Source organism: Levilactobacillus yonginensis, assembly GCF_003946265.1.
Lineage (GTDB): Bacteria > Bacillota > Bacilli > Lactobacillales > Lactobacillaceae > Levilactobacillus > Levilactobacillus yonginensis.
In genome coordinates, this window is the sequence record NZ_RHNO01000003.1 from 57,672 (window position 1) to 115,342 (window position 57,671).

Annotated in this window: 54 protein-coding genes (1 of these 54 only partly in view); 15 read left to right on the forward strand and 39 right to left on the reverse strand. The window is 48.9% G+C overall.

The genetic code is table 11. From position 1 onward, the window contains the following. The 4 genes from EKM87_RS02440 to EKM87_RS02455 all read right to left on the reverse strand — a co-directional run. Window positions 1-502 carry the 5' portion of a sulfite exporter TauE/SafE family protein gene (locus EKM87_RS02440; RefSeq protein ID WP_125681487.1) on the reverse strand. It extends 344 nt beyond the left edge of the window, so 502 of the gene's 846 nt are visible here — the first part of the coding sequence; its start codon is at window positions 500-502; the stop codon falls past the left edge of the window. Between the two features lie 324 nt (window positions 503-826). After that, window positions 827-1,684: a LysR family transcriptional regulator gene (locus EKM87_RS02445; RefSeq protein WP_125681489.1), complete on the reverse strand. Its 858-nt coding sequence runs from the start codon at window positions 1,682-1,684 to the stop codon at window positions 827-829. Between the two features lie 45 nt (window positions 1,685-1,729). Then, complete coding sequence (locus tag EKM87_RS02450; protein ID WP_125681491.1) at window positions 1,730-2,620, reverse strand: alpha/beta hydrolase; 891 nt, start codon at window positions 2,618-2,620, stop codon at window positions 1,730-1,732. Further along, a complete protein-coding gene (locus tag EKM87_RS02455; protein WP_125681493.1) occupies window positions 2,610-3,923 on the reverse strand; it encodes a PTS transporter subunit EIIC in 1,314 nt (437 codons plus the stop codon). Before EKM87_RS02455 ends, EKM87_RS02450 begins: the two co-directional genes overlap by 11 nt. A 211-nt stretch (window positions 3,924-4,134) precedes the next feature. Between EKM87_RS02455 and EKM87_RS02460 the strand changes: the two genes are divergently transcribed. Further along, window positions 4,135-4,599, forward strand: a complete 465-nt coding sequence (locus tag EKM87_RS02460) for a hypothetical protein (RefSeq protein ID WP_125681494.1) — start codon at window positions 4,135-4,137, stop codon at window positions 4,597-4,599. Window positions 4,600-4,690: 91 nt separating this feature from the next. Here EKM87_RS02460 and EKM87_RS02465 read toward each other — a convergent pair whose 3' ends face one another. From EKM87_RS02465 to EKM87_RS02495, 7 genes are all read right to left on the reverse strand, one after another. After that, entirely contained in the window at window positions 4,691-4,948 is a 258-nt protein-coding gene (locus tag EKM87_RS02465) for a Txe/YoeB family addiction module toxin (protein WP_125681496.1), read from the reverse strand. After that, complete coding sequence (locus tag EKM87_RS02470; protein WP_225426709.1) at window positions 4,941-5,219, reverse strand: type II toxin-antitoxin system Phd/YefM family antitoxin; 279 nt, start codon at window positions 5,217-5,219, stop codon at window positions 4,941-4,943. Before EKM87_RS02470 ends, EKM87_RS02465 begins: the two co-directional genes overlap by 8 nt. 341 nt (window positions 5,220-5,560) lie before the next feature. Beyond that, complete coding sequence (locus EKM87_RS02475) at window positions 5,561-6,049, reverse strand: hypothetical protein (RefSeq protein ID WP_125681498.1); 489 nt, start codon at window positions 6,047-6,049, stop codon at window positions 5,561-5,563. A gap of 16 nt (window positions 6,050-6,065) precedes the next feature. After that, window positions 6,066-6,536, reverse strand: a complete 471-nt coding sequence (locus EKM87_RS02480; protein ID WP_125681500.1) for a hypothetical protein — start codon at window positions 6,534-6,536, stop codon at window positions 6,066-6,068. A gap of 226 nt (window positions 6,537-6,762) precedes the next feature. Continuing rightward, window positions 6,763-7,857: an SdiA-regulated/phytase-like domain-containing protein gene (locus EKM87_RS02485; RefSeq protein ID WP_125681502.1), complete on the reverse strand. Its 1,095-nt coding sequence runs from the start codon at window positions 7,855-7,857 to the stop codon at window positions 6,763-6,765. A gap of 85 nt (window positions 7,858-7,942) precedes the next feature. After that, a complete protein-coding gene (locus EKM87_RS02490; protein ID WP_125681504.1) occupies window positions 7,943-9,031 on the reverse strand; it encodes a hypothetical protein in 1,089 nt (362 codons plus the stop codon). A gap of 785 nt (window positions 9,032-9,816) precedes the next feature. Continuing rightward, a complete protein-coding gene (locus EKM87_RS02495) occupies window positions 9,817-10,290 on the reverse strand; it encodes an S-ribosylhomocysteine lyase (protein ID WP_125681506.1) in 474 nt (157 codons plus the stop codon). 437 nt (window positions 10,291-10,727) lie between these two features. Here EKM87_RS02495 and EKM87_RS02500 point away from each other — a divergent pair, with 437 nt between their 5' ends. Next, entirely contained in the window at window positions 10,728-11,723 is a 996-nt protein-coding gene (locus tag EKM87_RS02500; RefSeq protein ID WP_125681508.1) for an LCP family glycopolymer transferase, read from the forward strand. 139 nt (window positions 11,724-11,862) lie between these two features. Here EKM87_RS02500 and EKM87_RS02505 read toward each other — a convergent pair whose 3' ends face one another. The 8 genes from EKM87_RS02505 to EKM87_RS02540 all read right to left on the reverse strand — a co-directional run bounded on the left by EKM87_RS02505 (window position 11,863) and on the right by EKM87_RS02540 (window position 18,434). Then, window positions 11,863-12,453: a hypothetical protein gene (locus tag EKM87_RS02505; protein ID WP_191988554.1), complete on the reverse strand. Its 591-nt coding sequence runs from the start codon at window positions 12,451-12,453 to the stop codon at window positions 11,863-11,865. A 78-nt stretch (window positions 12,454-12,531) separates the two neighbouring features. Continuing rightward, window positions 12,532-12,891: a fluoride efflux transporter FluC gene (locus EKM87_RS02510; protein ID WP_225428380.1), complete on the reverse strand. Its 360-nt coding sequence runs from the start codon at window positions 12,889-12,891 to the stop codon at window positions 12,532-12,534. Continuing rightward, a complete protein-coding gene (locus tag EKM87_RS02515; RefSeq protein WP_125681510.1) occupies window positions 12,888-13,280 on the reverse strand; it encodes a fluoride efflux transporter FluC in 393 nt (130 codons plus the stop codon). Before EKM87_RS02515 ends, EKM87_RS02510 begins: the two co-directional genes overlap by 4 nt. Before the next feature lie 74 nt (window positions 13,281-13,354). Next, a complete protein-coding gene (locus tag EKM87_RS02520; protein WP_125681513.1) occupies window positions 13,355-13,618 on the reverse strand; it encodes a metal-sensitive transcriptional regulator in 264 nt (87 codons plus the stop codon). Beyond that, complete coding sequence (gene trxA, locus EKM87_RS02525; RefSeq protein ID WP_125681515.1) at window positions 13,618-13,944, reverse strand: thioredoxin; 327 nt, start codon at window positions 13,942-13,944, stop codon at window positions 13,618-13,620. Before trxA ends, EKM87_RS02520 begins: the two co-directional genes overlap by 1 nt. A gap of 182 nt (window positions 13,945-14,126) precedes the next feature. Further along, a complete protein-coding gene (locus EKM87_RS02530) occupies window positions 14,127-15,533 on the reverse strand; it encodes an FAD-dependent oxidoreductase (RefSeq protein ID WP_125681517.1) in 1,407 nt (468 codons plus the stop codon). Window positions 15,534-16,196: 663 nt separating this feature from the next. Next, a complete protein-coding gene (locus EKM87_RS02535; RefSeq protein WP_125681519.1) occupies window positions 16,197-16,835 on the reverse strand; it encodes a VTT domain-containing protein in 639 nt (212 codons plus the stop codon). Window positions 16,836-17,579: 744 nt separating this feature from the next. Then, window positions 17,580-18,434: a DegV family protein gene (locus EKM87_RS02540; protein ID WP_125681521.1), complete on the reverse strand. Its 855-nt coding sequence runs from the start codon at window positions 18,432-18,434 to the stop codon at window positions 17,580-17,582. Between the two features lie 621 nt (window positions 18,435-19,055). Between EKM87_RS02540 and EKM87_RS02545 the strand changes: the two genes are divergently transcribed. Continuing rightward, entirely contained in the window at window positions 19,056-20,435 is a 1,380-nt protein-coding gene (locus tag EKM87_RS02545; protein WP_125681522.1) for an Nramp family divalent metal transporter, read from the forward strand. Window positions 20,436-20,698: 263 nt separating this feature from the next. Further along, window positions 20,699-21,226, forward strand: coding sequence for a GNAT family N-acetyltransferase (locus EKM87_RS02550; protein WP_125681525.1), 528 nt, complete (start codon window positions 20,699-20,701; stop codon window positions 21,224-21,226). A gap of 89 nt (window positions 21,227-21,315) precedes the next feature. Here the strand turns inward: EKM87_RS02550 and EKM87_RS02555 are convergent, their stop codons facing one another. The 5 genes from EKM87_RS02555 to EKM87_RS02575 all read right to left on the reverse strand — a co-directional run bounded on the left by EKM87_RS02555 (window position 21,316) and on the right by EKM87_RS02575 (window position 26,827). Further along, entirely contained in the window at window positions 21,316-22,065 is a 750-nt protein-coding gene (locus EKM87_RS02555) for a glucose 1-dehydrogenase (RefSeq protein ID WP_125681527.1), read from the reverse strand. A 197-nt stretch (window positions 22,066-22,262) separates the two neighbouring features. Beyond that, complete coding sequence (locus EKM87_RS02560) at window positions 22,263-23,678, reverse strand: NAD-dependent succinate-semialdehyde dehydrogenase (protein ID WP_125681529.1); 1,416 nt, start codon at window positions 23,676-23,678, stop codon at window positions 22,263-22,265. A 223-nt stretch (window positions 23,679-23,901) separates the two neighbouring features. Continuing rightward, complete coding sequence (locus tag EKM87_RS02565; protein ID WP_125681531.1) at window positions 23,902-24,468, reverse strand: TetR/AcrR family transcriptional regulator; 567 nt, start codon at window positions 24,466-24,468, stop codon at window positions 23,902-23,904. A gap of 296 nt (window positions 24,469-24,764) precedes the next feature. Then, window positions 24,765-25,289: a methylated-DNA--[protein]-cysteine S-methyltransferase gene (locus EKM87_RS02570; protein ID WP_125681533.1), complete on the reverse strand. Its 525-nt coding sequence runs from the start codon at window positions 25,287-25,289 to the stop codon at window positions 24,765-24,767. A gap of 326 nt (window positions 25,290-25,615) precedes the next feature. Further along, on the reverse strand, window positions 25,616-26,827 hold the full coding sequence (locus EKM87_RS02575; protein ID WP_125681535.1) for an NAD(P)/FAD-dependent oxidoreductase: 1,212 nt from the start codon (window positions 26,825-26,827) through the stop codon (window positions 25,616-25,618). Between the two features lie 778 nt (window positions 26,828-27,605). Here EKM87_RS02575 and EKM87_RS02580 point away from each other — a divergent pair. After that, complete coding sequence (locus EKM87_RS02580) at window positions 27,606-28,247, forward strand: SDR family oxidoreductase (RefSeq protein ID WP_125681538.1); 642 nt, start codon at window positions 27,606-27,608, stop codon at window positions 28,245-28,247. A 540-nt stretch (window positions 28,248-28,787) separates the two neighbouring features. Here EKM87_RS02580 and EKM87_RS02585 read toward each other — a convergent pair. Beyond that, entirely contained in the window at window positions 28,788-29,087 is a 300-nt protein-coding gene (locus tag EKM87_RS02585) for a hypothetical protein (RefSeq protein WP_125681540.1), read from the reverse strand. 175 nt (window positions 29,088-29,262) lie between these two features. Between EKM87_RS02585 and EKM87_RS02590 the strand changes: the two genes are divergently transcribed. The 3 genes from EKM87_RS02590 (at window position 29,263) to EKM87_RS02600 (ending at window position 31,658) form a co-directional block, all read left to right on the forward strand. Beyond that, a complete protein-coding gene (locus tag EKM87_RS02590) occupies window positions 29,263-29,964 on the forward strand; it encodes a response regulator transcription factor (protein WP_125681542.1) in 702 nt (233 codons plus the stop codon). Further along, complete coding sequence (locus EKM87_RS02595; RefSeq protein ID WP_125681544.1) at window positions 29,954-31,318, forward strand: sensor histidine kinase; 1,365 nt, start codon at window positions 29,954-29,956, stop codon at window positions 31,316-31,318. The genes EKM87_RS02590 and EKM87_RS02595 overlap by 11 nt, the downstream gene beginning before the upstream one ends. A 91-nt stretch (window positions 31,319-31,409) precedes the next feature. Continuing rightward, a complete protein-coding gene (locus tag EKM87_RS02600; protein WP_125681546.1) occupies window positions 31,410-31,658 on the forward strand; it encodes a hypothetical protein in 249 nt (82 codons plus the stop codon). A 160-nt stretch (window positions 31,659-31,818) separates the two neighbouring features. On the opposite strand, the gene EKM87_RS02605 is transcribed toward EKM87_RS02600, so the two are convergent. The 4 genes from EKM87_RS02605 to EKM87_RS02620 form a co-directional block, all read right to left on the reverse strand. After that, window positions 31,819-32,235, reverse strand: a complete 417-nt coding sequence (locus tag EKM87_RS02605) for a hypothetical protein (RefSeq protein WP_125681548.1) — start codon at window positions 32,233-32,235, stop codon at window positions 31,819-31,821. A gap of 134 nt (window positions 32,236-32,369) precedes the next feature. Then, window positions 32,370-33,773, reverse strand: coding sequence for an MFS transporter (locus tag EKM87_RS02610; RefSeq protein ID WP_125681550.1), 1,404 nt, complete (start codon window positions 33,771-33,773; stop codon window positions 32,370-32,372). 8 nt (window positions 33,774-33,781) lie between these two features. Next, entirely contained in the window at window positions 33,782-34,222 is a 441-nt protein-coding gene (locus EKM87_RS02615) for a MarR family winged helix-turn-helix transcriptional regulator (protein WP_125681552.1), read from the reverse strand. Window positions 34,223-34,381: 159 nt separating this feature from the next. Then, on the reverse strand, window positions 34,382-36,142 hold the full coding sequence (locus EKM87_RS02620) for a thiamine pyrophosphate-binding protein (RefSeq protein ID WP_125681554.1): 1,761 nt from the start codon (window positions 36,140-36,142) through the stop codon (window positions 34,382-34,384). Window positions 36,143-36,274: 132 nt separating this feature from the next. Between EKM87_RS02620 and EKM87_RS02625 the strand changes: the two genes are divergently transcribed. Further along, complete coding sequence (locus EKM87_RS02625; RefSeq protein WP_164506417.1) at window positions 36,275-36,484, forward strand: hypothetical protein; 210 nt, start codon at window positions 36,275-36,277, stop codon at window positions 36,482-36,484. Here EKM87_RS02625 and EKM87_RS02630 read toward each other — a convergent pair. The 10 genes from EKM87_RS02630 to EKM87_RS02675 all read right to left on the reverse strand — a co-directional run bounded on the left by EKM87_RS02630 (window position 36,472) and on the right by EKM87_RS02675 (window position 49,004). After that, window positions 36,472-37,389 (reverse strand): magnesium transporter CorA family protein, encoded by a 918-nt coding sequence (locus EKM87_RS02630; RefSeq protein WP_125681558.1) that lies wholly within the window; start codon window positions 37,387-37,389, stop codon window positions 36,472-36,474. The genes EKM87_RS02625 and EKM87_RS02630 overlap by 13 nt on opposite strands. Before the next feature lie 114 nt (window positions 37,390-37,503). Next, complete coding sequence (pnuC, locus tag EKM87_RS02635) at window positions 37,504-38,256, reverse strand: nicotinamide riboside transporter PnuC (protein ID WP_125681560.1); 753 nt, start codon at window positions 38,254-38,256, stop codon at window positions 37,504-37,506. 329 nt (window positions 38,257-38,585) lie between these two features. Next, on the reverse strand, window positions 38,586-39,068 hold the full coding sequence (locus EKM87_RS02640) for a MarR family winged helix-turn-helix transcriptional regulator (protein ID WP_225428381.1): 483 nt from the start codon (window positions 39,066-39,068) through the stop codon (window positions 38,586-38,588). A 194-nt stretch (window positions 39,069-39,262) separates the two neighbouring features. After that, entirely contained in the window at window positions 39,263-40,900 is a 1,638-nt protein-coding gene (locus EKM87_RS02645; RefSeq protein ID WP_125681564.1) for a glycoside hydrolase family 13 protein, read from the reverse strand. A gap of 395 nt (window positions 40,901-41,295) precedes the next feature. Beyond that, the gene (locus tag EKM87_RS02650; RefSeq protein ID WP_125681566.1) at window positions 41,296-42,690 is read right to left on the reverse strand and encodes an FAD-binding oxidoreductase; all 1,395 of its coding nucleotides are present in this window, start codon (window positions 42,688-42,690) and stop codon (window positions 41,296-41,298) included. A gap of 670 nt (window positions 42,691-43,360) precedes the next feature. Next, window positions 43,361-44,020: an ABC transporter ATP-binding protein gene (locus EKM87_RS02655; RefSeq protein ID WP_125681568.1), complete on the reverse strand. Its 660-nt coding sequence runs from the start codon at window positions 44,018-44,020 to the stop codon at window positions 43,361-43,363. A 12-nt stretch (window positions 44,021-44,032) separates the two neighbouring features. After that, window positions 44,033-45,490 carry an ABC transporter permease gene (locus EKM87_RS02660; RefSeq protein WP_125681570.1) on the reverse strand — a complete coding sequence of 486 codons (1,458 nt, stop codon included), beginning with the start codon at window positions 45,488-45,490 and terminating at the stop codon, window positions 44,033-44,035. A 180-nt stretch (window positions 45,491-45,670) separates the two neighbouring features. After that, on the reverse strand, window positions 45,671-46,840 hold the full coding sequence (locus tag EKM87_RS02665; protein ID WP_125681572.1) for an AI-2E family transporter: 1,170 nt from the start codon (window positions 46,838-46,840) through the stop codon (window positions 45,671-45,673). 147 nt (window positions 46,841-46,987) lie between these two features. Continuing rightward, a complete protein-coding gene (locus EKM87_RS02670; RefSeq protein ID WP_125681574.1) occupies window positions 46,988-47,635 on the reverse strand; it encodes a hypothetical protein in 648 nt (215 codons plus the stop codon). Window positions 47,636-47,654: 19 nt separating this feature from the next. After that, on the reverse strand, window positions 47,655-49,004 hold the full coding sequence (locus EKM87_RS02675; RefSeq protein ID WP_125681576.1) for a GH25 family lysozyme: 1,350 nt from the start codon (window positions 49,002-49,004) through the stop codon (window positions 47,655-47,657). Window positions 49,005-49,515: 511 nt separating this feature from the next. Here EKM87_RS02675 and purH point away from each other — a divergent pair. The 6 genes from purH (at window position 49,516) to EKM87_RS02705 (ending at window position 57,580) form a co-directional block, all read left to right on the forward strand. After that, a complete protein-coding gene (gene purH / locus EKM87_RS02680; RefSeq protein ID WP_125681578.1) occupies window positions 49,516-51,045 on the forward strand; it encodes a bifunctional phosphoribosylaminoimidazolecarboxamide formyltransferase/IMP cyclohydrolase in 1,530 nt (509 codons plus the stop codon). A gap of 192 nt (window positions 51,046-51,237) precedes the next feature. Next, window positions 51,238-52,257 (forward strand): glycosyltransferase family 2 protein, encoded by a 1,020-nt coding sequence (locus EKM87_RS02685; RefSeq protein WP_125681580.1) that lies wholly within the window; start codon window positions 51,238-51,240, stop codon window positions 52,255-52,257. 11 nt (window positions 52,258-52,268) lie between these two features. Next, window positions 52,269-54,335 carry a hypothetical protein gene (locus EKM87_RS02690; protein ID WP_125681582.1) on the forward strand — a complete coding sequence of 689 codons (2,067 nt, stop codon included), beginning with the start codon at window positions 52,269-52,271 and terminating at the stop codon, window positions 54,333-54,335. Window positions 54,336-54,450: 115 nt separating this feature from the next. Then, on the forward strand, window positions 54,451-55,308 hold the full coding sequence (locus EKM87_RS02695; RefSeq protein ID WP_125681584.1) for a DUF3737 family protein: 858 nt from the start codon (window positions 54,451-54,453) through the stop codon (window positions 55,306-55,308). After that, entirely contained in the window at window positions 55,308-56,468 is a 1,161-nt protein-coding gene (locus EKM87_RS02700; RefSeq protein ID WP_125681586.1) for a MalY/PatB family protein, read from the forward strand. Before EKM87_RS02695 ends, EKM87_RS02700 begins: the two co-directional genes overlap by 1 nt. A gap of 158 nt (window positions 56,469-56,626) precedes the next feature. Continuing rightward, complete coding sequence (locus tag EKM87_RS02705; RefSeq protein WP_125681588.1) at window positions 56,627-57,580, forward strand: Dyp-type peroxidase; 954 nt, start codon at window positions 56,627-56,629, stop codon at window positions 57,578-57,580. Window positions 57,581-57,671: the final 91 nt, after the last annotated feature.

The window sequence follows — 57,671 nt, forward strand, 5'->3', positions numbered from 1 at the left end:
TAACTGAGAATCCAGCTGGCACATTCTCCACCTGGTAATCAATACTCTTCTGTTCAGCCTTGTCGTAGTAACTGCCGTTTAGCTTAAGCTTAGCGGCAATTTTATCCGGTTCTACGCGTTGTAGAACCTCTTGCCCCCGCCGTAGCTTCCGGTACATGTTCCACCCAGAGAAGACCAGTAAACACCCGAATAACAGGTACAGGTACTTGGGGTCCAAGACCCCGGTCAACAAAGCACCCACGATGGCACCCGTGGTGGTCGCAATTTCCAAAAACATGGCCACCCGTAAGTTCAACACGTTGTCCCGTAGGTAAGCGATGGTTGAGCCGGAACTCGTCGCAATCACCGCGATAATGCTAGCCCCAATTGCATATTTAATATTTAACCCCATCCCAAGGGTTAAGATCGGCGTGATGATCATCCCCCCACCAATTCCCAGGATTGACCCTGCGATACCGGCAAAGATACCCACGCCTAACATGATTAACGCTGTATTAATCATAATTTTTTGACCTCCTAACCAATTCCCAATGTCGTCTTTGATTATCAACTTTTACGGGACCCGTGGCAAGTTGGTCAGTGCCCGCAACGAACAAAAAATGAACTTGATTCACAAATGGAATTCCTATAATTCCGGCACTTAGCCCCAAAACGCCAATCACTTGTTTAAGTTTACACAAAACGACTTGTTCCTGCTATGTGCCACCCTTTCAAATCGATTAGGGGCTTATTCCCACTATAACGGCATTTATGACTAAAAATAAACGGCGACCCTCCCATATAAAAAATATATGGAAGAGTCGCCCAATTTGTATTTACAATATGTCTAATAGCTATCAATAAAGCGTTGTAAAAGTGGACTCGGCGTAATTTCTGCCGGCCACACTAGCTTTAACGTAGTCCGCCACGGTTGATACCGAATCGGCCGGACACTAGTCTGTGGCCCACTGACCTGCTCGGCTACTGAGTGCGGCACGATGGCCACCCCCATTCGCGCTTCAGCCCACTGAACGGCCGTCCGAGCATCATCACAGGTACAGGCGATAAACGGTGCCATCCCCTTCTGGCTAAATGTCGTCTCAAATAGTTGTTCAAACCGGCGATAGATAATCAGTGGCACACTCTCGAGATCTTCCACCTTCAGGGTCGCTGCCGCAAAGTGATCGTACTTCTGTGGGACGACCGCTACCATCGATTCCGTGGCCAACTCCTTACTGGTGAGACCTGGTGCCGTAAATGGTGTCCGCACAATGGCCACATCAATCAGATGCTTCGCTAGCCGATCAATCAGACCATAAGTGTTGTCCTCAAACAAACGAATCTGCACCTTGGGGTAATGCCGCGTCAGGGTCCGCAATTTAGCATTGGGCGTTGCACCGATCGACGATGAAATAACACCAACGGATAGCGTGCCAGCTAAGCCCTGGCCTAGTGAACGGACCTGGGTGTCAGCGCGATCCCGCAGATCAACTAACTGCTGCGCATAATCTCGTAGCAGCTGACCAGCAGGCGTCAACGTGGTTCCCGTTGCCGAACGATTCAACAATGTGACCCCTAGTTCACTCTCCAGTTGTTTCAGCTGGTAGCTTAACGGCGGCTGTGCCATGTGCAACTGTTGAGCTGCTGCCGTGATTTGGCCCGCATTAGCAACTGCTAAAAAGTATTCAAGTTGGCGAAAATTCACAAACAAGACCTCCCACCGTTTTCATCAATTATAGCAGAAATGGTCTTACGGTTGGGTCGCTTCTCCGTTCAAAGCCCGTCGCTTGGCCTGCTGATTTTGCTGGCGTTGATCCGCCGGTAAATTCTCTTGCAGGAGGTACTGACGAATCAATAAAACAATTTGCTTATTCTGCGGCAAGTCAGAGTGACTGGTTTCATCCCCAGTTACTGTGATTTGGGTGTAATGGGCCACTTGATTTTGGAACACATACTTTCCCTGGTTCACGCTATTAGCTGGAACCGTGCCATCACTCGAATAATTTTCAGTACCCGCAACGGAATAAACCGTCAGTTTCTTCGGTAACTTTTGCCGGCCCGCAATCAACTCTTTCAACATGGTCGTCTGTTGCGTCGTGCTATCGGATTCCATATTGTACGGTGTTGCAATCGTCATCAACCGGTCGATACTGACGTGCTGAGTCTCCCCGAAGTACTTCTCTAAAAATAGGCTCAAAATCAAGCCGCCGTTAGAGTGACCCATCGCTGAGAAATGATTAAAATGATAGGTCTTCACTAGATCCTTAAAGGCAATATTCAGCCACTTTGCCTGCTTATTAATGTTCGTGACCCCATCCTGATTATTGTCAAAGGCAATCACGATAAAGGGATGATTATCTCCCTGGCGAATCGATCCCGTGTAAGTAACGTGACCATTCGTTTCCACCTGAACCTTCAAAACACTATGACGTACCTTGGTTTCTTTACGTAATTCCTTAATCAATGCATCAAACCGATTCTGACTGGCACTAGACCCTGGTACCATAATGGTCGGATTCAGTGCCGTTTTATATTGGGTACGATAGTGCGTCGTTCGTTGCCGCATCCAGGCTGTGCTAGGGACAAAGACGGCCAAAATTACCACGACGCCCAATACCCAATGCCACCATTTATGCCCCATGGTTCGCACCCCCTTGGTCATTTAACAAGCGAACAAACGGCAAATAAACTAGCACAGATATGCCTAAGCAAACCAAGCTTAAGGCCAATGCCCGCCAATCACCACCGGTCCCCACGTAAGCAATTAGCGGACCTGGTGTGGTGCTTGGCACCGGATAGACGATCGGTGGCACCAGCTTGAGCGTAATTGCTGACCAGGCCACTACAACGTTCACCGCGGGCGCCTCAATAAATGGAATCAACAAAATGGGATTATAGAGTAACGGTAATCCTAGCAGGGTTGGCTCATTCAAATTTACTAAATTGGGCAGAAAGGTCTGGTTGGCGATTCGCCGGTAACTGACTTGTCTGGAGCCAATCCAAATGGCAATCAGTAGCGCCAGCGTCATCCCCGCGCCCCCAAAGTTGGCGTAAGCGTCGCCCAAAGTATGTAGCGTTACTGGATTAGGCGCCCCCCACCCGGAACCGTGCTGGACCGCATAGGCTAAATTTTGAAGCGACGTCACCGCACTGTTGCCCGCTAACGAGACGGGGCCAATCAAGCCAAGCCACCACAACAGGTTGTTTAAAACCGTCACGCCCAGAATAACGAAGCCCCGATGACCTGGATTGGCTACCAGTTCACTCAGGCCCTGGTAAACCAAGCCATTCAACCCACCGGCAGTTAGCCAGCTCAACCCATAACCAATACCGATGGTGACGATCAACACTACGGTCAACGGCCAGGCAACCCGACCAGTCCATGACAGCTGGTAGCGCGGATGTTTTAATTGCCAACGCGTCAACCACTGCATGAGGTGCGTGGCAAACCAGCCAACGCACAGTCCAACTACGATACCTAAGAAAATCCCTTGTGGTCCCAAGTTGGGCTCCATAAATTTAGACATGCCCTCACCGGTAGTGCGATTGACCTGTTCTAACGCATCATAATTCACGTTCAACGTTAAAAACGCCAGCGCACTCATGACACCGATGGCCTGACCATCACCACGATAAGTCTTCGCCAAATACCGACCGGTAGTGAAGGCTATAATCACGGCCACTACGCCGTTGATCACGGTGCTGGCAACCTGAATTAATTGTTGCCACAACTCTAATCCAGGCAACCAGTCACCCACGTGATAGATTTGAAAAAAGAACCCATTACTGGCTAAAAAGCTCTGACCGATAACGTCGATTGCTGTCATGACTAAGACAAACGGATATGCGATGCGTAGGGCTTCTTTGATTGCCCGTGCCGCCCGCCATCGGCTCACCCGTTGATTGAATCGCCATAATCTTCCTAAAGGTCGCCACTGTTCCATGGTGCCACCTCTCCCCGACTTCACATATTTATCCCCATTATACGAGTTTCCGAGGCAAGATTAGCCCTGACGTCTTATAAATTATTCTTTAGATTGGTCAAGTAGTCCATTAAGCTATTTCCCCACTTGTCACGAAAAGTGCGTACAAATACCCGTTCTCCCGGCGTATACTAAAGGCGTGTCACAATACATAGTAATTGGAGATGGAGTCATGCAACTCAGACAGCGCCTACTAATCGCCACCCTGTTGGCCCTTGGCTTACTCATAGGCCCAGGATCATCGGTGACCGCCCACGCCAAATACAAGGGGCATTCACAAACCCCAACGGAATTACGGGGAACGTGGTACCAATATCAAGGTCATCACAAATGGACAAAGATTAAAATTACGAAGCATAAAGTGATAAATAGCGGCAAAGTGTTGTACTCTACTAAGAAAAAGGGGTCGCAACGACTCTATGTTAAAAAATACAAAAAAGGGTACGGCGGCGTCAACTATTGCTTAAATGGTAAATTTAAGTATGGCTACCAGACCATGGGAAACTTTTGGCTGTCTAAGAAAAAGGTTCACGGTAAACGAATTATGCAGTCCTATTACAACATGGGCTATTTCCAAGCTTATACCCGTACTAAGCTTGCCCACAACTACTCCTATCAATATGATGGGGCCGACTGACTATATGAATAAGATTGGCCGCTAGCCTAAAAATACCTCACCAACGCAAAGAAGTTGGTGAGGTATTTCTTAATTCTAGACATTGAATTTCCTACGCCGCGTGGTCTCGGCAGGAAAGCACGATGACCGTTTGCCCCTCGACACGGTAGATCAAGCGATGACGCGCATCGATCCGTCGTGTCCAGCATCCCCCAAAGACGCCGTGCAAGGCTTCTGGTTGTCCCGGTCCCTTAGTTGGGTTCTCCATAATAGCGGTCAATAAGTCGTTGACCCGTAGCAACAAGCCCAAGTCGGCCCGTTGTAAGGCTAAATAATCGGACCACGCATTCGTGGTGAACAAACTATTCATCCTGTTCAGCCACCTCCTGCTCAGTCAGCAAGGTATGCGTTGCCACCTTACCGGCGTTGACCTGAATCAAAGATTCTTGTAGCCAGGCCAGATTTTCTGGCTTATTCAGGACGTAACGACTTTCCAACAGATTGTTGTACTCCTCGACCGAAATCAAGACCGCGTTACTCTTATTTTTACGCGTGATAATAATGGCTTCGTAGTCATTTGTCGCTTGGTCCATGAACCGTTTCATTTCCTTACGAAAACGTGCAAAAGTTGTTGCGTTCACTTAAGCTCCTCCTCTAGTCAAACCCTTACCAGATACCCGTTCTTCGGTGCCAGGCCATGCTTTCGACCACAGCGAGTTGCGTGAGTATCAGCCAAATTGAACGTGACTCTTGGCGATACATTTTTGGTTTCTTCAAGTCCGATTCTTCCCCCCACAAAAGAGATTAGACCCAGCATAGCGTAGTTTTAGTAAATAGGCAACAATAAATATAGTGTTATCTACATTGCTAGATTTATGGCAGCAGTTTCATCGCCAACTTGACGGTATCAGAAAGGCCGTGAATACCAGTGAATTCACGGCCAATTTAATTTTTTATATTTTTCTAATTGCTACCTCCGACCTTAACGAAGATGCTGATTAACCGCAACGGGCGCAAAGTAACCGTGTTTAACCTTACTATGTGTATAAACTGTGGCCGCGATTCCCATATCCTGAGTAACTGTCGCCAACACGTTACGTTGCTTGCCCGCAATCTTCATCCGGTACGTAAAGTACTCTGCTGGTTCTGGCCCAAATACATTTTTCTGTTCAAACGCGTAAGTGGCCCACTTCTTGTGCCGATACCCCATCTGAATCACGAGCTTTTTACCTTTGATGGTCTGTGTCTTGTGCTTATTCAACTTTTCACTGTAAGAATGCCGCTTGATCACCAATTTTTGATAGAAGTGGTGCTTTTTATTGTAATGATACCAGGTTCCACGCAACTTCTTCGGAACCGTTTTAAATGTACGATTCGTGTACGAGGCAGCGTGGCCGGTAACCGTCGCCAGTCCACCGAAACTGATTAACGCCATCGCTACCACTGCTACTCGTAAAATCAACTTTTTCACCTTGCTAAATCCTCCTCTAAACGCGTAGATGTTTTTTAACAGACTGTGGCGCCCGATAATCATGCTTCAGCTTAGCATGCGTATAGACTCGTGGCTTCATCGACGCCCCCTGTGGTGATTCTACCATCACGTGTTGCTGCTTGCCGTTAATCCTCATGTGATAGGAGAAGAACAACCCCGTCTCGCCACCAGTCGTGTGACTCATGAAACCATACTGCGTGTAGTTTCCCTTAGCAGCCACCTTGATCACTTCCAGGTTCTTGACCCACTTGCCGTGACGTCCCATCCGATTGTAAAAAATTTGGTGCTTGCGAATGATCCGCTTATCGTATCCGGTTCGCTTATCCCAATGATACCAGGTTCCCCGTAACGTTTGCGGCGTAGTCCGCGACATTGCCTGCGCTGAAGTCGTTGGCAGCGTAAGCCCAACTAAACCTAATCCGACAACCAACACCGTCAGGATAACCAATTTATGTAAGTAATGCATTTTCCCCACCTTCTGCAGTGACCATGCGCTATCTTCCGCGTGGCCCCGCCCAACCTTTCCATCATTTTTTCAGTAAAATCCATGACTACTTATAGTTTAATCAATTTTTCCTCTTTGGAAAGCCTAATTTCCTTTTTCCAGAACGACCTCATCCAAACCACTAAAAAAGCATTGCCAGCAGCCCACCATCAAATGGCCACTTACTAGCAACGCTTCTTTAAAATTTCTACCAATTCAACGAACTGCCTGCTAAAATCTCCGGTTGGTGGTTACTCATCAGATAAGCCTGACCATCGCTTCCGAAGGTCAACCCCTCAAACTCCCGGTGAGATGTGAAACCAGTCCACTTAACATCCCCACTGCTGAGATGTTCGATCTTCTTAGCTGGTAAACTGGCAATTGAGTCATCTGCCACCAGGTATAGCCGCCCATTGTTGGGATTGTACGCCATACTCTGGACACGGGTCCCAGGGCCGTGTGCCAAAATCTGCTTCGTCAGCCGGAAGCTAACGTGATTTCGGTGAATGTTCCCCTGATAAATGTAAACTTCATTCGCGCGTGGTCGCGTCCAAAAGTAGGCGTGGCCCGCCTTATCAAACGCCAACACGTGACCACCAGGAACCGCAAAGTGCTTGGCCTTCAACCGAAATTGAATCCGGTGAACTGGCTGCAAGGACGTCGCATTAATTTGTTGTAGGACCCCATACTGACTCATGTTGACGCGAGGAGCAGACTCGCGGTCACACCACATATAGAACTGATGATTATGCCAGTCGTAGGCTAACGATTGACCGTGGCCCGTCGTAAAGGCTGGCCCCACTTTGATAGCAGAACGAATCATCATTTCTTGCGCCGACTGTGCCGCAGCGTTCGTGTACACCATCTGTAACTGCCGCGGTGTTGCCTTCAGATCGGCCAATGTCTGTAAATTAAACCGGACGATGCGGCCACGGTTATGCCAAGCCGTCGGACAGTACACGACGTAGAGGTAATGCCCCACGACTGCCGAGCTCTGGGGATCACCCCAAGCCTGATGCCGATAGCCTGGAATTGGTAACAAGTATTTCGTTTTAAACGTCACCGCGCTGCCCCGATCACTGGCAATGATATTTACGCCTTGTGGGTGAGTTGCGTCGGCATAACTACTTGGCACGGGTACGTAATGTACTTGGCGATCATTCAACGTTGTCATGCGCTTAGACGTGACTAAGGCTGCCGAAGTTTGTTTGACGGTTGTGGCCGCCGCGTGTGCTGGCACCGTCGCAGCTAGGTCGAGGCCCAGACTAAGGATTAGTGCCCCAGCTAAATGAATTGTTCTCATAATCCCTCATCCCCCAATCTTTTGCGCAAGTATAAGACCTGTGCGAAAGATTGGCGGACTTCAGAACTCTTTTAACGATTTAAACTTACCAACTGGTGCGGTTACTCGTCAGGACCTCGGGATTATGGTTACTCAAGAGGTAAGCTCGGCCGTTGCGCGCGAAGGTTAAACCTTCCAGTTCACGTCGCGGTGAGAACTTATTCCATTTAACGTTGTGTTTCGTCAGATGGCCGTTCCCATTCAACTTCTTAGCTGGCAGGTTAGCAATCGACCCATCAGATACCAGATAGAGTTTGCCCGTGTGGGGGTTGTACCCCATGCTCTGCACCCGCGTGCCGGGACCGTGCGATAAGACCTGATGCGTCAGCCGGAAATGAACCTTATTCCGCGAGATTCGACCCTTGTAAATGTAGGCGCGATACGTGGATGGCCGAGACCAGAAATAGGCGTTCCCATACTTATCAAACGTCAGAACATGCCCACCGGGGACCGAGAACTTGCGACTCCGCAAGCGGAAACGAATCTTGTGCAGCACCTTCATTTTACTGGTACTAATTTCACTGATATAGCCATACTGATTCATGGGTTGGCGTGGTGCCGATTCCTTGTCACACCACATGTACAAGTGATGATTCTTCCAATTGTACGCCAGTGATTGACCGTGACCGGTCGTGAAGACCGGGCCCACTTTAATGGCCTTTCGAATAGCGCGTTCTTTCTTAGCATTGGAAGAATATGCCTTTTGAACTTGGCGAGGTGTGGCCCGCAAGCCATCCAACTTCGTCATGTCATACCGGACGATTCGGCCCTTGTTCTTCCAGGCCGTTGGACAGTAAACCACGTACAAGTAGCGCCCACTAGTGGCGATACTCTGCGGATTTCCCCAGGCTTGATGCTTATAACCCGGATACGGTAAGAGGTACTTCGTCTTAAATTTAACGGATGCCCCCTTGATACTCTTAATTAGGTTACTGCTATGTAAATGCTTGGCATGGGTATACCGGCGGGGTACCCCCGTATAGTGCACGGCACTATCATTGATGCTCCGTAAACGACCAACACTCAAAGCGGACGACCGCTGATGGACGATTTTATACGCATGAGCCGGTACGCTGGGCGCCAGACTGAACCCCAATCCGACCAGTAGCACCAACCAAATATGTCTAAATTTCATGGATGCGTTCCTTTCTTTCTAATAACTTGTTCTCGAAATTATTCAACATATAAAGTGTATCGCATAAGATTCGGACCATCAATTGGAATATTATTTTTTTGATAATAATGGTAGCGGTTCCAACTAAGCTGACAGTGCTTTTGCGGTCAGGCGTTTCGACAAATGTTAAATTAATTTCATGAAAACAATTGTAAAATAATGAATCGGCGCAGTCCAAAAAACTCCGCCAGGTCGTTAGACCCAACGGAGCTTCAATTTAAGGTTAAATCTAAAGGTTGAAAGTTCGAAAACCATTATCAAGTCAAGAATAGTAAGGCCTTATAGACTTATCCAGCCACCTGCGGCTGTCAGAGATTCCGCCTGCTGTGGGGAACGCCTACGGCCTGAAAACCGGTCCTTCGACTCGGTTTGAAGCCTGGAAAAACCACCAGTCTCCAAACACGTCCCACGCTGTAAGCCGAAAATCGGCTAACACCGTCGACACAGCTGGCTCCACCGCTGACCACCTCCGGTTAAACGGGTTCCTGGGAATTAAGCTAGCTCAAATGCATGAATGACAGAACTTACTCAATATTACTGGCGCGCCACTAGGTAGCCGAGAGTGAGCCAAATTTGCACTCAGCCGTGGGATTTTTAAGTGATTTTCTTGAAAATGGCGACTTGAAGACGTGTTTTGCGGCTTCAAGCGAGGGGCAAGACCGCCCTTTGGCTTGTCCCGTCCTTCCCACCGCGTTCCAGTCCAAATTTGGCGAACGGTAAGGCGGCAATTTTTAAATTTAAATTCGTTAGATGACTTCGCGTTTGAATGGATCCTTAGAAATCCCCTTGTCGAGAATATCCTTGCACCATTCCTGAGCGGAAAACAGACTGTGGTCGCGGTAGTTTCCACAACTGTATTTGTCAGTCCCCTGAACGTCTTTCCATTCAGTGTCAAAGGCAATCCGGTGAAGGGCCACCTTCAAAGCTTTAGCAACTTCTTCAGTGGATTGTTCACCCCAAGTAATCAGGTGGAAGCCGGTCCGGCAACCGAATGGCGAACAATCAATAACGCCAGACATTTCGTCGCGGAGGTACCCCGCCAAGAGATGTTCAATCGTATGTAACCCGGCTGTTGGAATTGCGTTTTGGTTCGGTTGAACCAATCGTAAATCAAAGTTAGAGATAACGTCGCCTTTATTCCCGGTCTCGCGAGTAATCAACCGAACGTAAGGTGCTTTAACAGCTGTGTGATCCAAAGTGAAACTTTCGACTTTTGCCATTATGTGCCAACTCCCTTTTAATTTATCTGTACTTTGCTTGCAACCCTAATATGTGATGAGCGGCCTGTGTCAGCCGAGAGGGCGGGAAAAATAGGCTCAGCCGTGGCACTGCCTTAGCACGGTGACTTGCCGTGGTTAGGCAGAACCGAGTTTCGAGACCGCTCTTTGGCTCGAAATCGCGTTCACAGCGTTCCAGCCTATTTTTTCCGCCCGGTAAGGCGCAAATCCAACTCCTTAAGAAATTGCAGACACGTGTACTTCCTTACTGTAACCAAATTATTAAAAAATTGCCATTATTTTCTCTGAACGTTAGGTTTCCTTTCTGAATAGATGACAGATCTGCTAAGAAACCGTAAAAACCGATGGCTCGCACCGCCACTCTAGCTATGAGTGGGTATACTAGATTGCGGATTAAGAGAGTAAGGGGAGGAATCATCATGCAAAATACACCATTACCACCACGCCGAGAGAGCTTTGCCCCGCGTCGGCATCATTTACGCCACTGGCTCATTGCACTGTGTAGTCTACTGGCGATTGGCGGTGGCGTCTACGGCTGGCGTGCTTGGCATGCAGCTCAGCAGACCTTTTCCGCCACCTATCACGCCGTCGGCAAACCCAATGACACCACCATTACCAGCGGTAAGCCGTTTGCCGTACTCCTCTTGGGAACCGACACGGGCGCCCTTGGCCGTCACGATGTTGGCCGCACAGATACCATGATTGTTGCCACCATCAATCCCCAAAAACAGACGGCTAAATTAACGAGCATCCCCCGTGACACGCTGGTCAACATCTGGGGGAGCCAACAGGACGAGGAAAAAATCAACGCGGCTTACCCACTATATGGTGCCCACACTACCATCAAAACGGTGGAGCACCTGGTAAACGTCCCCATTCCCTATTACGTGCTTCTCAACATGGGCGGCCTTAAGAAAATGATCAACGCCGTGGGTGGCGTCACGGTCGACCCCCTCCTGACTTTTCACTACCAACAGGCTAACGTGACTAAGGGCGTTAAGATTCATTTGAACGGCGCCAGCGCCTTGGCCTACTCCCGCATGCGCGACCAAGACCCCCAAGGTGACTACGGCCGGCAAGCACGGCAACGCCAAATCATCAAAGCTTTAGTTCTAAAGGAAGCTAGCATCGGGTCCTTGCCGCGCTACCAATCCGTCCTGGACTCGCTGACCAACAACCTCCAGACCAACTTGACCTTCCAAGACCTCGTCTGGCTACGCGCCAAGGATGGCCACACCAGCCGCCACATTCAATCGCAAACACTACAGGGGCAACCAGCGACCATCAACGGTATCGATTACCAAATTGCCCCTCAGGCTGAGATCGACAAAGTCTCTACCAGCCTGCGGCAGGCCTTGAACCTATCAGACAATTCTAGCTTTCAAACAGATGCGTTGGACCCGGTTGGGTTTTAAGGCCAATCGGCGGGCGTTATTTGTCAGCTGACGTCCGTTTAAGCATTCTAAATTTAGGATAAATAAAAGGGACCTGGAAAAAATTCCAGATCCCTTTTGCGTAGTTAACTTAAGAAACACGATTAGCTGACCAGGATTCCTATGACTGGTCCTGACCTTGCTCATTTTGCCGAGCAATCCAGATGTGCCAACCAATCACTAAGACGCTGACATCCCCGAGAATCGTCCCCAACGCAATCAACCAGCTACCGGCTGAGGTGACCATCAGACTAGATGTCAGTGGGATTCGGGCTAATAGAGCTAGCAACGTCGTAATCCACAGGCTCCCCAGAATCGCCGGGAACCAGGAATTAGCGTGCCGTCGCTGATGCCACCAAGTCAATCCAGTTACGATCACCGCAAATAACAGTAGTGCGATACTCCCGCCAACACGGGTCAAGTAGACCAATCCCATAGCCGGGACGGTGCGGGCTGCAATCCACATTGCCACCAACAGGCCAATAATAATGACCAACCAGCCAATGATACTGCCCCGGGCGGATGCGCGTTGCGTCAACCACAGGCCCAAGGCCATGGCAATCACGAACAGACCATACTGCACGGCCACTAACAAGAGTTGAAACGGCACTGCTGGCAAAATCACACTCGGTAAAATGGTTCCTAACGTAAAAATCAACAGTGGCACCAAGAGATCCCAGCTCCACCATTGGGGCTTCGTTTGTTTGGTCACAACGCTTGCTCCCTTCTTTTTCTTCAATGTGTTCAATGATAAAGAAGTTCCAGAGAAAATACCACTGATTTATCGTGATCAGCCGTGGATAAGGCCCCACCAGAAGCCCGCCGCGGCCAATAGAACTCCGCCTAAGACACTCAACAGTATGTAACCCAGCACTGCGCCAAAACGCCGCTGATCGGCCAGCATCACAACTTCATGGCTAAAGGTCGAGAAAGTCGTGAATCCACCGAGAATTCCCGTCCCCAATAAAATGGCCAGAAGATTGCTAACCTGCAAGCCGGTCAAACCACCTAATAGCAGGCATCCCACCCAGTTGATAGTTAGGGTGGCCACCGGCCAATGATTACCGGACCAGCGTTGGACCAGCCGAGTTGTCCCGTAGCGGCCCAGAGCACCGAGCATGGCACCTAACCCTGCCAGTGCCGCCATCATCCTTCAACCACCGGGAACGTCCCCCATTTACGGGCGCTCCACAGGCCGAGCCAGCTACAGAGCAAGCCACCCACCAACGTCACCGCCAAGTAACCCGCCGCGAGACCCCACCGTTGTTGCTGCAATAAGCGAACCACATCGACACTGAACGTCGAGAACGTCGTGAAGGCACCGACACCGCCAACACCCAAACCAACGGTAATGGCACTCGGCCAGTGGGCCGTCACCCGTTTGGCATGCGACAACCAGGCTAACCCGCCACTCCCTATCAAGTTGACCAAGACAGTGGCCCACGGAAATCCGGTAGGCGTCGGTATTCCCTGACCAATCAGGTATCGGCCACTGCCACCTAAGAACGCAAAAAATGCAATTGAAACAATGTTTGCCAAGCCGTTGGCCTCCTTGTAAATGCTTCGCCCATTATAGCAAAAAAGGCCGCCCCACGGCGACCCTCCTTCACGTTCTAATGCGTTTTAACCACGAGGTCTAAAGCATCTTGGAGCGCAGCCTGTTGATTATCACTGAGCTCTTCCTCAACGATACACTGCTTAACATTCTCTGCAACGACCACACCCATCATGCGTTCCACCCCGGAACGAACGGCAGCCAATTGCGTCAGAATATCCTGACACTCCCGCCCCTCGTCGACCATCTTCAGAATACCCTGGAGTTGGCCATCGGCGCGCCGCAAGCGATTCTTCAATTGGTTAGAGGTTGTTTGTACCATTAGGCTTTCACCTCAGTCAGCTTCTCATCGAGATATTTCTTTAAAGCGGCCTTAGGATGGAAACCCACCACTTTTTCAGTTGGCATACCATTCTTGAAGACGACCATGGAAGGAATACTCATGATTCCCAACGACTGAGCCAATTCCTGGTTCTGGTCGACATCCAAAGAAGCAAACTTGACCTGGTCACCATATTCCTGGTCTAAAGCTTCCAAGACCGGTGTCTGCATCTTACATGGACCACACCAATCGGCCCAAAAGTCGACAACGGTTACCGCGGTATCGTCACCCACGTGTTCAAAATCCTTACTCGTAATTGCTTGCATGAAAGAATCCCCCTTATGTTTTTATCAGTGTAGCCAGTATACCCCAAGGGGTATTAAAAAGCGAGACTTTTGTTTTCAGCCAACCTGCTAACCGAATTCGACGAACAGTTACGAGCAACCCGACCACAAAAAAACGAGGTGCGACCTTCGTCTCACCCCGTTTCCGGTTCATTGCGTTTCGTTTAATTTTCAGGAAGTTCAGGGTCTGGATCTATGCCCGCGGTCAACCGTGGATTGTTATGCCCCCGCTTAGTTTCCTTCTCAACGGCTTGTTGGGCCACAATGTTAAGGAAGTTAAACGGATCATCAAAGTTCGGATTGAACAGCATGTCCACAAAGGCCAAGTCATCAATCGTGTTCCGATTTTGGATCGCGATTGAAATAGCGTTGGCTGATTGCGCAACTTCATGCTTACTGAGGAGCTGAGCCCCCAGAATCCGACGATTCTTCCGATTGTAGACCAAGTTGATGGTCAAGTCATCGGTAGATGGCATGTAGCTTGGCCGCCAAGTCCCTTGGAAGGTGACCTGATCAGCGTCAAAGCCAGCTGCCAGTGCATGGTCGATGGTCAACCCCGTTGAGGCCAACGTCCGTCCGAAGATCTGCATTGCTGAAGTGGCTTGCGTCCCCATGTATTTCTGAATGTTACCAAAGACGTTGATACCAGCCAGCATCCCTTGCCGAACCGCGTTAGTAGCCAATGGTGTGTACGCTGGCTTACCCGTTGGGTTGAAGTTAACGACACTGGCGTCCCCGCAAGCAAAGATGTCTGGGTTAGACGTCTGAACGTAGTCGTTGATGATGATGGCACCGTGCTTGTCCATATCCACTTGGCCCCGTAAGAGCTCAGTGTTCGGAACAAATCCGGTACATACAACGGCTAAGTCAGCCGTGTACTCACCGTTCGTCGTTTCAATGACTAATTCGCCATCGTCATTTCCAGTGAAGGACGTTACCCGCCGGTTCAACAGCACTTCTACGCCGTTATCCTGCAGTAAATGAACGATGTGATCAGACAATTCGCTATCAACATAATGGTTCAAAATGATGTCCCGTGATTGAATCAGTTGAACATCATGACCGGTCCGAGCATAACTTTCAGCCAGTTCCGTACCAATATAACCAGCACCAATGATGGCAATTCGCTTGTTACCTTTAGCTGCGGCATCAATTGCCACGGCTTGTTCGTAGTTCTTGCAAAGCATAACCTTATCTTCATCAATCCCAAAGATTGGTGGCACGGTCACAGTGGAGCCAGTTGCCATAATTAATTTATCGTAAGTATCAGTGGTCAAGTCGCCAGAATCCATATCAACGACATCGAGTGACTTATTTTCTGAATCGATCTTAACGACGTTGTGCCGCGTTAAAACCTTATCACCCGCTTCCGCTAGTTGTTCTGGTGAAGAATAAAACATGTCCTCCAAGTGCTTGACTTGTCCGTCTAAGAACAGAGAAATACCACAAGACAAGAACGAAACGTTCGTGTGTCGTTCGTAAATGGTCACATCTGTATCTGGATGGTCACGCAAAATTTGTAGCGCGGCGTTAGTGCCAGCGTGTGTACTCCCAACAATGATGACTTTCATGTTTACCCTCCTACGTGAAAAACGATTCTGCATTAAGTCTACTTGAAAGTTAGCGAAAGATAAATGACTTCGTCTTGGAAAAACGATGATTTAGCCCCAAAACCTCACACATCGTCAAGATTGACGGAATTATGTGCTTTTTGCACACTTATTTCCCGCTAAAATTCACATAATCGTTACATAAATGATTGCTTAAACAACCGTCATAATCACGTTGAGAGCATTTCCTGACTTTTTTAAAATCTGCTTAGTTTGTTCAGTTACTCAGCTAATGTCGACACCATAATCCGTATACTCCGATGAAAGACTAACGGTTAATCGGCAACGGGTTAAACTGTCAGAAAGTCCGCTACCATTAGGAATACCGGGGGATTAGGCTTTTCCCTATCACCTGCTAACCTAATTGGGACAGTCAGCTTACTTAAGGTAGGTGGTCACTAGCCACTTTTTAGAAATAGTCACATTTTGGTTGCAGTGTTTTTCAGAACTGACTATGATAGCGATAGTTAGTTCGTGATACGTTCTGACCTTAAGCACTGTGATAGATGATAGGAATCACTGTCTATAGATGCACTCCCCCCAAAACAAGTGATTTATTAACAGATTCCTAATATTGGCCCTAAGTAATCCGCATGTTACTTAGGGTTTTTTTGTTGCCTAATTTTAAGCGCGGTGGGTCCGCAAATAGTGCCAGCCTTGCCGAACTAAGAACGGAACTGCCAGTAGAATTAGGAATAACCAGGTGAAGTTTTGTTGAATGAAGGGCGTATTGCCAAAGAAGTAGCCGACCGCCGAACAGCTAAAGACCCAGATGAAGCTGCCGGCCAAATTCAGGGCCCGAAATTGTCGCCAATTCATGTCGGTCGTCCCAGCAATAATCGGAACAAACAGGCCGACAAACGGAATAAACCGGCCAATCAATAACGTTTGATCTTGATTACGGTTAAAAACTGCCGTGGCCTGGGCAACTTTTTGTTCGGGTAGCTTGCTGATCAGATGCTCCTGTAGGTCACCCCACCGCAGCGTCGTTAGATACTTGACCGCGGACCCGGCTGTGGCTGCCAAGGTAAACATCAAAACGAGCCACCAGATGTTAAGCTGTGATTGGGGACTCGCCGCAATCGAACCAACCATGAATAAGAGCGACTGCCCAGGGATAAATGAAAAAATCAACATCCCCGACTCCAGGAAAATCAAAAAGAAGAGCACCGGGTAGATACCAGTCCCCAATTGATTCGTTAATGGAACTAACACGGTTAAGGGATGCCAGATCACATCCCAAATCATTGTTACCAAACTCATACGGTCCCCCTAACTGCGTCCCATTTTGTGAGACGCATTTTTCTTGAATGTCTTCAATTATACGCTGACTTCGTGAAATACATAGGTTGCTGTCTCCCAATCTAAATCTAAGACTCTAATTTTCTCGAACATTGCTGGTGACTATCAGCGTGGCAAACACCCACCAAGCCTGAACTTTGCCATTATTATCCTATAAACGATTAACGGGTACTTAGCCACATATTCATGGGAAATATTGGCCATTCCCCTCCTACTCCTACCGACCAAAATAACATGTTAACTACCGGCCACTGTTTCATTCACCAACTAGCCACTCAGCCAGAAGTGTCGCCACCGGCCGGCTTTACGTCCTGAATCTCTAAACGTAAACCTTGCATCCCACAGCAATCGCCCAGCCAATCCGTTAGAAACACTGATGTCATCGGGTTCGCAGGTTAGTCAGTTGCTTTTAACACTGTCCGTTTTGTCGATTAGCCACCGGATATTTCAAGTAAAAAGCCGTTGACGATACTCATCGTCAGCGACCTTTGGTGTTATTAGTAAATTTATGAAACCAATCAATTGCACCTAATCAGGCTAGGGGTTACACTACAAGCAAGTTAGTAACAACGAGTGTTACTGACGAGGTTGTACCAAATTCTTAATACTCTTTTACGAGCAGCACTTAGCACTCCCCCAAAGTTTCTATATTCTGCTCGTATCCCCCCTCAAGCCACGACGTGAATCGTGGCTTTTTTGTTGGCATCAATCCAGAACTTGTACGCCGACACCAATCAAACCTGGTCCCGTATGGACGCCTAAGGCCGGTGACACGTCACCAGCATACCATTGTTCCACGTTAGGATGAGCTTCCTTCAGTTTGGTCAGTACCCGCTCTCTGAGGTCGGGATTGGCCCCGTCACACACGGCAATGTTGACGCGCTTCGCGTCGCCCACAGCATCACTGACGAGCGCTAGCAATTTGGCCAGCGTCTTCTTCTCGCCACGAACCTTGGCGATTGGGTAATAGATACCTTCACTGTCGCACGAAATAATTGGTTTGACGTTTAACAGGGTCCCAGCCATGCCGGCCACCTTGCCAATCCGACCGCCAGCCTGGAGATACTTTAGCGATGGCACGTAAAAGAAGACCTTGGTCTGCTGGGTAACGCGTTCCACCTCAGCAATGATCTGATCAAAGGTCAACCCCTGTGAACGCAATCTAGAGGCGTAAATAGCCGCAAAACCACTTCCAATACCAACGCTACAGGTATTGATCACATGGACCTTCAGCGGCGAATCTTGGGCTAATAGCTGGGTCTCCTGAAAGGTCCCGGACAAAGCTGCGGAAATCGTCACGGCAATGACGTGGGTGTAACCCGAAGCTTGAATCCGTTCCAAAGCTTCGACAATACGTTTACCCGTGGGACTGGCCGTTGAGGCCTTCTCAGTAGCCTGGCGACGATAAAATTCTGTTGGCGTAATGGTCAACCGGTCTTCGTAGACGTGATCCCGAAAAATCACGTTCATGGGCATCAGTGCCATATCCGCTGCCTCCAGAACGGCGGTCGGAACGTCAGAACATGAGTCCACTAAAATGGCAATCTTTTCTGGTTGCATGGGGGTTACCTCGTTTCTCCTAGTATCGTGCTCTCATAATAAATGTCATTATAACGCAATCATCTAGTTTTGAAAACTAGATGTGATATTGTTTGTAACTTACCACGTCGTAACAGTGGTGTCTAGCTTGCTTTTTAAGCCTTACTGACGCCACTCTTAACGGCTATTACTAATGACGCCCGGTTACGATTAAAAAAATTTTTTGAGCGAGTTAATTAACGTGACACTAATAGTTAAATTAGCTTACCTCCCCGAAAAAATAGCAGTCATTAATGACCTGTTTTTTGTATGAGACTTCACACACTTTGCTGGGACAACCATGAAAACGGCACCAGTCTAAAACTTCAGTTAACACTGCTACCAGTAGGCCTTAGCAAATAAATCGTTACTTGAATATAAAATCTTTTTTGGCTCACCAAAATTAATTCCCGTCATGGTTGACATTACGGCCAAATAGCCTATACTTACGGGTGGAATTAAAGCGCGTCATTAGAGTTAGTTTCGTTAATTTTGCCATTATTCGCACCATTTACGCCACGCTGACGCTGACTCGCGTTTACCAGGAAAGGCAGAAGTCAATCGACTACCTGAATTTCTAAGCCAATAGAAAAGAGGGATTTTATGAAGAATCATGAAACCGACGAAAAGACCAAGCACCATATGATTCAGTCAACCGGGAGTAACCAAAAGAGCCTGGATGAAGTCAATGGGACGGTGGAAGTGCCGCAAGATGCGGGCTTCTGGCGTACCCTGATGGCTTATACCGGGCCTGGTGCCCTGATTGCCGTGGGGTATATGGACCCCGGGAACTGGATTACGTCTATCGCCGGTGGTGCCCAGTACAAGTATACGTTACTGACAATCGTCCTACTCTCCAGTTTAGTTGCCATGTTGCTACAAGCCATGTCAGCACGACTCGGGATCGTGACGGGAAAAGATTTGGCCCAACTCACGCGTGAGCGAACCGGTAAGCGAACCGGCCTGTTCCTGTGGGTGGTCACCGAATTAGCAATCATGGCCACCGATATCGCCGAAATTATCGGGTCGGCGATTGCCTTGAAGTTGCTATTCGGTTTCCCACTGATTGTTGGTATCATCATCACCGCCATGGACGTGTTAATCCTGTTGGTCCTGATGAAGTTAGGGTTCAGAAAGATCGAAGCCATCGTGGCAACCTTAGTTGCCGTGATTCTCTTCGTCTTTCTGTACGAAGTTATCCTCGCACAGCCGCACATGGCTGAGGTGCTCGAAGGGTATATTCCTTCCAGCAGCGTGGTAACAAACAAAGGGATGCTCTATCTTTCCTTAGGGATCGTCGGGGCGACCGTGATGCCCCATGACTTATACTTGGGGTCATCGATCTCGCAAACCCGGAGTTTTGACCGCAAGGATCGTAAGAGTGTTGCCAAGGCCATCAAGTTCACGACTATCGACTCAAACATTCAACTGACTTTGGCATTCGTTGTCAACAGTCTGTTACTGATTTTGGGAGCTGCCCTCTTCTTCGGAACGAACAGTGACTTAGGACGATTCGTTGACTTGTTCAACGCCCTGAGTGATAGCCAAATCGTTGGTGCCATTGCCAGTCCGATTCTCAGTATGTTATTTGCCCTAGCCCTCTTGGCTTCCGGGCAAAGTTCCACCATTACAGGGACCTTGGCTGGTCAAATCATCATGGAAGGGTTCATCAACCTGAAGATGCCACTTTGGGCACAACGGTTGATTACCCGATTGCTCTCCGTGACACCTGTTATCATCTTCGCCATTGTCTACCATGGCAATGAGGCTAAGATTGAAAACCTACTGACGCTGTCACAGGTATTCCTAAGTATCGCGTTACCATTCGCCATGATTCCACTGGTTATTTTCACCAGTAGCAAGAGTCTGATGGGCGAATTCGTTAACAAGACTTGGGTCAAGGTACTCGGCTGGATCATCGCCGTCATCCTGATTATCCTGAACGTCTACCTGATTTTACAAACCTTACACATCGTGAAGTAAACCTAAGTGGTTGAGACCTTCGTCTCGACCACTTTTTTGTTTGGTCTTCATTGAAAATGGCGACTTGAAGCCGTGCTTTATGGCTTCAAGCGAGGGGCAAGACCGCCCTTTGGCTTGTCCCGTCCTCCCCACCGCGTTCCAGTCCAAATTTGGCGAACGGTCAGGCGGTATTTTCCCACTATTCTCAACGTGTAAGCGTTTTGACTTTCCCGGACAGAACAGGTATAACAAAATTATACTTATAAAAACCTGAGGTGGATTTCATGCAATTATCCATTACGGACAATATCTATATTGAAACACCGGCCATTAGCGATGCTGCTGGCCTGTATCCGTTGATTGAGCAAGACCGTGAGAACTTAGCAAAATGGCTACCCTGGGCGGCTACGACTCAATCTGTCATTGATGAAGCCGGCTTTATCCGGGACTGCCTCCAGCGTATCGAGGACCAACAACTCTGGTTGGGCGTTATCTGGGTCGACCATCATCCAGCTGGTATGATCGATCTGCATGATTTTAAGGATAGCCACGCGGCCATTGGTTACTGGCTGGGCAAAGACTACCGTGGTCAGGGCGTTTTGGCCCAGTCCTTGGCCGCCCTTGAGAAATTTGGGTTTGGCCGTTACCGACTCCATAAGATCAGCATCCTGGCTGAACCTGACAACGCGGCAAGCCGAGCAGTTGCCGAACGGGCTAATTACCGTCAAGATGGCACGTTGCGGGAACATATCCCCCATCAGGACAGTTTTGCCGACGCCGTGGTTTACTCGAAGCTAAGCGACGAAGCGTAATCCGTTAACATAAATTTTGTCGCAAAATAAAAGTGAGGTCCGAACGTCATGTTCAGGCCTCACTTTTTTAGATTTAATTTGTAAAATAATTAAGCGCGTTGGCCGCCATCAACAGTAAACTCAGCACCGTTAGCGAAGTGTGATTCGTCACTCCCTAGGTAGACACAGACTTCACCAATGTCTTCTGGCTTGCCCATGTGACCAACGGGAATCGACTTGATAATCTGGTCTTTAGCCGCAGCCGGCACGATCGACGTATCGATCCAACCAGGATGAACGGAGTTGACCCGAATATCAACGTGCCGTTGCGCCAGGTTCAGGGCCGTCGCGTGCGTTAACATCCGACTGCCACCCTTGCTGGCAGAGTAAGCTGGGGCAAATGGTAATCCAACCAATCCAGCAACGGAGGAAACGTTAATAATCGCCCCCTTAGCGTCGTTCGTTTCTTTCATGGCTTTGATAGCAACCTTTTCGCCTAAGAAGTTCGCCGTCAAGTTGACGTCAATGACGGATTGCCAGTCGGCTAACGATAAGTCTTCGATGGCACCATTAACGCCACCAATTCCGGCATTGTTCACCAGAATATCCAGCTTACCAAACTTTTCAAGCGTGGCATCAATCACTTTTTGCCAGCCTTCCTCAGTCGCAACGTCCATTTGAACAAAGAGACTAACGTCGTTACCAAACTTTTCGACCGCGGCTTTCCCACCATCGACGTTATGGTTAGCGGTTACAACTACTTTCGCACCTTCACGAACGTAGCATTCTGCAATCCCTAAACCAATACCTGCAACGCCACCAGTAATGATAGCAACTTTACCTTTTAACCGATCTGCCATTCCTGTCACCCCTTAGTTATATTCTTACTCGTTCAGAGTATCACACTATGAGGGGTTGGAAAAATAATTATGCTCAATTACCTCGACAAATCATGAATAACCAGTCTAACTATTCTAAAAACGCCAGACCGTGGTCTTAACCGGTCTGGCGTTTGTTAAATTGAATTTATTTTTAATTTCGGTAGCTGACAATCTAGTTAAAACTTGTGTGGCAAAATCAACCCACCAGTTTCATCATCGTTAGGATGTTCCCGCTTAACCACGAGTTCTTGGTTCACAAAGCTTGAAATCCCAGTTTGACCCAATTCACGACCAAACCCGGACTTCTTAACCCCACCAAATTCGAGTTCTGGCAATGAACTGAAGAACGTATTTACGAAAACCATTCCAGTCTCAATCCGTGACGCCAGTGCGGCACCAGATTCGGCGCTCCCAGCAAAGACGATTCCACCCAAACCGTAGTCAGCATCATTAGCCAGTTCAACGGCTTCATCGTCGTTAGCGACTTTGTAAACCTGGGCAACGGGACCAAACATTTCTTTACCGTAAGCAGGATTATCCTTGTCAATATCCGTTAGAATCGTTGGCAAGAAGAACTGACCATCGCTCGCCACAGCATCGTGAACAAAGTAAGCAGTGGCGCCACCGGCAATCGCTTCATCAACCTGTGCTTGTAACTTTTCCTTGGCCTTCTTGGAGTTCATTGGTGCCAGGGTCGTGGTTGGATCCATTGGGTCCCCCAACTTGACGCTACCAAAGGCTGCCTTCAAAGATTCCAAGAATTCATCATAGTGATTAGCCGTAACAATGAACCGCTTGGAAGAGGTGCAGACTTGGCCTGCGTTATACAGTCGTGCTCGTGGGGCTACGGCGTTTACGTCAGCCATATTGGCATCTTCGGCGACAATAAAGGCATCGACACCGCCGAGTTCCATGGTATTCTTCTTCAAATATTTACCAGCAACTTCAGCGACGGCAACCCCGCCCCGTTCGGAACCAGTCAAGGCAACCCCTTGGACCCGCTTATCAGCAACAACCTGTGACACTTGATCGTAAGATAAGAAGAGATTGGTCAGCGAACCGTCTGGTGCTCCGGCCCGACGAACAGCATCTTCAAACGCCAGCGCTGAACCTGGTGTAATGGCAGCGTGTTTAAACACAATCGGGTCACCTACCGCAAAGTTAGGCGCGAAAATCCGCATCATTTGGTAGTAAGGAAAGTTCCACGGTTCCACGGCCATCAATACACCCAAGGGGTGATTTTCCAGCTGGGCTTCTCCGGCAATCGTTTCAATTGCGCGAGGCTTTAACATTTCTTCTGCATGGTCAGCGTAGTAATCCGCAATCATCGCACAGAGTTCAACTTCACCCTGTGCTTCCGTAAATAATTTACCCATTTCAGTGGTTAACACTTTGGCTAAGCTATCCGATTCGTCGCGGAATAACTGAGCTAACTGGTGGAGTACGGGAATGCGGGTGGCAACTGGATCGTTCCGCCATTCCTTATAGAGTTTTTGTGCCTTAGCTAAACTTGCTTCAACATATTCGGGCGTGGCGTTTTCATAAGTCTTGACGACTTCATTGGTATAGGGATTGGTCGTTTGATAAGCCATACTATAATTCCTCCTTGATAGGTCCATTCGCGTTCACAATGTAACCTCTTACAAAAGTAACTATACCCCCGTCAACCGCTTAATACCAGCAACTCGTTTGTGATATAATAATCAAAACGTTTGTGAAACAACCAACCCTTGGTTGTTTCAACCGGTTGCAATTATCAAAAATTGGTCTACAAAAAAAGTTGTTAGCCCACGCCAACAACTTTACACAAACATCTTAACTTAACTTCCAACGATCCAAAATCCCGTTCATCAGCCGGTTGGCCGTCGTGATTTGGTCGAGGACCGTTCTTGGGCTGGCGGTAAAGTTATCTTCCGCCCATTTGTTGATCAGGCCCAATGAGCCCGCGGCAATAAATTCCGCTGACGTGTCAATCACGTCTTCTTTCAAATACCGATACTCCGGCATTGCATGTAGCAAAATTGACAGTCGTGAAGCCACAAATTCATTCATTGACTGGCGCCAAACCCCATCATCGTAAGGGTAAGCATTCAGGAAAATCTTTGAATTGTCAGCGATCCGTTCCAATAGTTGGATAACAGCCGGACGCCAATTCTCCAGAGTCAAGGTCAAAGGTTGTTCGCGGCGTGGCGCTTCAACAATGAAGTGCTCGTAAACAAACGCTAACAACTCATATTTGTCCGCGAAGTAGTAGTAAAAAGTTTTGCGGTGGACATCTGCCTCATCCGCAATTTCTCGAACAGTTACCTTATCAAATGTATTGTGGTTCAACAACGAAGCCAAGGCCTCAGCAATCCGCTCCTTAGTTTCTGATGCAGCCATCGTGATACCTCCAATCATTCACACACCATATTTTATTTATATTTCGTTCAACTAGTAATCCCCCCCGGATGCTAGTAAACCTAACTAACGCCCTAAGCTGACTAAAATTATACGCGTTCTAACGAAAGAAGAAACCCTTTTCGTGAAAAAACACACGTTAAATTTTACTGGTTATGTATATTAACTGTGATAGACCCCAGCTTTTGAACACGCTTGATTATAGCATAACTAGCAACTCATTGTACGATAGATTTGTGCACAACAAGTAATAAATCGGTAAACGTTCAGCAAACACCCTAGTTCTTTGTGAAAGTCACCCGGTCCTCTGCGTCTGTCAGTTGTCCTTCCAGCCGTAGCAGGGCTACTTTACGGTCCAATCCACCGGCATAACCAGTGAGTTCACCGTTTCCTGCAACCACCCGGTGACAGGGAATCACGATGCTAATCGGGTTATGTCCCACCGCACCGCCAACCGCTTGACCACCCACCAAGTGGCCGACTCGTTCAGCTGCAAGACTTGCTAACTCCCCGTACGTACGAACTTCACCGTACGGAATTTCTTGCAGTAATGACCAAATCGTTTGGCGAAACGGCGTCCCTTGCGATTTCACTGGAAAATCAATGATTGGTTGTTCCCCAGCAAAGTAGGCATTTAACCACGCTTGTACCCGATCGAACACCGGCCGGTTGCTGACCACCGTTAGTCTCGGCATCGTACTCCCGTAGTATTTCTGATCGGTAAACCACAATCCTGTCAAAGCGAGGCCATCGGACATTGCCGTGACCGGACCTAGTGGCGTGGTTAGACGTTTCTGTAGCATCGTCTTCCCCCTTTTCTAATCATTTTACCATTAAATAGGCCAGCCGGCTAACTTTACCCACCCATTAACGGAATTTTTTTATATTTACTTTATTTATGCCGCCGCCCTACCCGGAACGAATAAAATCGGACTAATCAATCTTATAAGCTCAACTACTTTGTTGCTAGATAGGCATTACGTACCCCCTTGATAGTCTCACCCTTTTGGGATGTCACACAAAAAGGCCTGGCAAATTCATGCCAGGCCCTTAATTGTTTTCCTACCAGTTCCGTCAATGTGTAACAGAACGTGATTAATCCTCTATCGGTTAGTAGCTCACTTCTGCTTTAGTGATACAAGTCAAATCGGCCCTTAGCCAGCGTGGTACTCAGGTGAGCACTCTCCATCAATGAACGGTCCGTGATAACTTTCTTCATAGCGGAAGCAATGTACCCGTGAATCTTACGCTTGCTAGCAAAGATTTCACCAATACCATCCCGGTCACTCAGAGAGGCAACGGTCCCACTAGACTTGTAAACGAATGGACGCGTTGCATGTCCTCGTAAGGATAGACCGATGTTTTTAGCAGCCTGAGCCCCACAAGCCAACGCAATTTGCGCGGTAGTTGGGTATGGTCGACCGCTTTCAGGATCCATCACAGCCGAAACATCTCCCACGATGAAGACTTCTGGATGACCTTCCAAACTCAAGTCATCCTTCACAACGACCCGGTTCCGGCGTTGTTCGAAGCCAGAGTCGGCAATGACTTGGGAACCACTGACCCCAACGGTCCAAACAATCGTGTTCGCGGCAACTTCGTGTTCCGTGTCGTCTTCACTGTCCTTGTCCTTGTAAACCACGGCGCCTGGTTTGATTTCAGTAATAGCTGCACCGAGCTTCATTTCAATGTTGTTCTTAGCCATGAAGTTCAGGGCGTAATCAGCCAATGACTTGTCAAACATTGGCAGAATCGTCTTCCCCATTTCTAAACACACGACCTTGATAGCTGGTGTGTTGTAGCGGGTCTGTAGCTTTGGTAAGGATTGGCTCAGTTCACCTAATAATTCGATTCCAGTAAACCCGGCACCACAAACGGCAATGGTTAAGTCATTCTCGTCTTTGGTCTCCGCGTAACCCTTGATCTTATCTTCAATGTGGCGGTAGACGGCCTCTGACGTTTCCAAGTCATCCATTGGTAAGGCATTCTCAGCCGCACCCTTCAAGCCAAAGGTTTCGGACTGGAAGCCCAATGCTAAGACTAAATAGTCGTACGTAATAGGCTCGTGGTCGGCTAAGGTTACCTGCTTTTGATCAACATCAACGTTCGTAACCGCGTCCTGAATAAACTCGACCCGACTGCCAATAACGTCGTTGATTTCGTACGTAATCCGATCAGGTGCAATGGTTCCTGCGGCCACCTCATGTAAGTTGGTCTTTTCTGTATGCGTTCCAGTCTTATCGACTAAAACAATCTTATCTTGACTGGGAACCTCTTTTTGCAGGAACTTGATGGCACGCATGCCAGCATATCCGCCACCTAGAACTAAAATCGTTGCCATAATTTAACGACCCCTTTTCTAATAAAGTTCTCCCCGATCACAGTTAGTCCGATACGTTCAGTTTAGTTAAAACGGTTACATTTAACTAGCCACCACTACTCCCCCCAAACGGAACCAGTGGGTGATCTAACTGTCAGGGATGCTTTGTCTCTATTATACGGCTTATCAGGCGAAAAACCAGTTGAAAGCTATCGTAATCTACTTCACAAACAAGTGTACACAATTGAATCGTTACTCAGTCAATGATTACAATTGTTTAGATGGCCGCCTTACCGGGTGAGCTGGTAGGTGCTGGAACGCCATGGGTACGGTTTCGAGCCAAAGACCGGTCTCAAAAGCCGACCTTTCACTAATCTGAGAAGACCACTCAGCTAAGAGAAATTTCATGGCTGAGCACCTACCAGCTCACCCTCTCGGCTAATGTAGATACGCCAATGCAACAATCATATGTTTTAAAAACTTAGCAAACTAACTTGAATAACGAACCTCCATTAATAGACAAGCAGGCTCAGCCGAGAGGGCGGGAAAAATAGGCTCAGCCGTGGCACTGCCTTAGCGAAGTGTTTTTCTTCGGTTAGGCAGAACCGAGTTTCGAGACCGCTCTTTGGCTCGAAATCGTGTTCACAGCGTTCCAGCCTATTTTTCCCGCCCGGTAAGGCGCCAATCTTGCCAATCATCTATGAATTTGAGCATAATTCACAAGTCGTTATTAATGAAATTATGACTAAAAACATTTATGGTGAAGTTTGTAAGGTAACTTTCGAATGGAGGTATTTTGATGACAACATTAATTATTGGTGCGCATGGCCACGTCGGCCAGCACATTGTGGAACAACTCGCAGCGACTGGTGAAACCGTCTACGGCGGTATTCGTAAACCAGAACAAGCTGAAGCCATTACGAAACTAGGTGGCCAGGTTCGCGATGTTAATTTGATGGGCACCGTTGAAGACTTGCTGCCGGCCATGAAAGACGTTGACACGGTTATCTTCTCCGCTGGTTCCGGTGGCAGTACCGGTGATGATATGACCATCAACATTGATTTAGATGGGGCAATCAAGTCAATGATTGCTACGGAAAAGGCTGGCATCAAACGGTTCATCATCGTCAGTGCGATGGGGACCGACGACCGCTCCTTCTGGGACAAGTCAGGCATCCGTCCTTACTACGTAGCCAAGTACTACGCCGACCAGTGGTTACGTCATCGGACTGCCCTGGACTACACAATTGTCCGGCCAGGAATCTTAACCAACGACGCGCCAACCGGAAAAATCACAACCGATTCCGCTGCTAGTGAAAATAAGAAGATTAGTCGGGCAGACGTTGCGGCCACGGTGGTTGCCATCGTTCAACACCCACAACCAAAGCAGATTATCGAAATGGTTAACGGCAATGACCCAATTGCCGACGTCATTAAATAATAGCAATTAGCCTATTGAGAGGAAAGTACTGAAAATTTGGTATTTTCCTCTCTATTTTTGTATCCTACTAAGCCGCACTTAAGCATACTTCATTGTGCACAATTGATACCGCTAAAGTATGCTAAAATAGGCTAGGTAAGTGCTACATAGCACCCTAATATAAGCCTCAAGCACTACCGCCTAACCAAGGACTACGACCTGTTGCCAATCATTCTATTTAACTTGTCATCGTAGCCGCCGAATGCCAGGGTGGGACGGCTGTGTCGACGGTGTTGGCCAGCGTTTTTTAGCTGGCCTACAGCGTGGGACGAGCTTAGAGACTCTCGTGAACTTCGGGAGGCTCTAAGTCGAGGTGCAAGACCACTTCTCAGGCTTGCACCGTTCCCCACAGCAGGCCCGCCCTGGCAGTCGGCGGCGGCCGCTCGCAAACTTAAGCGCCAAACTAAAAAATCAGCAACGGTCCCGCCGCTGCTGGTCAGATAGCTTCTATTCTGGTTGGTTGGTATCAAGCTGACTAGCTGGCATCGTTGGCAATGTCGCTTACTTCAGCTGGCTGTCCGTGTGGCGGTTATCCAGGTTCAACGCACTGGCATCGACCACCGTCTGCACTTGACTGGAAATGGCTTTGGTTGTCACCCGCTTCAAGCGAATTTTGGTTGGCTGAATCTCAGCGTTGGGCCGGGAACCAATCTCAACGGTCGTGTCCACGTCTAACCGTGGCGTGGCTACCGTTGCTGTTGAGGTGGTTGCCGCTGAGGCCCCCGCCGAAGTTGCCAATAAAGTCGTTACCGTCATTGCCCCGAGCATTACTTTAATCATCATTGATTTAATCTTAGTCATGTTCACCACTCCTTGGTTTGATTGTCTGATTGCTTTCGATGTATTAGTTATACCATCCGGAGTGGGGCAAATCTTGAACCTACTTTAAGCTTAAAATATGAATTTCTTATTTTCGAAAACCTTTTTTATGATACGATGCCACTAAAGCCCTTCAAATAAAGGAGTCAGACCACTTATGAAGAATACGATTTTACTCGTTGAGGATGAAGAAGGCCTCGCCAGCTACGTTGCTAAAGAACTTACTTTTGAGGACTTTGACGTGCTGACTGCCGCCGATGGTGAGACTGCCTGGGAAACCTACCAGCAGGAAAAAGATAAATTGCTCTTAGTTCTTCTCGACTGGATGCTCCCTAAGATGGACGGTATGGAGGTCCTCCGCCGAATTCGCAAGCACGACGACCTCCCCGTCATCATGATGACGGCCCGCGACTACCTCGGCGATAAAGTTACGGGACTGGACAATGGGGCCGACGATTACATTACGAAACCATTTGAAATTGAAGAACTGCTCGCTCGGATTCGGGTGATTCAACGCCGGACTGCCCATCAGAGTGGCCTAGATCAGACCTATCACCTTGGCGACCTCACCCTAGTCACTAAGACCCGCCAGGTCGACCGCGCTGGTGAAACCATTCAATTGACCCAACGGGAATACGACCTACTGCTCTTCTTAATGCAACACCCGGGCCAAGTTTTCACCCGCGACGAACTCCTCGACAACGTCTGGGGAGTCGACTTCTTGGGTCAACAGAACGTGGTCGACGTCTACATTGGTTACCTCAGAAATAAAATCGACGTGGCGGACGCTCCTAATTTATTCCATACCATTCGGGGCGTTGGCTACAGTCTAAAGGAAGATGATCGTGATGCGCACTAACTCTCAGCCACGAACGTACGAAGATATTATCCGTCACTCCGTCACCAGCCTCCTGATGACCATTGGCCTGATTATCGTGCTTACGGTCAGTGTCACCCTAACCGTTGACCAACTTCTCCGTGCCCAAGATCAAGCACAACAACTAAGTACCAGTTTACAAACGACTCAGGTCAGCAATTTCAAAGACTGGCTCATGGTCAACAAAGGCAGTGGGCTGAACTCACATAACACCTTTGTTCTTGTTAAAAATGCGAAGGGGGAGACCACTTCCCTGTTACCCCACGCCGCTTCGTTGGCTAAGGCCAATACTTGGTCAGTGCCGTTTACCCACCTGGTGTATATCAAGGGCTGGGGGCTCTATTTTTCAGAAACGTTAAAGACTAGCTCGCAAACCTACTTCCTCTTCATTGGCATGCACGTGCTAGTGGGTAACCTTCACGTTTTAATCGCTGTGCTGATTATCGCCATTGGCTTGAGCCTGTTAATTGGCCTACTCTACGTCCGGCGGTTGGCCAAGCGGCTGAGTGCCCCCACTATCGCCCTCGCCAATGCTGCCCAACAAGCAGCGGCCACTCCTGAACTCACGCAGCCAGAATTACCTCAGCCACAGGAACCGGTCGAAGTGGCCCAGTTAGCTCGCGACTTCAATCAATTATTGGCTGCTCAAAATGGGCGCTTAAAGCGGGAGCGTCAGTTTATTTCCGACGCCTCGCACGAACTCAGAACACCCATTGCCACGATTCGGGGCAATATTAAACTCATTGAGCGGCGAGGTGATAAGCATCCCGAGGTCATCCCCGAATCAGTTGGGTTTATTGACCAAGAATCGCTGCGCATGCAACATTTGATTGAAAACCTGCTACACTTGTCCCGCGCCGACAGAGCAGCGGTCACCCTACAACCACTTGATTTGGCCGAACTGACCACCAGTGTAGTCAACCACTATCAACCCTTGATCTCACAACCAATCACGTTAGCCGTTCCGGACCACCCCACACTGGCATTGGGCAATACCGACATGCTCCACCAAGTATTAACGGCCCTATTGGATAATGCCCACAAATACTCGCCCGCTGACCAACCCATTCAAGTAACCGTCACCCAGCAGCCTGGTCTGATCAGTCTGGCAGTTGGCGACAACGGTCCAGGGATTCCCGAATCTGAGCGTGCCCACGTCTTCGAACGCTTCTACCGAGTTGATGCTTCCCGCTCTACTAAAATTGAAGGAAACGGCTTAGGATTAGCCATTGTCTCCCAACTCGTCAAGCTCAATGCGGGCCACATCACCATCACGGACCACGCTCCCCACGGTGCGCTGTTTACCGTGACACTGAAGGACGCTAAGGAAAACTAAGAAATTCTCAGATAATCCTTAACGAAAATCGCTAGTTTCCTTCACGCTTTCTCGATATACTGGGTTCATAACTTGAAAGGAAGCGTGTAATATGCTGATTGATGACAACCCGAAAATTCACACGATTACTCCCGCCCGGATCACGAAGGTCTTCTACCCTTACGTCATTGCCAAAACGGAAGCCGGGCATTACGTCAACATTAACCTGAGTGATCAGGAACGTCAGGACCCCCTGTTCTGGGAGTCCATCGCCAACATTGCCAAAGCTAAACTTTGGGTCCCCATTGGTGAACGGTTCCATCAGCTCCTCTCATATGACTGGACTTATGCAGCCGAGTAATCTTACAACTAAATACAATCTGGAAAGCGCTGATCAAGCGTTTTTCACAAAAAACTTGGAGTCCGGGACTAATCGTCTTGGACTTCTTTTTGTCATGCAACAAGGGCCTGAGACAAAAGTCTCAAGCCCTTGTTGTGCGCCAAACGTTTAAAGTTCACCTTCACCGTAACGAATTCCGCAGAATCTCAGCCTTTTTCCGTAGTTGTGCACGGGTCTGGGTCAGCTGAATCTTCGTCGGTTTAGCGAGATACCCATCCAACGTTCCACCCAGACTCGCCAGGCTAAACGCTAACAGGCCCCACTCGTGGGCCGACCAGCCACTCCCCAGCAATAACGCCAGCATCGCGATCAGGCCGAATAAGCCGAGGTCGATCAACGCTGAAGGTCCCTGTCGACCGAAGCGATTGAAGTAAGGGTACTGCCACGTCCAGAAGCTGTCGATAATCAGGAAGGCCAACACCACCCCGGCCGTTAAGCGTAGCGCGTGATGTTGTGCGACCACTGACGTACTCAATAAAATTACTAAAACCATTAAATACCAGAATGAATGAAACGCATACCGCCAGTCAAATTTCATGTCGTTCGCCTCACTTTCATCAGTCCATTTGACCTTTTGTAAGTGAAGTTTAGCACGCGTCAAATCAATAAAAAATAGCGTTACCCTCCTAAGTTAGGACAGTAACGCTACCAACTTGACACCAGTCTCAGTAATTACTGGACGGTGGTCGCTTTATTCAAATTCAATCCAATAATCATGCATCCCAGTGCCCCAGCACTCGCCACCAGTAAGACCAACAAGGCCCACTGTGAACCAGCCGCCGTCTTGACCAGCGTACTGCCCACAGTGCCTGCCTGACTAGCGCCAATGATGGCCGACACGATAGCCGTCCCCATTGCGCCAGCAAACTGCTGCATGGCATTCAGTAACGCGTTACCGTCGGCCTTTAAGCTACTGTCTAAATGCTTCAAGCCAGCGGTCATGATGTTCCCAAATGCCAGACCTATGCCGACCATGTAGCCCACGTAGAGGCCCAGAATCGCTAAGACGGACAGCCCACGAGCAAAGCCCATCATTACCGCCAACATGATAGCGACCAGCGTCAACCCCAACAGAATTGGTCGTTTGGCGCCGAACCGGTCCAGGATTTGTCCACCAATTGGTGAAAAAGCGGCCCCAATAACGGCCCCCGGTAAGACAACCAGGCCTGCGGTAAAGGCTGATTGTTGATCAACCAACTGGAGGTAATTTGGTAAGACGAATGATAGCCCCAGCGCCGTGATCTGCACCAAGAAGAAGGCTGCCAAATGCCAGGCAAACGCCGGATTAGCGACCGCTGCCAACTGAATCAACGGGTGCGAACTCCGCTTAGAGCGATTAACAAAGTAGAGTAGACCAAGTACCCCCAGTAGGAGCGCACCGCCCACCGACCAGCTGAAAAACGGTTGGCTACTCAGTGAGCTAAAGCCAAAGATGAGGCCACCAAAGGTCACGACGACCCCGATCATACTCAAGAAATCAAACCGCTCATGCGTAGTCGGCGCCACCTGTTTAATAGTCTTAATGCCCACAAAGAATGAAATCACTAAAAATGGCAGGAGGATCCAAAAAATATACCGCCAATTTAAATGCGTGACTAGTAGACCACCATACGTGGGGCCAATAGCCGGCCCAATCGCAGTAATCAGGGTCCCAATCCCCGTCATCATGCCAATTCGATTAAGTGGTACCTGTTCCAGGATGATGTTAAACATCAGGGGCAAGGCGATCCCGGTCCCAAATCCTTGAATGGCTCGGCCGGCCAACAGCCATGGAAAACTAGTTGCGCAAGCGTCCACGACCAGCCCCGTGATAAAGAGTAGGTTGGCAACGATAAACAGCTGCTTTAGCTTAAAACGCCGCTTGAGGTACGACGAAATTGGGACGATGCACGCCACAATCAGGAGATACAGGGTCGTCATCCACTGCACGGTCCCAGTCGTCACATTAAACTGCTTCATTAAGGTGGGGAAAGTAATATTCATCGCTGTCTCAACGATGACCCCACTCAGGGACATCAGGCCAGTTGCCAGCACGGCACCTACGACCCGTGGTTCAATTCTGTCTGTCTTCGCCATTTTAAAAACTATTCCTCCTCTGATGCTGAATGATGCCACTGTGAAATTTGAATCAATGCGCGTTGAAAAGCCGCTGCCTCACTGGCTGATAACCCTGCGACCATCTTGGCATCGTGTTTCACCAGGTGCGCGGTGACGATGGGAACCAGCTCCTGCCCCTTCGCGGTCAGTTGTAACTGCCGCTTGCGGCTATCCGTATCTGCCACGATCCGCGTCACCAGGTCCCGTTCGACCATGCGTCTCACTAGCAGTGACGCCGTCGACCGCTGAACATGAAATTCCCGTTCAACGTCTACCTGATAGGTCACCGCCCCTCCTCGTCGACCGAGGTAGTCAATGACGGACATTTGCATCCCCGTGAGCCCGTAGTCCCGCGCGAAGTCATTCATTTCTTGATTCATTTGGTGCTCGGCATCTCGCAGCCAAGCCCCTAGTCTTCGATTCGTCAAAATTTTTGCCTCCCGTTTTGTTAGTCAGCTAACAATTTTAACTCGGTCCTCACCGGATTACAAGTGCAAACTGGCGGCAACCAAAAAATCTCGGACTAGCCACCGGCCAATTCGAGATTTCTTTGATTGATAACGATTATTTTAATGACAAGTTACAGTTTATAAATTGTCACCCTTAGCCCGTAACAATGCACCTAAGGATGGTTGCTTGGCAACGTCGATGTTATTCGCTTCAGCGTAAGCCTTCACCGTATCCTCACCGTACAATTCAGGATCCAGTGGCATAAAGGCCGTTCCAATTGGGTCGTCATCCTTGATCACGGCGTTGACCACGATTGGCTTCTGATTGCCTTGCGCCTGCAGGTCTTTAATCTGGTCAAAGACCTGTTCCACTTCAGCGTTATTGGTGACCGTGAAGCCAATGCCACCCAGTCCTTCGGCAACCTTAGCCCAATCAGCATCAGTCAAGTCGACCCCGTACAAGTGTTGCTTCGTGTCGACCTGTTCTCTGTAAATGAATCCAAAGCGCCGGTTACTGAAGACCACGTTGATAACTGGTAACTTGTACCGGGCTTCCGTGATGATGTCTGGTGCAACCATGGCAAAGCCACCGTCACCAGATAGTGACCACGCCTGTGCGTCAGGAACACTCAACGCGCCAGCCAACCCAGCTGGCAGTCCGTAACCCATCGTGGCAAATAAGCCAGATAACGCAAACCGTTGTTGCTTATTCATTGGTAATCCACGGACAGCCCACTCGGAGACGTTCCCAGTGTCAACACCGTACGTATCCTTAGGTCCCACCATTGACGCAATCTTTTGGGTAACTGCTTCAGGAGCCAGGCCCTTACTGTCGTCAGCAGCTTGTTCTGCCAACCAGGCATTCCAGTTCTGTTTATTTTGCCGGTTAGCCGTCAACCAATCAGTTGCTGGCAGCGTCTCACCCGTAACGATCATGGCCTGCAAATAGCTCTTCGCATCACTGAGAACGGCGTAATCAACGGGTACCATTTTCCCAATATCAAACGAGTTATTGTTAACTTGAATGATCTTGATGTTCTTTGGCCAGAACTGGGCAAATGGAAATTCGGAACCCAGGAAGAGGATCAAGTCAGCATGCTGTAAAGCTTCAAAACCAGACTTAGACCCCAAACGGCCAAACGTTCCAATGGCGTTAGGATGATCAGTGGGAATCACACCCGTCGCTGGTACCGTGTTTAAGACTGGCACGTTGAATTGTTCGCTGAACTTGACCAGTTCTTCTCTAGCCCCCAGCAAACCACGACCCGCGTAAACCAACGGGTGCTTAGCCTGCTTTAACAACTTAAGCGTTGCCTGAACGGCGACTGGATCGATAACTTGGGTGTACGTGTTGGAAACAACGTTAGGTGTCTTGACTGGTTCATAGTCAATTTCCTTAGCGGATAAATCTTCAGGGATGATGACGACAGCTGGCCCCTTTTGCCGGTATGCTTCCCGAATGGCTTGGTTGACCATGTACGGCAGTTGTTCCGCCGTCGTGGCCGTCCGGTTGTAAACCGCAACGTCACCAAACATAGGTGTTTCATCCATTTCTTGGAAGTAGTTGGTGTTCATCGTTGGCTGAGGAACTTGACCAACTAAGGCCAACATTGGGACGTGATCCATCTTGGCATCGTAGAGACCGTTGAACAAGTGCGTTGCACCAGGACCTGCTGACCCAAAGGCTACCCCAATTTTACCAGTGAACTTCGCATCAGCGGCAGCGGCCAGAGCGCCCACTTCTTCATGACGCACCTGAATATAGTCGACCTTATCCTTTTCAAGGTACAACCCTTCAACCGTATGGTTAATTGAGCCACCAGGAATCCCGTAAATGTGGTCAACGTCCCATGCTTCTAAAACCTTTACTAATGCTTGTCCCGCAATCATTTTTGTCATGTTAATCGCGCTCCTTAGGTCAGGTGTCCTGGCAGTGAACCGTTCGTCGAGCACCCCAAAATTATTGATTGGTGTCATCATAGTCCCCTTCAACTGAGAATGCCAGTAATTATGCTTACTTTTTGTTAGTGAATGTTTTCACGGATGAAAGCGGTTAACTCCATTCGGGTAGCGGTCACTGCGGGAGCCATCTATGACCTGAAACCTTACCCAAGCACCCCTAACCATAATGCGTGTTCAGAACGCAATCAGGGTCAAGGACAAAAGTCCTTGACCCTGATTGCGGTCCAAACCTATATAGCTGAAACGTACGACATCAATCCACGTATCTACCAAAAATGACGATGACGGAGCATCATGGCTACGAGACCCATGACCCCCAGCATCAACAGTACCGTGAAGACCCAGGAAATGGCATCGTTCGCAAACGGCAATTTGACGTTCATCCCGTAAAAACCGGTGACAATCGTTGGAATCGTCAGGACCAGTGACCAAATCGTTAAGAACTTCATCGTGTCGTTCAGGTTATTGTTCAAGACGTTGTTAAACGTATTCGATATCCGGTCGACAACGTCCGCCTCAATCGCCGTCATTTCAGACGTTTGCCGTGCTTCAATCACGGCGTCCGCCAAATGTTCATTGTTCTTGTCGGATAGCTGTTTTCCAAACGGCGTGCTATTTAAGTTCACGACCATCATGGCGTTATTTCGGGTTGCACTCACGAAATACGCCAGACTCTGTTGTAAATTCGACAGGGCAATTAAGTCCTTGTTGTCTGGCGCCTTGTTCAGTTGCCGATCCAGCCGATTCTGTTCGGCGTTGATTTTACGAATCGGCGGAATAAATTGGTCAAATAGGATAAACATCCCAATCAACATAAATTCATTGGTATCCGAAATCTGCGGTAATTTTAGCCGCTCGGTCAACGTCTGGTTGACCCACTGCGTCCGCTTGGTGGTAATCGAGAAGACCTGATTACCCTTCAATAGAAATGTTACCGGCCGTGTGATATATCGCTGTGACACCTGATCGATCACAACAGGCACGTGCAGTACGAATAATTGCGTGTTCAAATACTCATCACGGTCATAGTGGGACCGTTCGTTTTCATCGGTTACGTAGGTCAAAATCTCATCGGTCAATCCATAAGTCGTCTGCAAAGCGGTTCGGTCCTCTTCGCCTTCAACCATGGCCATGACCCACACCAGGTCCTGTTCCCCCGTCCCAATCTTTCTCTCGACAATCATTGGGGAATCCCTCTTCTCTTATTAAACAATTGCTTTAAGTGTACCACGAGCGACAGGGAAATTCTCTAAGATTATCCGAACGGAGTAAGCAGCTTGACCAACCACCGCAACTGACTAATTGTTCGACTCTAAGCTGGCCGCATACGCCGTTTCCTGCTTGATGACCCGTTGGCGTTCCTTCTCGTTATACCAGGGAGAAATCGTAAACGCCAGCACGTCATTGGCCAGGTAAACGGAACTGTTGATGAACATAGCCAACGTTGCCGACCCCTGCCGGAAGGAAATGAACCACAGCACCATTTGTGCTAAACCGGAGGCAATCCACCAAACGTATTGGTTGTTAAAACGCAGGAAGCAGATGATACCAGCCGCTAAACTAATGGCAAAACTGATAGCATCGACCCATGGTCGCGGATCATCCGTGAAAGCGCCAATGGCCCAACCTGAAAGCAGGTAGACTGCCACCGTCGAAACGATAGCGATTAGCCAACTCCGACCAGTAAACTTCCGAATTTTAGCCGCCATATTGACGTTCCAACTAGCGCTAATCAACACGGGGATATCCAAGGTCGCCACGTAGGCAATCTGCTCAAAGATACTCAAGTAGTTCTTGGCAGCGAAGCCCGTAACGATGAAACATAACGCTGAGACGATTCCCAGAAAACCGTTAACGGACTTAGCGGCGTTAATGGCTAAGACGCAGAGTACCCCCAGTGTGGTCCCTACAAACGTAAGTAGCGTCAGTGGCGTAATGGGCGAACTAACTAAGGTCATCACCTGACACCCTAAGCTAAAGAAGAACAGGTAGTAATTCTGTTGTGACCACCCTTTGAGTTGGTGAGCTAGAAATTGAAAATAGTGTGTCATGCTGATGATCTCCCTCGTATTTTTAATTTGCCATATCTGGTAGTTTTCTCGCCGGCTAGGTGCGATTTCAGCACAATATATTGTGGTGCCCGTTTTGAGCAACAGATTTGATTATAGCACTTTCATTTTATCCTGCGGGGCCCATTTTGTAATTTGTTTCATGCAATTCGCCCCGGATTTAAGCGATTACATCCCCGCAGATTCGGCTGTGAAACAGCATTTTCGCCAAGATAGCCATCCTCACACATCGCCTTGGTTGGGGTGAAAATGGTCAAAACAAAAAGGATTAGTCGCGTACGACTAATCCTTTCAACGAAATTATTTAAGTATTATTCTTCAGCCTCTGCTGGATCTTCCTTGCTAGTAACGGCCGCTAACATTTGCGTCAACTGCCCCACCGTCAAGGCGCTCCCATTGCTGTCCAACTGAACACCACTCATCGTTTTAGCGGCTTCCCGCAGCGCATCTAAACAGGTGATTTCCAGTTGTTCACCACTGGGCGTCAATGACAACGGGCGAACCCGCCGGTCAGAGCTCTGATAACTTTGCACGACATAGCCTCGCCGAATCAACTGGGAAATTCCCCGTGATACCGCGGCTCTTGAGATACCCCGACTATCCGCCACAGTAGCGGACGTAAGCTTGCCTGGGTTCTCTAAAATATGGTGCAAAATTGCGTACTGGTCCACCGAGATCCCCATGGTCCGTTGGAAGCGCGTAGCTGCCTTTTCTAATTCTCTTTTCAACTCCATGAAAGACTCAAAGAAGCTTTCTTCATGTACGACCTTACTCTTTACCATAGTATTCATCATATCCTTATCTTCACTTACTAACCCTGAATATAATTAACATGATTAGCAATACGCAAAATGGTTGACCCCATAGAAATATCTATATAATTAATAATAAAGAACAACCTTACAAAAATCAAGCACTATTCACCGATTTGTAAAAAAGTTTACGGTATAAAAAAGGAACCGAAGATTTGTTCTCGGCCCCATACGTTTCATTCTAACTTTCGTAGGTGGTAGAGTCGGGCTTCCCACGGCTGAATTTGCGGCTCATCGGAGTCCGCATCCACAGCCATATTGGTCAAAATCAACTCACTGGTGTTCAGGTCAAACTCCTGTGTCGTCGCAATTTGATTGCTCATGTTGACGACTACCAACCAGTTATCGCCATTCAGAGTCCGCCGATAAACGTACAGCTGATCGTCCTGGGTATCAATCAGCTCGTAGCGTCCCGTTGTCAGGGTCGGAACGGACTTCTTCAGTCGAATCAACTGTTGGTAGAAGTTTAAAACACCATGTGGGTCGTGCCGTTCCTGTTCCACGTTTAAGCCACCCGATCCCGATCCCATATCAATCCAAGGGGTGTGGTCGGAGAAGCCACCATACTGCGCGTGCGTCCAAGACAAGGGGGTCCGTGCATTGTCCCGGCTCTTCATGGCTAAGTTATGAAGAACCGTTGACGTCGACACCCCGGCAGCCGTCTGTTGCTGGTAGAACAGGCGACTGTCCAAATCCCGGTACTGACTCGCTTGGGTGAACGCAGCGTTGGCCATCCCTAGTTCCTGTCCCTGATAAATGAAGGGAGTCCCCTTCATCAGGAAGTACCAGAGCGCCAAGGCTTTTGCGGAACGCCACTGATAGTCAGTGGCATTCCCGTAGTATGAAACAGCACGAGGTAAATCATGATTTTCAATGAACAAGGCGTTCCAACCGATACCCTCTAGGCCAAGCTGCCACTTTGAAAGTGTCTCGCGTAACGCGGCAACTGGGAGTTTGGGTTCAGCCTTTTCCCAGAAATGCACATGATCAAATTCCAAAAGTAAGTCGAAGTATCCCGTCTGTGGGTTCAACCAGCGTTGGGCGGTCGCCATATCTATCCCGCCGGCTTCCCCAATGACAAAGGCGTTATTCCGTTGCAGCACGGGCTTTAAAGCAGAAAGGAAGGCGTCCGTTCCGGCAACATCTCCTGTGTAACCGGTCCGTGGACGACCAACGTTGGCAAAGTCTTGCCGCTTCTTCAGATGCATGACACCATCCAGCCGAAAGCCGTCAACACCACGGTCCGCCCACCATTGAATGGTAGCGCCCATTTCTTGACGAACGGCCGGATTTTCCCAGTTCAAGTCAGGTTGCCCTTCAGCAAACGTGTGGAGGTATGCCGCCTGTGCTTCGGCGCTGTAAGTCCACGCGGAACCGCCAAAGACGGATTCCCAATTGTTAGGCGCAACACCTGGCCGGGTATCTCGCCAAATGTAGTAATCGTGGTAGGGACTGGTCGTGTCGGTCAAAGCTGCTTGGAACCAGGGATGTTGGCTGGACGTGTGATTCAGCGCCAGATCGATAACCACTTTGATACCAGCGGCGTGAAGGGCGTCAACCAAACGAGTAAAGTCGTTAATGGTCCCAAATTGGGGGGCAACGGCCCGGTAATCCGTCACGTCGTAGCCGTTATCCACGTCACCAGATGGGTAAAATGAGGACAACCAGACGAAATCAACGCCCAGTTCCACTAGGTAGTCGATTTTTGCTTGGATGCCTGCAAGGTCGCCCACCCCATCGTGGTTACTATCCAAAAAACTTTGCGGGTAAATCTGGTACCCTACCGCGTGTTGCCACCATTGTGCGTCAGCCATTCCCGTCTTCCTTTCATTGCTCGTTCTGCAACCGGTTGTCCCTCTTCATATTCGGGGATTGCATTCGCTTACAATTGTAACAATAATTATCTTATTTGTCGGCTGATTTAGCAAATTTATTGCTCACAACTAATTGAGAAGTTAAATATTACGACCATTATTAATTGCGGTGAGGGCTGATAACGTGGCTACGATTGACCAAAATCACCTGACACTAAATTATTGCCAGCTCGATACATTTTGACTGAAGACTCAAAATAGGCTAGTAGAAACTAAATCTACTAGCCTACCAATTAATTCTCATAAAAGTATCGCTAATATTTACAAAATGTTCAACGGAGAAAGCCACAGCAGATTGTCAGTATTGGTTTTCGGAACGAACTCATTTCGCAAGGTTAGTCAATTTTACGCTTAGGGTTCAAGAGGTTCATTGGATCGAACAACGTTTTGACCTGATGCTGTAATACGTCGACAGTTTCACCAAGTTCAGGATTGTTCCACTGGTTCTTCAACATTCCCACGGCGTGTTCACCGGAAATAGTTCCGCCCAGTTCCAACGTCTTCCAGAAGGTTTGCCGTAAGGCCTCGATAACCACTTCAGGAACCTCGTCTTCATCCTCAGACCAAGTGAAGGTGGGGTGCACGTTTCCATCACCAGCGTGGCCGGCCGTGTAGATCTTAATCCCCAACTTTTTGCCCAATTCCTGGAGATAATCCATCATCGGCGCCAACTTAGACAGTGGCATGGCCATGTCTTCCATCAGGTGATTATTGCCGGAGAAGACGGCTGGTAGCATATCCTGCCGGAGCTTTTCCAGCGCAGCTTGTTCGTCGGGGTCGGTCGTCACCTGAACGTGTTGCCCATTGTACTTAGCCAACAAATCGTTCAAAACGCCAACGCTTTCGTCACTACTGCCATCTAACCGGAAAATCAACATGGATCCGCTATTTTCAGCGTAATGCGTGCCTTCGAAACGGTCCAGAGCAATAACCGTATTCCCATCCAGAGCCTCCAGCATTGTTGGATAAACCCCTGACATCCGAATGGCCGAAACACCTTTAGCCAAGGCACTCATGTCATCGAAGAAGGCCACCCCCATGACAGACTTACCCAGTGGAATCGGCATTAGCTTAACTGTGACTTCGAAAACAATCCCTAAGGTCCCTTCAGAACCCACAAAGAGTTGTGTCAGGTCATACCCGAAAGCCTGTTTCAACGTCCGGCCACCAAGTTTCACGACGCGACCATCAGCTAAGACGGCCTTCAAGCCTAAAACGTTGTCCTTGGTTGCACCAAACCGGACAGTACTCATCCCACCAGCATTGGTTGAAACGTTGCCACCGATGGATGAAAATGGCTTGGAGCCTGGATCTGGCGCGTAGAATAAGCCCTCTTTACGAGCGGCCTTATCCAAATCACCATTAACGACCCCGGGTTGAACGACAGCCACGGAATCTTCCTTGCTGAGTTCCAGAATCTGGTCCATCTTACGTGTCGACAGAATAATAGCACCATCGATTCCGTCTGAACCAATCACCGTGCTGCTAAACGCGGTTTGTGGAATGACCGCGATGTGAAATTTTCGAGCAGCCCGTAAGACGCCTTGAATGTCTTCAACACTGGCAACTTCTACAAATGCCCGTGCCAGTCCAGTCTCTCCGCCCGAGGCATTGGGGTTGAAAGATTGCTTCTTCAACATTGCTTCATCGGTGTGAACCGTTCCGTCCTTGACCTGGTCTTGCAGGTAACTCAAAATATCTTCGTCAGAGTATGCACTAAATACTGTCATGGTACCGGCCTTCTTTTCTCAAAATTAAGTTTGCACGATCAGTGTAACACGTAATTTTTAAAAGTACAGGTTAAATACTTTCAACCCGTAGACTTGAACTAACAGAGCGACTATTTTATCCAGCTCTGGCTACACTGATTTGATCTCATTGCTCATAATAAATAACATTGAAAGATACACCATCTAGGCTTCACTAACATCGATAGGACCCAACTGCTGACACAGTCACGCCAGTTCTATAGCCACCGACCAACGACGCCACTGGCTGGCAGGGATGGGGCCGGCCGTGTCGAGGAGTAAGACCGCCTTTTGGCTTGCTCCGGTCCCCACAGCAGGCGCCGTTCCTGCCAGCCAGAGGCGGCCCATTACATAAAAAAGGACAACAAAAAAGGGCCCAAGCGCTGTCTTGGGTCCTTTCGTGAAAACTAATCGCTTATCAAATGATGTAGTTTTTTAAAGACGTATCAAATAAGCATTATTGATGCTCATGAGGTTATCATACGCTTCAATTTATCAAAGTTCAATAATTTTTATCTTAACGAATGTATAACTATTTTGTGAAAATTCACACGAAATCGGATAAATCCTTACTTGTTAATTTATCCAATTTCCTCTGAATTTGCAAGGAAAAGCATCGGTCAACTCTCGCAGTAGTTGCCCGGTGTTTCCCTTAGGCTAGCTCTACAAACTGTTTATTCTCTAACCGAAATTGGTGATCACACTGATTCGCGACGTCCGGCTCATGGGTCACGATAATGACACATTTTCCTTGCTCATGTGCAATCTTTTGGAACTGTTGAATGACTTCTTTAGTATTATCTTCGTCTAAATTTCCTGTCGGTTCATCGGCCACGACCAGTTTTGCATCGCAACACATCGTCCGAGCAATGGCTACCCGTTGTTGTTGACCCCCAGAGAGGTGTTGGACGTTGCGCTCAGCTAAATCAGCCCCAATGCCCAAGTCGTTTAACACCTGCCGGGCATATGCTTTATCACCAGCGTGCGCCGCGTCCGTAATGGCCATGGCTGTGAGCAAGTTATTTAACGGCGACATATAGGTAAAGAGGTTGTAGGCCTGAAACACAATGGAAACATCGTGGCGGCGGAAGTTGGTCAAGCCAATTTGCTTAAGAGAACGATCATTTAATTTAATGTCCCCCTCCTTGGGCTTGTCCAACCCAGCAATCAACGATAGAAACGTGGTCTTTCCTGAACCAGAATGACCAAGAATGGCGTAGGACTGGCCAACGTCAAATTCCAGATCAATCCCCTGAAACAGCGGCTGGTCCTTATCCTGATACCAGTAACCCAAACCTTCTGTTTTTAACATGTGCATTCCTCCTTAGGAAATCAAAACTTTCTTCGGCTCTAGTCGGAGGATTCCGCCAGAAGCAATCATGATCGATAGGAACGTAATGGCTAAGCCAAAACCACCCAGTTCGGCCAGATTAACGGCGCTCACCGTCACCTCTAGTTTCGTGTCAGTTGCCTGCTTAGTTGTTTGGCTAGTGTTGCCAGGGCCACCATTGCCACCCCGCATGCCACTACCACCGTTACCGCTAGGTTCGCCACCGCCGGGTTGACCGGTACTGCTACTCGTCGTCTGCGTGGTAGTTGCACTCTGCGAGACTAACTGGGACCCTAGCTGATTACCGACAAACTTGCCACCAACACCGGCAATCGCCACGGCCACTACAATCACCATCAGCATTTCCGTAAAGAATTGGGCAATGACTTTCCACCGGGCTTCACCCAGAGACAGCAGCACGCCAATTTCAAAACGACGTTCCCGAATCATCAAGATGACGATCAGTGCCAGAATAATGGTTCCCGCGATAGCTACCAACCAAACGATCTTGTTGGCAAAGCCTTCTACGTTGTCCATAGATGCCTTGACCGTTTGATAGCTAGCATCATCGGTACTCAGCGAATACTTGCTAGTATTGATCAGCTTCTTACCCGCTGTCTTGACGCTGCTGACCTTAGCGGGATTGCTGACGTTAAAGGTCACAGAATCAGCCGTACCGGCGTATTTACTGCCCTTAAAGGTGTTGGCCAAGGTATATGACGTGTACATCGTGTTGGCTGGATCCGTACTCATTGGACTGGCAGCACTGGAACTTGTAGAGCTGGCCTTGTAGATACCAACGACTTTCAGTTTGACCTTATCCTTGTCGCCAGTGGCCTCCTTAACGGTAAGTGTGTCGCCGACCGTCAAATTATTCTGGCTTGCCAAGTCCTTTTCAATCACGACGTTGTTCGTATTCTTATCCGCCGCAGTAATGCCGCGGCCCTTGGTAATTTTGCTCTGCTTGTTGCTAAAAGCAGTGGTCAGGCTCGTTGCCGTAACCCCGTCGATCTGCGTATCACCTGTACTAGTCGACGATTTCATGCCACCAGGACCGCCACCGGTGCTACTGCCCATCCCCGTGCTCATGGAAACTGTATCGTAGGAACTGGCATTGACTGAGGTACTACTTGTGACATTGTAACCACTGATATTGCTAAGCTGAGCCACCTTAGCCGCATCACTCAGTTTTACTGGTGTCAGCGTCATCTTACTCGACTTACTGCTAGTCGTACGACTCTGCATTTTCTTAAAAGCTGCCTGCCGGTTTGCCGACAGCGTGACGGTCGCACCGACGTCCGCCTTTGCTTGACTGGTCGCCTTGACCGCCGCACTCTGAATCAGTAATCCTGCCAAGACAAACATTAAGATGGCGGACGAGACTAGGATCAGTAAGACTGACCGGCCCTTCTTCGCCCACACGTTTAACCAGGCCCGTTTGAAAAAATTCATTGGGGTCGCCTCCATTTCATAACATGTCGTTGATTATGGCAAACCGGACTTGTCGGAAACTTAAAGTCGCGACAAACGCCGCGTAAATTAAGCAACTCACTGGCCACAAAAAAACGACGAACCCCCGCGGGTCCGCCGTTTTACGTACATTTTTAACTTTATAACGTCATTAATAAATCGTTAAGGCTCAAACTCGTCTGGCGGTAAAACATCCGGGTAAAGCGACGAGAATTCTTGATACCAGGTGAAACCAGTCGTGGCCAATACCTTGAGGACCGCAAAACCAGGCACACCGAAAATCACACCGACCAGTCCGAACATCTTGCCGGCTGCCAGTAACACGAAAACAATTGTAATGGGATGCATCGCCAGGCTGTTCCCCATGATAAGCGGCGACAGAACCTGTGTTTCCAAGACCCATTCAATCAGATAGACGATGACCACGCCCAGTAGCATTGACGGGCTGGTGACCACCCCAATAATCAGGGCTGGCACCAAAGCAATGGCCGACCCGAAGTACGGAATCAAGTTCAATGGCCCTGCCAATAACCCAATCAGCAGTGCGTAACGCAACCCAATAATGGAATACCCCGTCGTAAAGATGATCATGACACACAGCGCCACGGTCAGTTGTCCTCGTACGTATGAACTAACCTTCACGTTCATCTGGTCCAACATCACGATGAACCGGTCACGGTAAGCGGTTGGTACGACCTGGCTCACAAATTTAGGGAACCGGGAACCGTCCTTCAACATGAAGAATAGAACCAACGGTGCCGTGATGATCGTGATGATCCAGTCTGAAACCGTCGTGACCACGTTGCCCAAAGAACTCAGAGTCCCCGTCAACAGATTCAATCCCCGCTTCGAGAAGTAGGTGGTCACCCGTTCGTTGATGTCGGTCAAATTTTTAGTCGACAGCCAGTGGTGTTCCTGGTTTAAATGATTGATGTTGCGCAGCATATCGTTGGCAAACTGAGGCAGCGCACCAATCGCCCCGGCAGTCTGCCGTGCTAGGAACGGAATCAGATTTAGAAAAATCAGGACAATAATGGCCGCTGTGAGAATCATCGCCGTGGCAATGGCGACCCCCTGCCGCATGTGCCAGCGACGCTCCATGAAGTGAACAAACGGGTCTAACACGTAGAACAGAATCCCCGCCACCACAACGGCTGGCATAGCAATGCCGATAAACTTCCACAGCGGATCAAGTAGTCCCGCGTTCTGAACGATTTCGTTGAGCACCAACAAGAATAGAAAAATATTTAATAGCAGAATCGTAATATGATTGTTTAAAAATCGCTTATAGAACCAGGAGAATCCCGATTCAGGTTGACGCAAATTATTCAATGCGACCCCTCCTGTAAGTATGCATAGCTTTAGTTTAAGGCTGGTAGGGGCTGGTGACCAGCCTTTTTTAACGATAGTCGCAAAAAGGGGCAGACCGCAGTCTAACCCCTTCAAAGCTATCATGTTAACAATTAAGGCATCAACAACTTAATTCGTCGTATTCTGAGCGACCTTCACCGTCGTATCGGCGGTAGTGCCACTAACTTTGTAAACCTGCTTACCGTCCTGCCAAGTCACGGAATTCGCTTCCTGATTCTCATCTTGACTGTAGACGGTCACCGCCCCAGTATCAGCACTCTTAGGAAGGGACTTCTTAGCAAGTTGCTGGTTGACCTGCTTAGCAAACTGGGTTGGTGTCCCCGACTCATCAGCATTGCTGGTAACGGCCGTCACCGACCAGTCGCCCTTGGTCCAGTGAACGTAGGTGTGTCCCATAGTACCCTGAACAACGGCCCGCGTTTGCTTGTTCAACTTAACCGTCGCACCATCTGCGCTTCCAACGTAGTCCACCTGGTCCTGCGCTGTACTCGTCGTGCCATAGGTTTTCTTCTGAAACGTTGCCGAATCATCGCTATTGGTTCTATCTGAATAAGTCACTTTATAGTTCTGCTTAGTCCCACTTGCACGATTAGCCGTCAGTTTTGTGCTGTCGGCACTGGCCGTTTTAGGGGCAGCCGTCTGGCCCACCGAACTGACATCATTGGCAGCGTGCATCTGAATCACAGTGCCAGAACCCAACGCCAGAAAGGCTAACGTAGCCGTTACAGCCGTCATGATCTTTGTTTTTCGTTGCATCTCTATTCAACCTCCTTCGCTATTCCGTTACGTGGCTCTGTAGCGCCGTCACGTATTTACCATTACTCAAGACAAAATAACGGGAACCAGTCGACCGCTTCTTCACACCCGTGACCGTCAACTTAGTCCCCTTCTTAACTGCCGTTGACCGACTAGATTTCTTGAAGGAAGACTTCGTGTATTCGTAGATTTTTTGCTTGGTCGTAATCTGTTTGGCAGACCCCAACGATTCGTAGTAGGCGTGATCAGAGTACTTGCTGTTCCCAGAAATGTACCCCAAATTGGTCTTGATTCGATAAGAATGACCACTCGGTGCCTTGACCACTTTTCCAGTGACCTTATCACCAGCCACGTAGTAACTCCCGGTCTTCTTAGTCAAAGCGGCATCGGAATAAATATTTAGCTTGTGCGTCAAATTAAAGGCCCCGTGTTGGCCAACCCAATAACCGGTAGCATCCTGAGAAAGGACCCACTTACCTAACGCACTGATGTACAGAGCTTGTTGCGATTTGGACTGGGTCAGACTCTTTACTTTAGAAATCTTGTAGAACTTCTGCCGGTCTGAAGACGCAATCGCCGAACCATCGGTATATTTCGTTGCGCCCTTATGTAGGTAGATGTGTTGGCCCGCTTTATAACTGCTATAAGCATACGTCACGTGGTCCAGCGCCGTCGTCACACCATCCGTCCACCAAGTAATTGGATGGACAGAGGTGACCGCCTTGCTGTTATCCGTGTACTCACTTAGCGCCGACAGGTAGTTGTGGTCCGTGTACTGCCATAAAGCATACGAAATCGTTGGCGTCGTTGAGTAGTTCGCAATCCACTGCGCATCAAAACTCTGTCGAGCTGTGTTGGCATAGCTTGTCGCAAACGATTGATAGGAATAGAAAATCAATTTTTTATTCGTCAACGCACTCATTTCCGTATACCAGGCCTTAACGGCGGCATTCGTGGTCCCAGAAGTCACGTCGTTTTCTTCAAAGTCCAAAACGTAAAATTGGGCATTTTTATTCGAACGATTGTAAAAATCCTTAGCCTCCTGCTTGGCACTAGCCGCACTGGTAAAGCGGGCGTAGTCGTATTCTCCAAACGGAATCCCATATTTCACATACAGGGACGTATTGTTCGCGGCATAAAGATCTTGATATGACGACCCGTATTGCCGCCGATTAATCACGAACGAAACCTGACTCTTTAAGTTGGCTACTTGGCTGGAAGACAGTTTGCCTTGCCATTCGGAAATATCCGGAATGGCCAAGGTACTGGCATGAGCAACTGTTTGACCGCCCAAGCCAATTCCAATGAGGGCACTCGCAGCAACAACAGCCTGTGTTAACCGCTTGGTCCAATGATAATTGATCAACATAACTTGGCACTTCCCTATTTAAATTTGGTGTGCCCTACTCCTATTGGTGCCCGTCACTTCCCCGACACCTAAAAACTCCCCGCTAACTGTTCACCACCTCGTTCCACCATCTTCTAAGATAGCCCTCTTAAATGTACCTAACGTAACAACGCGATTGCAGTTCAATTACCGCGTTTTACAATCATATTTATTACAGAAACGCCGTTAAATCAACGATATGCAGCATTGTTGGTATCTTAAATTAATTGTCATTACCATTAAAAACTAGAGTCCACGTAGATTAGGCACATTTCTTGCCATTGTTCGTGTTCAATAAAAATAATAATGTCGTTAATCTCTCTATAAGCTAAGTTATTAAAACGTTAGTTCGTTAAATTAGTTTGTAAATCAAGTCAAAGGAAGTTCGCGAGTTATCCATAATATACGAATATTTATATTTTGTTCTGGTTGATTGTTCAGAATAATTCGCGTATGATAAATCTAACGCAAAACGACTACAGGAGGTTACCTTATGCGCCGTGCCCTATTAAGTGTTTCCGATAAATCGGGAATCGTTGAATTCGCAAAAATGTTGACTGCCCACCAGTTTGAAGTTGTCTCGACTGGCGGTACCCAGGCCGTGCTGGCAGAAGCTGGCGTTGCCGTGACCCCCATTGAAGAGGTCACGCACTTTCCAGAGATGTTAGATGGCCGGGTCAAGACCTTGAACCCACTGGTCTTTGGCGGCATCTTAGCCAAGCGCGACAATCCAGAACACCAACAAACACTGGTTGACCACGATATTACACCCATTGACTTGGTCTGCGTCAATCTATATCCGTTTGCCCAGACAATCAGCCAACCCAACGTCACTTTGGAAAATGCCGTTGAACAGATTGATATCGGCGGTCCCTCACTCATCCGCGCTGCCGCCAAAAACTATGCGGACGTCTTAGTCGTCTGTGATTCAGCCGATTACGATCAAATTGGGGAAGCTCTCGAGAGTCACACGGACAACCTGCGGCTCCGCAAGCACCTGGCGGCCAAGGTCTTCCATCACACAGCCCATTACGATGCACTCATCGCCAACTACTTAACGGACGAGGCAAAGCCCGACACGCTGACCCTCACGTACGAACGCCAACAGGCACTCCGTTACGGTGAAAATCCGCAGCAAACAGCAACCCTTTACCGCGATTGTCAACCGGTACCCTTTTCCATTACTGCCGCAAATCAACTTCACGGGAAGCCGCTATCCTTTAATAATATCAAGGACGCCGACGCTGCCTTGGGCCTGATTCGTGAGTTTGAGGCGCCCACCGTCGTTGCCCTAAAGCACATGAATCCTTGCGGTATCGGGTCAGCCGACGTACTGGAAGCTGCTTGGGACAAGTGTTACGCCGCTGATTCCATGTCTATCTTTGGTGGCATCATCGTCTTGAATCGCCCAGTTGATCTCGCAACAGCCACCAAAATGCACAAGCTTTTCTTGGAAATCATCATTGCTCCTGGCTTTGATGACGACGTCTACGATTTACTCGCTAAGAAGAAAAATCTGCGTTTACTAACTGTCGACTTCGCCAACGCCAAAGATCCCGAAGCCGATGAGCTCGTCAGCATTCGTGGCGGACTATTACGACAAGAACGGGATGACGTCTTTGATGACCCCAACGAATTCAACGTTGTCAGTCACGCGCAACCAACTACTGACCAACTTGCAGCCATCGAATTCGGGCTAAAAGCCATTAAATTCGTCAAGAGTAACGCCATTCTGGTCAACACTGCTGATCAAACATTAGGTGTCGGCCCCGGCCAAATGAACCGAATCGATGCAGTTAAAATCGCCGTGGGTAAAGCTGAAGAAAAAGACCATTTCAATCAAGGTGTCTTGGTCTCAGACGCCTTCTTCCCAATGGATGATTGCGTTGAATATGCCGCCAAGCACGGTATCAAAGCCATCGCTGAACCTGGTGGTAGCATTAAGGACGAAGAATCCATTGCCATGGCGAACAAGTACGGTGTCGCTTTGATTTTCACTGGCAACCGTCACTTCCGTCACTAAACTTTAAATTTAATTCGGTTAGGCGTCATAGACTTGTGCTCTATGACGCCTAATTTACCCTCTCAGCCAATGTTAATCTCCCTTAAAAATCACTTATTTTTGGAAGACTTTTCACCTTTAACCCCGCAATCGGTTTATCATAGTAGCTATATAACAAGGGGCTCCAGGGGTCTTTGAGGGAGATAATTAAACATGAAACTAGTCAGTCAACCACGGCTAACCATTGTGGTGCCGTGCTATAACGAAGAACCTGTCCTGCAGACCAGTGCTCAGGTTCTCAACGGAATCTTACAAAAATTGATCACCACCAACCAAGTACGGCCAGATAGTAAAATTCTCTTCGTCGATGATGGCAGTCAGGACATCACGTGGGACTTAATTACCCAGTTGGGCCATCAGGATGCTGTTTTTACTGGTCTTAAATTCAGTCGCAACTACGGTCAGGAATCCGCGCTGATTGCCGGGATGGAAGTTGCCAATCGCTATTCCGATCTCATCATTACGATTGACGCCGATTTGCAGGATGACCCGCATATCATCCCCGACATGGTCGCCCAAGCGCAGCAAGGCATCGACGTCGTCTATGGCGTTCGTAACGACCGAGCTAGCGATTCCTGGTTCAAACGGACCAGTGCAGAGGGTTTCTATTGGTTCATGAAGAAGCTCGGTGTTGAGCTGGTTCCTAATCATTCAGACTTTCGATTGCTCACTAACCGCGTCGTGACTGCACTCATGGAATGTAAGGAAACCAATCCCTTTATTCGGGGGATCATTCCCCAACTGGGATTCCCATCTGCCAGACTTTACTACAAACGCCAGCCACGGCAGGCCGGTGAATCAAAATACCCGCTCCACAAAATGATTCAGTTTGCCCTGGATGGCATTCTATCCTTCTCCATTGCGCCGATCCGCATGGTCCTATACTTTGGGCTGCTAGTCTGTGGTGGGGCCTTGGTTATGTTGCTCTGGATTCTCATCCAACATGCCCATGGGGATGTCGTGACCGGTTGGAGTTCCATCATGCTCTCCGTCTGGTTCTTAGGCGGCTTTCAACTCATTGCTATCAGTATTATTGGAGAATACGTGGGTCGAACCTTCACTGAAGTCAAACACCGTCCCCGATTCATTATTCAGACCGACACTTACTCGAAAACATTTAAATCGACCGAACCAACCAAATTTAGACTCACGCATCACACAGTCACTAAATAAGGAGTCCGCTCATGAAAATTCGCCAACACTTAACCATTGGCTTAGGCGGTCTAATTAGCCTAACCCTATTCGCAGTCTTTGCTTTGGCACTCTGGCCAGTCGTTATTCGGGTGGATCACGACTGGCTCCAACCCTTAGCCTTACTGATTGGTTGCGCTATTTATCTAGGCGGTGTGGGACTCCTTTTTCGTGGCCTCCACCGTCTCAGTAAACGTGCCAACCAAGCTGTCACCATAGGGCTCTGGCTGATTCTACTGATTATCCAACTGTGGGTCGCAACTGCATGGGTTGCGGCGCCTCGAGCTGATTTATACTTTGTTCATCAGCAAGCCGTGTCGCTGCTCAAGGGAAGCTACGACTGGTTACCTTACTTCTACACCTACCCGAACAATGTTACTTATACCTTAGTTCTAGCTGGGTTATTAAAGCTAGCCAACACATTAGGCATTAACGACACTGGGGTCTTCCTAAACATCGTTCAGTTCATTTGGATTGACCTAGGTGTGCTGGTTATTTGGCGCGAACTCAAGCACCGTAATCCCGCCCGGTCCAACCTGCTCATGGTCCTCGTCATCACTGCTATTCCGCTATATGCGTATGGACTTAATGCGTACAGCGATACCGCAATTCTACCGTTGGCCCTCTTTGCCATCGTCGCGTTTAGACACCTGCGTCACGCTAATACGTGGCAACGAATTACCTGGTGGAGCATTCTACTGAGTTTAGTCTTAACCGCCGCACTACTGCTTAAGCCCAACTTTCTCGTTTTAATCATTGCAGCACTAATGGTCCTGTGGTTCCGCGCAAACCGTTCCCCTCATCAGGGAACAACTCGCGCTGTGGCAACCTTACTGCTGCTCGCTACATTGGTAACCGGCACCGGATTGGTCCACAACCTACAAAAATCCTACGGGTACCAAGTCGATAACGACCAAGCACTCCCGGTAATGAGTTGGGTTGCCATGAGCTGGAATCCCGACTACTACGGGCAATACAACCGTCACGACGTCACCCAAATGATGAAAGCTCCCACGAAGGAAGCCAAGGCGACGCTCGCCAAACAAACGCTGACCGACCGCCTACACCAACTGGGAACTGGCGGCATTCTCTACCATTTGATGCAGAAGGCGCGGCTCTTTATTGCCAATGGAACCTTTGATAGCTTTCAAATTAATCCCGCTTTTACCCGGGTACCTAACTGGTACCGCCAGCACCGAGCAACTAGTGATTGGTTCCTAGCAAACTGGTGCCAAATCAGTTATCTCGCCCTGCTCCTGGTCAACGCAGGCTGGGGCTTACAACAGATCCGGCGCCGTCACCTATCAACCGGTTACCTCTTAGGGGGTGTCTTCATCATTGGCCTGATCTGCTTCCACGTTATCTTCTGGGAAACTGAAGAACGTTACGCCTTACCGCTGCTTCCTTTGTTGCTAGCAGGAACCGCAGCCGGCTACCGTCAGCCCTTGAATATCCTCCATTATTCAGAGCGGTCGCGTTGGTTACCCCTTGGCATGGCGGCGGCCTTCACCGTGCTCCTTTCCTTGGCCGCTTGGCAAAGTAGCGGTCTCATGACGCATTCCAACAGCGAACCAGTCAGCGTCCTCAGTCAAAATGAGGGCCGCTACTATCAAAACCATCGCGTCCGGCTCAAGCCTAATGCCAGTCTGACCCAGCCATTTACAACCACGTTGCCGTTTGACCAACTAATCGTCAACAATGGCGAACGCTTTCCTGGCCAATTAACGTTAAAGAAAGCTAACGGTCGAACCGTCTGGCAATCCAAGGGGCGGGCCCCTCTACTGGCCCAAGTACTACCACTACAGCCAGCGGGTAAGTACACTTTAACCGTCACGAATCACGGTAAGCGACGGACCAAGCTCGTCACCGCGCCAGCCAATTACGACTTACTACCACAGTCTCTGATTGGTCGTCCTCACCAATACCTCCGTTTCGAGGTCCAGCAAAGCAGTGTGGCACCAGTTCTCTCCAATGGTAAGTTCTGGCTACTCTTTGGTGGCATGTGGTTAACTGGACTACTAGTAGTCGACCGTTTTTACTGGTATCGCCGTCATATTTAACTTTTTTTGCCAAAGGACTTGCCTTAAGGCCACTCTAAGGGACTACGATAATACGTATAGAGGTTAACCTCTTAAATCTAGTCCCCTCATCGGCAAAAAGGAGTCGAACCATATTTTGACAAAAACATTAAATCAGCAAACATTTACGGGCGAACGCGCCCTCTTTCAGGCCCACGACCTTCATATTACGAATAGCACCTTTGTGGACGGCGAATCCCCATTGAAACACGGGGCGAACCTCGCCATCGATCACACGATTTTCAAATACAAGTACCCATTGTGGTATACCAACAATGCCCAGCTCGACGACACAACGTGGCAACCTGATGCCCATGCTGGTATCTGGTACACCACCAACCTCACCATGAACAATTCAATGATCCGTGCCACCAAGACTTTTCGGCATGCTAGTTATCTCAAAATGAACGATGTAACCTTCTCAAACGCCGACGAAACACTCTGGTGGTGCGACCACGTAGAGTTGAATAACGTCACTGCAACTGGCGACTACTTTGGTATGAACAACGACCACGTGGTGGCTAACAATCTGAAAATTACCGGTAACTACGCCTTCGATGGGAGCAAGAACGTTGAGGTCCATAATTCCACGTTTATCACGCACGATGCCTTTTGGAACTGTGACAACGTGACCGTGTACGATTCCACCATCATCGGCGAGTACCTGGCTTGGAACACCAAGAACATCACCTTCGTCAACTGTTGGCTGGAAAGTGATCAGGGGCTGTGTTACGTTGAACACCTAACGTTAAAGAATTGTTCGCTGCTCAATACCGACCTGTCCTTCGAATACTGTTCAGATATCGATGCCGACATCAACACCACCATTGACAGTGTTAAGAACCCCATTAGTGGTAGGATTTCTGCACCAAAGATCGGCCAAGTAATCTTCGACGATCCACAGATTGACGCTTCGCGAACGACTATTACAACGACTGAGGAGGAACATAACTAATGCGTTATAACTTTTCTGAAATGGTCGACCGTCGCCACACTAGTTCTATCAAGTGGGACGTTAAGGACAACGAACTCCCAATGTGGGTGGCCGACATGGATTTTCGAACAGCTCCCGAAATCGTAGCGGCCATCAAACAAAAAGCAGATACTGGCATCTTTGGCTACGAAGAAGTGCCTGCCGCCTACTTTGAGGCAGTCCAACACTGGTATGCCACCGAACACGATTGGGCACCCAACACCGATTGGATGCGCTTTGTAACCGGTGTTGTCCCAGCACTTTCATCAGCTGTGCGCCGTATTAGTCACCTTGGCGATAACGTCCTGATCCAAGCGCCTGTTTACAATATCTTCTATAATTCCATTCTCAACAATGGCCGCCACGTTCTTTCCAGCGACCTAGTTGAAGATAACGGAAGTTACAGCATTGATTGGGCAGACTTAGAAGCTAAGATGGCGGACCCGCTCACCACTATGATGATTCTATGTAATCCACATAATCCAATCGGTCTCATCTGGCAACCGGCTGACCTCAAACGAATTGCGGACCTGGCTGCAGCAAACCACGTGACCGTCTTCGCTGATGAAATTCATGGCGATATTACCGACCCTGGATACGCCTACACGCCATTTGCATCCGTTAGTGATGCCGCTGCCATGAATAGTATTACCGCTGTGTCTCCCAGCAAAACCTTCAATGTCGCCGCCCTGCATGCGGCAACGTTAATCATCCCTAACGAGAACCTGCGTAACCAGGTCGACCGGGGAATCAACAGCGAAGAGTTGGCCGAACCCAACGCCTTTGCCGTTCCTGGAAGTATCGCTGCTTATACCAAGGGCGCTGACTGGGTGCACGAGCTAAACACCACTATCACGGCTAACAAGCAACTACTGACCAAATTTATCGGTAAACAGTTACCAAAGCTCCACGTGATTGCCGGCCACGCTACTTACTTGGTGTGGATCGACTGTCATGAAATTACTAACGACACCACTGCGCTCTGCGACCATATTCGGCAAACTACTGGCTTATACATTTCAGCCGGCGAAGTTTACGGTGGTGACGGCCATCGCTGCATTCGAATTAATGTTGCCTGTCCGGCTGAGCGCCTTGAAGACGGCCTGAACCGGTTGGCCAAAGGGGTGGCCAGTTTTAAATAATCAACGACTCGATGACGCTTGTTAACTAACTTAACGGGCGCCATTTTTCTAACCGTAGTCACTGCACAAATCTCAGACCGTTAAGCGCCAACTCATCCGCCGACCATGCTATACTCGTTGCAACGACTGATTATTGAACTCCAGAGGAGGAACCTTACATGCCTATTAATCCCGCCGATGCGCAAGATGTTTACCGCGATGCTGGTGACAACATCATGTTCACCACCTATCTGATTGACCGTGACCACCTCGATTCAGACCGTGACGCTCTCGCCGAATTTACCGACCGACTCGCGGCCATCGAACGAAGTATGGCCATCCGCTATCCAGACGCCCAGTTGAGAGTGGCATTTGGCATTGGGGCGACCGCTTGGCAACTCCTCTTTCCGACCGCTAATCGGCCCAAAGAACTCGTTGACTTTCAGGAGGTTCAGGGACCTAAATACACGGCACCTGCCACGCCAGGCGACCTGTTCCTCCACGTCCGCGCCAAGGAAATGGCCGTGGTTTATGAAGTTTTAGATCAGGCGCGCGAGTTTCTCCGCGACTGGACGACCGTCGTTGACGAAACACCGGGGTTCCGGTACTTTGAGGGCCGCGCCATCATCGGCTTTATTGACGGTACGGAAAACCCTGCCGGTCCCGACGCAACGCAGTACGCCCTGATTGGTGACGAAGACCCAGAATTCAGCAATGGTTCTTACGCCTTTGCCCAAAAGTACGAACACAATATGGACGCGTGGAACGCCCTCAAGACTGAAGACCAGGAAAAATCCATCGGTCGTCACAAATTTAGTGACCGCGAGTTGGAAGACGATGAAAAGCTACCTAACGCCCACAACATTGCTTCGCAGGATAACGAGGATGATATTGAACACAAAATCGTGCGGATGAACGTGCCCTATGCCCAGCCAGGTCATGGTATCGTGGGAACCTACTTCATCGGCTACGCGCGTCACTTCACCGTGACCCAACGCATGCTGAATAACATGTTCAGCCAAAGCGACCGGCTATTAGACTTCAGCACCCCCATCACGGGCAGTGCCTTCTTTATCCCATCGCGCCGGCTGCTTGAACGAATTGCCGCGGGTGATTACTTCCCAGAAGCTTAACCAATCACTGACTACCCAAAATAACAGCGAGTACGCCAACTAAACGGCGTACTCGCTGTTTGCGTTTAGTCATCACCATGATTGCCCGCCG

Excerpts from the sequence above, each read along its gene's own strand:
- EKM87_RS02495 (WP_125681506.1), bottom strand. The coding sequence starts at position 10,290 with ATGGCAAAAGTCGAAAGTTTCACTTTGGATCACACAGCTGTTAAAGCA.
- EKM87_RS02585 (WP_125681540.1), bottom strand. The coding sequence starts at position 29,087 with ATGACTAAGATTAAATCAATGATGATTAAAGTAATGCTCGGGGCAATG.
- EKM87_RS02595 (WP_125681544.1), top strand. The coding sequence starts at position 29,954 with ATGCGCACTAACTCTCAGCCACGAACGTACGAAGATATTATCCGTCAC.
- EKM87_RS02590 (WP_125681542.1), top strand. The coding sequence starts at position 29,263 with ATGAAGAATACGATTTTACTCGTTGAGGATGAAGAAGGCCTCGCCAGC.
- EKM87_RS02465 (WP_125681496.1), bottom strand. The coding sequence starts at position 4,948 with ATGAATAGTTTGTTCACCACGAATGCGTGGTCCGATTATTTAGCCTTA.
- EKM87_RS02670 (WP_125681574.1), bottom strand. The coding sequence starts at position 47,635 with ATGCAACGAAAAACAAAGATCATGACGGCTGTAACGGCTACGTTAGCC.
- EKM87_RS02490 (WP_125681504.1), bottom strand. The coding sequence starts at position 9,031 with ATGAAATTTAGACATATTTGGTTGGTGCTACTGGTCGGATTGGGGTTC.
- EKM87_RS02675 (WP_125681576.1), bottom strand. The coding sequence starts at position 49,004 with ATGTTGATCAATTATCATTGGACCAAGCGGTTAACACAGGCTGTTGTT.
- EKM87_RS02460 (WP_125681494.1), top strand. The coding sequence starts at position 4,135 with ATGCAACTCAGACAGCGCCTACTAATCGCCACCCTGTTGGCCCTTGGC.
- EKM87_RS02550 (WP_125681525.1), top strand. The coding sequence starts at position 20,699 with ATGCAATTATCCATTACGGACAATATCTATATTGAAACACCGGCCATT.
- EKM87_RS02650 (WP_125681566.1), bottom strand. The coding sequence starts at position 42,690 with ATGACAGTATTTAGTGCATACTCTGACGAAGATATTTTGAGTTACCTG.
- EKM87_RS02605 (WP_125681548.1), bottom strand. The coding sequence starts at position 32,235 with ATGAAATTTGACTGGCGGTATGCGTTTCATTCATTCTGGTATTTAATG.
- EKM87_RS02700 (WP_125681586.1), top strand. The coding sequence starts at position 55,308 with ATGCGTTATAACTTTTCTGAAATGGTCGACCGTCGCCACACTAGTTCT.
- EKM87_RS02510 (WP_225428380.1), bottom strand. The coding sequence starts at position 12,891 with ATGATGGCGGCACTGGCAGGGTTAGGTGCCATGCTCGGTGCTCTGGGC.
- EKM87_RS02620 (WP_125681554.1), bottom strand. The coding sequence starts at position 36,142 with ATGACAAAAATGATTGCGGGACAAGCATTAGTAAAGGTTTTAGAAGCA.
- EKM87_RS02580 (WP_125681538.1), top strand. The coding sequence starts at position 27,606 with ATGACAACATTAATTATTGGTGCGCATGGCCACGTCGGCCAGCACATT.
- EKM87_RS02485 (WP_125681502.1), bottom strand. The coding sequence starts at position 7,857 with ATGAGAACAATTCATTTAGCTGGGGCACTAATCCTTAGTCTGGGCCTC.
- EKM87_RS02535 (WP_125681519.1), bottom strand. The coding sequence starts at position 16,835 with ATGAGTTTGGTAACAATGATTTGGGATGTGATCTGGCATCCCTTAACC.
- purH (WP_125681578.1), top strand. The coding sequence starts at position 49,516 with ATGCGCCGTGCCCTATTAAGTGTTTCCGATAAATCGGGAATCGTTGAA.
- EKM87_RS02565 (WP_125681531.1), bottom strand. The coding sequence starts at position 24,468 with ATGGCTGCATCAGAAACTAAGGAGCGGATTGCTGAGGCCTTGGCTTCG.
- EKM87_RS02645 (WP_125681564.1), bottom strand. The coding sequence starts at position 40,900 with ATGGCTGACGCACAATGGTGGCAACACGCGGTAGGGTACCAGATTTAC.
- EKM87_RS02685 (WP_125681580.1), top strand. The coding sequence starts at position 51,238 with ATGAAACTAGTCAGTCAACCACGGCTAACCATTGTGGTGCCGTGCTAT.
- pnuC (WP_125681560.1), bottom strand. The coding sequence starts at position 38,256 with ATGACACACTATTTTCAATTTCTAGCTCACCAACTCAAAGGGTGGTCA.
- EKM87_RS02555 (WP_125681527.1), bottom strand. The coding sequence starts at position 22,065 with ATGGCAGATCGGTTAAAAGGTAAAGTTGCTATCATTACTGGTGGCGTT.
- EKM87_RS02655 (WP_125681568.1), bottom strand. The coding sequence starts at position 44,020 with ATGTTAAAAACAGAAGGTTTGGGTTACTGGTATCAGGATAAGGACCAG.
- trxA (WP_125681515.1), bottom strand. The coding sequence starts at position 13,944 with ATGCAAGCAATTACGAGTAAGGATTTTGAACACGTGGGTGACGATACC.
- EKM87_RS02570 (WP_125681533.1), bottom strand. The coding sequence starts at position 25,289 with ATGCTACAGAAACGTCTAACCACGCCACTAGGTCCGGTCACGGCAATG.
- EKM87_RS02705 (WP_125681588.1), top strand. The coding sequence starts at position 56,627 with ATGCCTATTAATCCCGCCGATGCGCAAGATGTTTACCGCGATGCTGGT.
- EKM87_RS02530 (WP_125681517.1), bottom strand. The coding sequence starts at position 15,533 with ATGAAAGTCATCATTGTTGGGAGTACACACGCTGGCACTAACGCCGCG.
- EKM87_RS02610 (WP_125681550.1), bottom strand. The coding sequence starts at position 33,773 with ATGGCGAAGACAGACAGAATTGAACCACGGGTCGTAGGTGCCGTGCTG.
- EKM87_RS02600 (WP_125681546.1), top strand. The coding sequence starts at position 31,410 with ATGCTGATTGATGACAACCCGAAAATTCACACGATTACTCCCGCCCGG.
- EKM87_RS02455 (WP_125681493.1), bottom strand. The coding sequence starts at position 3,923 with ATGGAACAGTGGCGACCTTTAGGAAGATTATGGCGATTCAATCAACGG.
- EKM87_RS02625 (WP_164506417.1), top strand. The coding sequence starts at position 36,275 with ATGTTTTCACGGATGAAAGCGGTTAACTCCATTCGGGTAGCGGTCACT.
- EKM87_RS02560 (WP_125681529.1), bottom strand. The coding sequence starts at position 23,678 with ATGGCTTATCAAACGACCAATCCCTATACCAATGAAGTCGTCAAGACT.
- EKM87_RS02630 (WP_125681558.1), bottom strand. The coding sequence starts at position 37,389 with ATGATTGTCGAGAGAAAGATTGGGACGGGGGAACAGGACCTGGTGTGG.
- EKM87_RS02480 (WP_125681500.1), bottom strand. The coding sequence starts at position 6,536 with ATGCATTACTTACATAAATTGGTTATCCTGACGGTGTTGGTTGTCGGA.
- EKM87_RS02640 (WP_225428381.1), bottom strand. The coding sequence starts at position 39,068 with ATGATGAATACTATGGTAAAGAGTAAGGTCGTACATGAAGAAAGCTTC.
- EKM87_RS02690 (WP_125681582.1), top strand. The coding sequence starts at position 52,269 with ATGAAAATTCGCCAACACTTAACCATTGGCTTAGGCGGTCTAATTAGC.
- EKM87_RS02450 (WP_125681491.1), bottom strand. The coding sequence starts at position 2,620 with ATGGGGCATAAATGGTGGCATTGGGTATTGGGCGTCGTGGTAATTTTG.
- EKM87_RS02500 (WP_125681508.1), top strand. The coding sequence starts at position 10,728 with ATGCAAAATACACCATTACCACCACGCCGAGAGAGCTTTGCCCCGCGT.
- EKM87_RS02520 (WP_125681513.1), bottom strand. The coding sequence starts at position 13,618 with ATGGTACAAACAACCTCTAACCAATTGAAGAATCGCTTGCGGCGCGCC.
- EKM87_RS02540 (WP_125681521.1), bottom strand. The coding sequence starts at position 18,434 with ATGCAACCAGAAAAGATTGCCATTTTAGTGGACTCATGTTCTGACGTT.
- EKM87_RS02545 (WP_125681522.1), top strand. The coding sequence starts at position 19,056 with ATGAAGAATCATGAAACCGACGAAAAGACCAAGCACCATATGATTCAG.
- EKM87_RS02660 (WP_125681570.1), bottom strand. The coding sequence starts at position 45,490 with ATGAATTTTTTCAAACGGGCCTGGTTAAACGTGTGGGCGAAGAAGGGC.
- EKM87_RS02575 (WP_125681535.1), bottom strand. The coding sequence starts at position 26,827 with ATGGCAACGATTTTAGTTCTAGGTGGCGGATATGCTGGCATGCGTGCC.